General features: G+C 38.1%; 58 protein-coding genes and 1 other RNA gene. 21 read left to right on the top strand and 38 right to left on the bottom strand.

The genetic code is table 11. From position 1 onward, the window contains the following. The 9 genes from rplP to rpsJ all read right to left on the bottom strand — a co-directional run. The coding region (rplP, locus tag CDOM16188_RS09855) for a 50S ribosomal protein L16 (RefSeq protein ID WP_172201821.1) at positions 1-387 on the bottom strand (387 nt) is incomplete at its 3' end. Positions 388-389: 2 nt separating this feature from the next. Then, entirely contained in the window at positions 390-1,091 is a 702-nt protein-coding gene (gene rpsC / locus CDOM16188_RS09850; RefSeq protein WP_172201819.1) for a 30S ribosomal protein S3, read from the bottom strand. Position 1,092: 1 nt separating this feature from the next. Further along, a complete protein-coding gene (rplV, locus tag CDOM16188_RS09845) occupies positions 1,093-1,425 on the bottom strand; it encodes a 50S ribosomal protein L22 (RefSeq protein WP_169941758.1) in 333 nt (110 codons plus the stop codon). A gap of 10 nt (positions 1,426-1,435) precedes the next feature. After that, positions 1,436-1,717 (bottom strand): 30S ribosomal protein S19, encoded by a 282-nt coding sequence (gene rpsS, locus CDOM16188_RS09840; RefSeq protein WP_169941760.1) that lies wholly within the window; start codon positions 1,715-1,717, stop codon positions 1,436-1,438. Between the two features lie 2 nt (positions 1,718-1,719). Next, positions 1,720-2,550 (bottom strand): 50S ribosomal protein L2, encoded by an 831-nt coding sequence (rplB, locus tag CDOM16188_RS09835; RefSeq protein WP_169941762.1) that lies wholly within the window; start codon positions 2,548-2,550, stop codon positions 1,720-1,722. 1 nt (position 2,551) lies between these two features. Then, the gene (locus CDOM16188_RS09830; RefSeq protein WP_172201817.1) at positions 2,552-2,833 is read right to left on the bottom strand and encodes a 50S ribosomal protein L23; all 282 of its coding nucleotides are present in this window, start codon (positions 2,831-2,833) and stop codon (positions 2,552-2,554) included. Position 2,834: 1 nt separating this feature from the next. Next, positions 2,835-3,449 carry a 50S ribosomal protein L4 gene (gene rplD / locus CDOM16188_RS09825; protein WP_169941766.1) on the bottom strand — a complete coding sequence of 205 codons (615 nt, stop codon included), beginning with the start codon at positions 3,447-3,449 and terminating at the stop codon, positions 2,835-2,837. Next, on the bottom strand, positions 3,446-4,024 hold the full coding sequence (gene rplC, locus CDOM16188_RS09820; RefSeq protein ID WP_169941768.1) for a 50S ribosomal protein L3: 579 nt from the start codon (positions 4,022-4,024) through the stop codon (positions 3,446-3,448). Before rplC ends, rplD begins: the two co-directional genes overlap by 4 nt. Positions 4,025-4,043: 19 nt before the next feature. Next, on the bottom strand, positions 4,044-4,355 hold the full coding sequence (gene rpsJ, locus CDOM16188_RS09815; RefSeq protein ID WP_002847957.1) for a 30S ribosomal protein S10: 312 nt from the start codon (positions 4,353-4,355) through the stop codon (positions 4,044-4,046). Between the two features lie 271 nt (positions 4,356-4,626). Here rpsJ and CDOM16188_RS09810 point away from each other — a divergent pair, with 271 nt between their 5' ends. From CDOM16188_RS09810 to CDOM16188_RS09795, 4 genes are all read left to right on the top strand, one after another. Continuing rightward, positions 4,627-5,724: an ATP-binding protein gene (locus CDOM16188_RS09810; protein ID WP_172201815.1), complete on the top strand. Its 1,098-nt coding sequence runs from the start codon at positions 4,627-4,629 to the stop codon at positions 5,722-5,724. Positions 5,725-5,743: 19 nt separating this feature from the next. Next, a complete protein-coding gene (locus CDOM16188_RS09805) occupies positions 5,744-6,619 on the top strand; it encodes a hypothetical protein (RefSeq protein ID WP_172201813.1) in 876 nt (291 codons plus the stop codon). A gap of 1 nt (position 6,620) precedes the next feature. Beyond that, the gene (locus CDOM16188_RS09800; RefSeq protein WP_172201828.1) at positions 6,621-7,169 is read left to right on the top strand and encodes a ribonuclease HII; all 549 of its coding nucleotides are present in this window, start codon (positions 6,621-6,623) and stop codon (positions 7,167-7,169) included. A gap of 139 nt (positions 7,170-7,308) precedes the next feature. Next, positions 7,309-8,217: a bile acid:sodium symporter family protein gene (locus CDOM16188_RS09795; protein ID WP_172201811.1), complete on the top strand. Its 909-nt coding sequence runs from the start codon at positions 7,309-7,311 to the stop codon at positions 8,215-8,217. Between the two features lie 50 nt (positions 8,218-8,267). Here CDOM16188_RS09795 and CDOM16188_RS09790 read toward each other — a convergent pair whose 3' ends face one another. The 3 genes from CDOM16188_RS09790 to tpx form a co-directional block, all read right to left on the bottom strand. Further along, positions 8,268-9,155, bottom strand: a complete 888-nt coding sequence (locus CDOM16188_RS09790; protein WP_172201809.1) for a DMT family transporter — start codon at positions 9,153-9,155, stop codon at positions 8,268-8,270. A 112-nt stretch (positions 9,156-9,267) separates the two neighbouring features. Beyond that, positions 9,268-9,879, bottom strand: a complete 612-nt coding sequence (locus CDOM16188_RS09785) for a cyclase family protein (RefSeq protein ID WP_172201807.1) — start codon at positions 9,877-9,879, stop codon at positions 9,268-9,270. Positions 9,880-9,994: 115 nt separating this feature from the next. Further along, on the bottom strand, positions 9,995-10,525 hold the full coding sequence (gene tpx, locus CDOM16188_RS09780) for a thiol peroxidase (protein WP_170019551.1): 531 nt from the start codon (positions 10,523-10,525) through the stop codon (positions 9,995-9,997). Positions 10,526-10,623: 98 nt separating this feature from the next. Between tpx and nrdD the strand changes: the two genes are divergently transcribed. Together nrdD and CDOM16188_RS09770 are read left to right on the top strand one after the other, a co-directional pair. Beyond that, a complete protein-coding gene (nrdD, locus tag CDOM16188_RS09775) occupies positions 10,624-10,782 on the top strand; it encodes an anaerobic ribonucleoside-triphosphate reductase (protein ID WP_169941782.1) in 159 nt (52 codons plus the stop codon). Next, positions 10,766-11,455 carry an anaerobic ribonucleoside-triphosphate reductase activating protein gene (locus CDOM16188_RS09770; RefSeq protein WP_172201805.1) on the top strand — a complete coding sequence of 230 codons (690 nt, stop codon included), beginning with the start codon at positions 10,766-10,768 and terminating at the stop codon, positions 11,453-11,455. Before nrdD ends, CDOM16188_RS09770 begins: the two co-directional genes overlap by 17 nt. 45 nt (positions 11,456-11,500) lie before the next feature. Here CDOM16188_RS09770 and CDOM16188_RS09765 read toward each other — a convergent pair whose 3' ends face one another. Both CDOM16188_RS09765 and CDOM16188_RS09760 read right to left on the bottom strand, forming a co-directional pair. Further along, the gene (locus tag CDOM16188_RS09765) at positions 11,501-12,214 is read right to left on the bottom strand and encodes a hypothetical protein (RefSeq protein WP_172201803.1); all 714 of its coding nucleotides are present in this window, start codon (positions 12,212-12,214) and stop codon (positions 11,501-11,503) included. A gap of 12 nt (positions 12,215-12,226) precedes the next feature. Next, a complete protein-coding gene (locus CDOM16188_RS09760) occupies positions 12,227-12,661 on the bottom strand; it encodes a hypothetical protein (RefSeq protein WP_169941788.1) in 435 nt (144 codons plus the stop codon). Between the two features lie 52 nt (positions 12,662-12,713). Between CDOM16188_RS09760 and ffs the strand changes: the two genes are divergently transcribed. Beyond that, positions 12,714-12,811, top strand: an RNA gene (gene ffs, locus CDOM16188_RS09755) — signal recognition particle sRNA small type. A 38-nt stretch (positions 12,812-12,849) separates the two neighbouring features. Here ffs and CDOM16188_RS09750 read toward each other — a convergent pair. The 7 genes from CDOM16188_RS09750 to dnaA are packed head-to-tail and all read right to left on the bottom strand — an operon-like array spanning position 12,850 to position 21,004. Beyond that, positions 12,850-14,085 (bottom strand): HD domain-containing protein, encoded by a 1,236-nt coding sequence (locus CDOM16188_RS09750; RefSeq protein WP_172201801.1) that lies wholly within the window; start codon positions 14,083-14,085, stop codon positions 12,850-12,852. Next, positions 14,085-14,750: a preQ(1) synthase gene (queF, locus tag CDOM16188_RS09745; RefSeq protein WP_253908184.1), complete on the bottom strand. Its 666-nt coding sequence runs from the start codon at positions 14,748-14,750 to the stop codon at positions 14,085-14,087. The genes CDOM16188_RS09750 and queF overlap by 1 nt, the downstream gene beginning before the upstream one ends. A gap of 9 nt (positions 14,751-14,759) precedes the next feature. Further along, positions 14,760-16,148 (bottom strand): EAL domain-containing protein, encoded by a 1,389-nt coding sequence (locus CDOM16188_RS09740; RefSeq protein ID WP_172201799.1) that lies wholly within the window; start codon positions 16,146-16,148, stop codon positions 14,760-14,762. Next, complete coding sequence (gyrB, locus tag CDOM16188_RS09735) at positions 16,148-18,457, bottom strand: DNA topoisomerase (ATP-hydrolyzing) subunit B (protein ID WP_172201798.1); 2,310 nt, start codon at positions 18,455-18,457, stop codon at positions 16,148-16,150. The genes CDOM16188_RS09740 and gyrB overlap by 1 nt, the downstream gene beginning before the upstream one ends. A gap of 13 nt (positions 18,458-18,470) precedes the next feature. Further along, positions 18,471-19,538 carry a DNA polymerase III subunit beta gene (gene dnaN / locus CDOM16188_RS09730; protein WP_172201796.1) on the bottom strand — a complete coding sequence of 356 codons (1,068 nt, stop codon included), beginning with the start codon at positions 19,536-19,538 and terminating at the stop codon, positions 18,471-18,473. Beyond that, entirely contained in the window at positions 19,535-19,684 is a 150-nt protein-coding gene (locus tag CDOM16188_RS09725) for a hypothetical protein (RefSeq protein ID WP_172201794.1), read from the bottom strand. The genes dnaN and CDOM16188_RS09725 overlap by 4 nt, the downstream gene beginning before the upstream one ends. Before the next feature lie 9 nt (positions 19,685-19,693). Then, the gene (dnaA, locus tag CDOM16188_RS09720) at positions 19,694-21,004 is read right to left on the bottom strand and encodes a chromosomal replication initiator protein DnaA (RefSeq protein WP_172201792.1); all 1,311 of its coding nucleotides are present in this window, start codon (positions 21,002-21,004) and stop codon (positions 19,694-19,696) included. Between the two features lie 139 nt (positions 21,005-21,143). On the opposite strand from dnaA, the gene ruvC reads away from it, so the two are divergent. Together ruvC and CDOM16188_RS09710 are read left to right on the top strand one after the other, a co-directional pair. Continuing rightward, positions 21,144-21,623: a crossover junction endodeoxyribonuclease RuvC gene (gene ruvC, locus CDOM16188_RS09715; RefSeq protein WP_169941799.1), complete on the top strand. Its 480-nt coding sequence runs from the start codon at positions 21,144-21,146 to the stop codon at positions 21,621-21,623. A gap of 10 nt (positions 21,624-21,633) precedes the next feature. Beyond that, entirely contained in the window at positions 21,634-22,215 is a 582-nt protein-coding gene (locus tag CDOM16188_RS09710) for a hypothetical protein (protein ID WP_169941801.1), read from the top strand. 81 nt (positions 22,216-22,296) lie between these two features. On the opposite strand, the gene CDOM16188_RS09705 is transcribed toward CDOM16188_RS09710, so the two are convergent. The 4 genes from CDOM16188_RS09705 to CDOM16188_RS09690 all read right to left on the bottom strand — a co-directional run bounded on the left by CDOM16188_RS09705 (position 22,297) and on the right by CDOM16188_RS09690 (position 29,578). Continuing rightward, positions 22,297-24,738, bottom strand: a complete 2,442-nt coding sequence (locus CDOM16188_RS09705; protein ID WP_172201790.1) for a TonB-dependent receptor plug domain-containing protein — start codon at positions 24,736-24,738, stop codon at positions 22,297-22,299. Between the two features lie 206 nt (positions 24,739-24,944). Further along, positions 24,945-25,583, bottom strand: coding sequence for an FAD-dependent thymidylate synthase (gene thyX / locus CDOM16188_RS09700; protein ID WP_172201788.1), 639 nt, complete (start codon positions 25,581-25,583; stop codon positions 24,945-24,947). A 108-nt stretch (positions 25,584-25,691) separates the two neighbouring features. Further along, on the bottom strand, positions 25,692-28,070 hold the full coding sequence (flgE, locus tag CDOM16188_RS09695; RefSeq protein WP_172201787.1) for a flagellar hook protein FlgE: 2,379 nt from the start codon (positions 28,068-28,070) through the stop codon (positions 25,692-25,694). 164 nt (positions 28,071-28,234) lie between these two features. Then, positions 28,235-29,578, bottom strand: a complete 1,344-nt coding sequence (locus CDOM16188_RS09690; RefSeq protein WP_172201786.1) for a Na+/H+ antiporter family protein — start codon at positions 29,576-29,578, stop codon at positions 28,235-28,237. 142 nt (positions 29,579-29,720) lie between these two features. Between CDOM16188_RS09690 and CDOM16188_RS09685 the strand changes: the two genes are divergently transcribed. The 4 genes from CDOM16188_RS09685 to CDOM16188_RS09670 all read left to right on the top strand — a co-directional run bounded on the left by CDOM16188_RS09685 (position 29,721) and on the right by CDOM16188_RS09670 (position 35,030). Beyond that, complete coding sequence (locus CDOM16188_RS09685) at positions 29,721-30,749, top strand: type II asparaginase (RefSeq protein ID WP_172201785.1); 1,029 nt, start codon at positions 29,721-29,723, stop codon at positions 30,747-30,749. Between the two features lie 94 nt (positions 30,750-30,843). Next, positions 30,844-32,517: a dihydroxy-acid dehydratase gene (gene ilvD / locus CDOM16188_RS09680; protein WP_172201784.1), complete on the top strand. Its 1,674-nt coding sequence runs from the start codon at positions 30,844-30,846 to the stop codon at positions 32,515-32,517. Positions 32,518-32,865: 348 nt separating this feature from the next. Beyond that, positions 32,866-34,182, top strand: a complete 1,317-nt coding sequence (locus tag CDOM16188_RS09675; protein WP_172201783.1) for a hypothetical protein — start codon at positions 32,866-32,868, stop codon at positions 34,180-34,182. Between the two features lie 17 nt (positions 34,183-34,199). Next, positions 34,200-35,030: a tetratricopeptide repeat protein gene (locus tag CDOM16188_RS09670; protein ID WP_172201782.1), complete on the top strand. Its 831-nt coding sequence runs from the start codon at positions 34,200-34,202 to the stop codon at positions 35,028-35,030. A gap of 321 nt (positions 35,031-35,351) precedes the next feature. Here CDOM16188_RS09670 and CDOM16188_RS09665 read toward each other — a convergent pair whose 3' ends face one another. Genes CDOM16188_RS09665 through CDOM16188_RS09650 form a run of 4 tightly spaced genes read right to left on the bottom strand, consistent with a single transcriptional unit; the run spans position 35,352 to position 38,368 of the window. Continuing rightward, positions 35,352-35,495, bottom strand: coding sequence for a hypothetical protein (locus CDOM16188_RS09665; protein WP_172201781.1), 144 nt, complete (start codon positions 35,493-35,495; stop codon positions 35,352-35,354). 9 nt (positions 35,496-35,504) lie between these two features. After that, positions 35,505-36,629 carry a cytochrome d ubiquinol oxidase subunit II gene (locus CDOM16188_RS09660; RefSeq protein ID WP_172201824.1) on the bottom strand — a complete coding sequence of 375 codons (1,125 nt, stop codon included), beginning with the start codon at positions 36,627-36,629 and terminating at the stop codon, positions 35,505-35,507. After that, positions 36,622-38,151, bottom strand: coding sequence for a cytochrome ubiquinol oxidase subunit I (locus CDOM16188_RS09655; RefSeq protein WP_172201780.1), 1,530 nt, complete (start codon positions 38,149-38,151; stop codon positions 36,622-36,624). The genes CDOM16188_RS09660 and CDOM16188_RS09655 overlap by 8 nt, the downstream gene beginning before the upstream one ends. Before the next feature lies 1 nt (position 38,152). Then, positions 38,153-38,368, bottom strand: coding sequence for a DUF4492 domain-containing protein (locus CDOM16188_RS09650; protein ID WP_172201779.1), 216 nt, complete (start codon positions 38,366-38,368; stop codon positions 38,153-38,155). Between the two features lie 162 nt (positions 38,369-38,530). On the opposite strand from CDOM16188_RS09650, the gene CDOM16188_RS09645 reads away from it, so the two are divergent. The 4 genes from CDOM16188_RS09645 to CDOM16188_RS09630 all read left to right on the top strand — a co-directional run bounded on the left by CDOM16188_RS09645 (position 38,531) and on the right by CDOM16188_RS09630 (position 42,484). Continuing rightward, positions 38,531-40,189 carry a CTP synthase gene (locus CDOM16188_RS09645; RefSeq protein ID WP_172201777.1) on the top strand — a complete coding sequence of 553 codons (1,659 nt, stop codon included), beginning with the start codon at positions 38,531-38,533 and terminating at the stop codon, positions 40,187-40,189. Next, positions 40,179-41,750 carry a single-stranded-DNA-specific exonuclease RecJ gene (recJ, locus tag CDOM16188_RS09640; protein ID WP_172201775.1) on the top strand — a complete coding sequence of 524 codons (1,572 nt, stop codon included), beginning with the start codon at positions 40,179-40,181 and terminating at the stop codon, positions 41,748-41,750. Before CDOM16188_RS09645 ends, recJ begins: the two co-directional genes overlap by 11 nt. An 8-nt stretch (positions 41,751-41,758) precedes the next feature. Further along, the gene (locus CDOM16188_RS09635; protein ID WP_172201773.1) at positions 41,759-42,175 is read left to right on the top strand and encodes a hypothetical protein; all 417 of its coding nucleotides are present in this window, start codon (positions 41,759-41,761) and stop codon (positions 42,173-42,175) included. 132 nt (positions 42,176-42,307) lie between these two features. Further along, entirely contained in the window at positions 42,308-42,484 is a 177-nt protein-coding gene (locus CDOM16188_RS09630) for a hypothetical protein (RefSeq protein WP_172201771.1), read from the top strand. A gap of 49 nt (positions 42,485-42,533) precedes the next feature. Here the strand turns inward: CDOM16188_RS09630 and CDOM16188_RS09625 are convergent, their stop codons facing one another. The 8 genes from CDOM16188_RS09625 to CDOM16188_RS09590 all read right to left on the bottom strand — a co-directional run bounded on the left by CDOM16188_RS09625 (position 42,534) and on the right by CDOM16188_RS09590 (position 50,244). After that, entirely contained in the window at positions 42,534-42,749 is a 216-nt protein-coding gene (locus CDOM16188_RS09625) for a hypothetical protein (RefSeq protein WP_172201769.1), read from the bottom strand. Positions 42,750-42,803: 54 nt separating this feature from the next. Then, the gene (locus tag CDOM16188_RS09620; protein ID WP_169941835.1) at positions 42,804-43,436 is read right to left on the bottom strand and encodes a protein-L-isoaspartate(D-aspartate) O-methyltransferase; all 633 of its coding nucleotides are present in this window, start codon (positions 43,434-43,436) and stop codon (positions 42,804-42,806) included. Between the two features lie 9 nt (positions 43,437-43,445). After that, positions 43,446-44,216 carry a carbon-nitrogen hydrolase family protein gene (locus CDOM16188_RS09615; RefSeq protein WP_216656281.1) on the bottom strand — a complete coding sequence of 257 codons (771 nt, stop codon included), beginning with the start codon at positions 44,214-44,216 and terminating at the stop codon, positions 43,446-43,448. Further along, positions 44,203-45,225 carry a ribonucleotide-diphosphate reductase subunit beta gene (locus tag CDOM16188_RS09610; protein WP_169941837.1) on the bottom strand — a complete coding sequence of 341 codons (1,023 nt, stop codon included), beginning with the start codon at positions 45,223-45,225 and terminating at the stop codon, positions 44,203-44,205. Before CDOM16188_RS09610 ends, CDOM16188_RS09615 begins: the two co-directional genes overlap by 14 nt. A gap of 131 nt (positions 45,226-45,356) precedes the next feature. After that, positions 45,357-46,157, bottom strand: a complete 801-nt coding sequence (locus CDOM16188_RS09605) for a hypothetical protein (protein WP_172201767.1) — start codon at positions 46,155-46,157, stop codon at positions 45,357-45,359. A 254-nt stretch (positions 46,158-46,411) separates the two neighbouring features. Then, positions 46,412-48,037: a flagellar hook protein FlgE gene (locus CDOM16188_RS09600; protein WP_172201765.1), complete on the bottom strand. Its 1,626-nt coding sequence runs from the start codon at positions 48,035-48,037 to the stop codon at positions 46,412-46,414. Between the two features lie 3 nt (positions 48,038-48,040). Next, entirely contained in the window at positions 48,041-48,760 is a 720-nt protein-coding gene (locus CDOM16188_RS09595) for a flagellar basal body rod modification protein (protein WP_211436680.1), read from the bottom strand. 20 nt (positions 48,761-48,780) lie between these two features. Beyond that, positions 48,781-50,244, bottom strand: coding sequence for a flagellar hook-length control protein FliK (locus CDOM16188_RS09590; RefSeq protein ID WP_172201763.1), 1,464 nt, complete (start codon positions 50,242-50,244; stop codon positions 48,781-48,783). 125 nt (positions 50,245-50,369) lie between these two features. Between CDOM16188_RS09590 and typA the strand changes: the two genes are divergently transcribed. The 4 genes from typA to CDOM16188_RS09570 all read left to right on the top strand — a co-directional run bounded on the left by typA (position 50,370) and on the right by CDOM16188_RS09570 (position 54,691). Beyond that, positions 50,370-52,178, top strand: coding sequence for a translational GTPase TypA (gene typA / locus CDOM16188_RS09585; protein ID WP_169941862.1), 1,809 nt, complete (start codon positions 50,370-50,372; stop codon positions 52,176-52,178). 145 nt (positions 52,179-52,323) lie between these two features. Further along, positions 52,324-52,881, top strand: coding sequence for a LemA family protein (locus CDOM16188_RS09580; protein ID WP_172201761.1), 558 nt, complete (start codon positions 52,324-52,326; stop codon positions 52,879-52,881). A 52-nt stretch (positions 52,882-52,933) separates the two neighbouring features. After that, complete coding sequence (locus CDOM16188_RS09575; protein ID WP_172201759.1) at positions 52,934-53,746, top strand: DUF3137 domain-containing protein; 813 nt, start codon at positions 52,934-52,936, stop codon at positions 53,744-53,746. A 135-nt stretch (positions 53,747-53,881) separates the two neighbouring features. Continuing rightward, positions 53,882-54,691 (top strand): hypothetical protein, encoded by an 810-nt coding sequence (locus tag CDOM16188_RS09570; protein ID WP_172201757.1) that lies wholly within the window; start codon positions 53,882-53,884, stop codon positions 54,689-54,691. A 64-nt stretch (positions 54,692-54,755) separates the two neighbouring features. On the opposite strand, the gene CDOM16188_RS09565 is transcribed toward CDOM16188_RS09570, so the two are convergent. Then, positions 54,756-55,316 carry a sulfate ABC transporter ATP-binding protein gene (locus CDOM16188_RS09565; RefSeq protein WP_172201755.1) on the bottom strand — a complete coding sequence of 187 codons (561 nt, stop codon included), beginning with the start codon at positions 55,314-55,316 and terminating at the stop codon, positions 54,756-54,758. Between the last annotated feature and the right edge of the window lie 72 nt (positions 55,317-55,388).

The following is a 55,388-nucleotide window of genomic DNA, read 5'->3' as shown; positions in this document are numbered from 1 at the left end:
AGTTTTAAACGGCAACTTATGCATAGCAAGCGTAAGTGCCTCACGTGCTAACTCTTCATTAACTCCGGCCATCTCATAAATAATTCTGCCAGGTTTAATGTTCATAACCCACTCTTCAACACCTGCTTTACCTTTACCCATACGAGTTTGTAGAGGCTTTTTGGTTAGTGGCTTATCAGGGAAAACCCTAATCCAAGTTTTCGCTTGTCTTTTAACATGACGAGTCAAAGCAACACGAGCCGCTTCGATTTGGCGAGAATTTATTCTTCCGGCCTCAATAGCCTTTATACCAAATTCTCCCATCGCAAGATCTGTTCCGCGAGTAGCTTTACCGCGGTTACGACCTTTCATCTGTTTACGAAATTTCGTTCTTTTTGGCATCAACATGATTATTTACCTCTTCTTGCTCTGCGTGGTTTTTTTGGAGCTTCGTTCTCTTCGGTTTTTTCAGCTTGAACACCTTTTTGAAGAACTTCGCCTTTAAATATCCACACTTTTATACCTATGTTTCCATAAGTTGTATGCGCCTCTGCAAAACCGTAATCAATCTTTGCTCTTAGCGTATGAAGCGGCACGCGACCCTCTAGATACCATTCGGTTCTTGCCATCTCGGCACCACCCAAACGACCTGCAACTGAAATTTTAATACCCTTAGCGCCTGATTTTTGAGCGCCTTGGATTACCTTTTTCATAGCGCGTCTAAACGCAACACGTTTTTCAAGCTGCATTGCAACGTTTTCGGCGGCAAGTTGAGCAGAAGCTTGGGCTTTTCTCTCTTCTTTAATATTTACGTTAACCTCTTTGTTGATCAGCTTTTGGATATCTTCTTTAAGCTTTTCTACATCAGAGCCTTTCTTGCCTATTATTATGCCCGGGCGAGCAGCTACAACGGTTACTCTGATCTTCTTAGCCGTTCTTTCGATAAGAATTTGAGAAACCCCAGCATAATATAGTTTTTTCTTTAAAAATGCACGAATTTTATAGTCTTCGCCGATATTTTCTACCAAATTTCCTTTAGCAGGAAACCATCTTGACTCCCAGTTACGGTTAATTCCTAGTCTTAAACCGATCGGATTTACTTTTTGTCCCATATTACGCTTCCTTCTTTTCAGGTTTAGATACTTCTACCAAAATGTGGGCAGTTGGCTTGCGAATTCTGCTTGCGCTTCCTCTTGCTCTTGGTCTAAATCTCTTAAGTACGGGACCTGCGTCAACTCTACAAGAGCTAACGATAACTTCCTCAGGTTCAAAACCACCGTTTGCAACGGCAGAACTGATCGCGTTTGCTATAAATTTAGCTCCCTTGTTTGGCATAAAACTTAGGCTTGCAAGCGCTAGTTCGGCATTCATACCCTGAACCTCTCTTGCTATAAGTCTTGCTTTAGTAGGAGATAGTCTAATAAATTTAATAATAGCTTTACTCATTTATCTCCCCTTATTTGCCGATTTTTTTCTGAACAGAGCCTTTATGACCCTTGAACGTTCTAGTTGGAGCAAATTCGCCAAGTTTATATCCGATGTGGTTTTCAGTTACATACACAGGGATAAAGCTTTTACCGTTATGGACATTAAATGTAAGTCCAATCATTTCAGGTACAATCGTACTGCGTCTTGACCATGTTTTGATCGGCTTGTTGTCGTTTGCTTTCTTAGCAGCAACAACTTTTTTCATTACATGTCCGTCTACGAAAGGACCTTTTTTGAGTGATCTAGCCATCTCTATTTTCCTTTCCTTCTTGAGATAATTAGCTTGTCGCTAGCTTTTTTGCGGCGAGTCTTAGCACCTTTTGTCGGTTTACCCCATGGAGTTACCGGATGACGGCCTGAATTTTTCTTGCCTTCACCACCACCGTGCGGGTGATCAACAGGGTTCATAGCAGAACCACGAGTTTGAGGTCTTATACCTCTATGGCGATTTCTACCTGCTTTACCGATAGTTACGTTAGCCCAGTCTTCATTACCGATAACGCCAACGCTTGCCATACACTCTGCTAAAATTTGTCTCATCTCACCGCTTGGAAGTCTTAAGATGACATATTTTTCCTCTTTACCCATTAGCTGAGCATATCCGCCGGCAGATCTTGCTATCTGTCCGCCTTTACCAGGCTTAAGCTCGATATTATGAACGATCGTTCCCACAGGGATATTTCTTAGTTTCATAGCGTTGCCAGGTTTTATATCAAGACCACTCTCGGCAGCTGCAACTACATCACCTACATTTAGACCGTTTGGTCTGATGATATAGCGTTTCTCACCGTCTTTATAAGCAATAAGCGCTATACGGCAGTTTCTGTTTGGATCGTATTCGATCGCTTCAACTTTGCCTTCGATGCCAAATTTGCGTCTTTTAAAGTCTATGATTCTATATAGTTTTTTAGCGCCGGCTTGTTTATGTCTTGATGTGATACGACCATTATTGTTTCTACCGCCTGTTGCAGGTAGTTTTACAAGTAGGCTTCTAACGCTTGGTTTAGCCGTGATATCTTCACTGCTAAGACCTGTCATAAATCTACGGCTCGGTGTATATGGTTTATATGTTTTAATCGCCATCTTACGCCTCCATGCTTTCTAGAGTTGAACCTTCAGGCAGCTTAACGTAGAATTTTTTAACTTCACTGCGTTGTCCTGTTTGTCCTTTAAAACGCTTAACTTTGCCTTCCATTCTAAGTGAATTTACGCGAAGCGGCATCACTCCGAAATACTCTTTTAAAATTTCTTTTAGCCTATTTTTAGTCATTTTTGGTGAAGTTTGGATAACTACTACACCAGCTTCTTGAAGGCCAAGAGTTTTTTCTGTATATAAAATTGTTTTGATATCAGTTATATCTGCCATTTTAGCCCTCTTTTGTTATAGATTCAAGTGCCGCTTTTTCAATGATAACCGCACTAAATACCGATACTAGATACGCATTTATCTCGCTTGCATCTACCAGATAGCAGTTTGATAAATTTCTAAATGCCAAAAGCGTATTATCATCAAGTAAATCTTTAACTATCAACGCATCTCTTAAATTTAGGCTATTGATAATTTTTGCCGCATCTTTTGTCTTTCCGCTGTCAATGCTGATGCTATCAACTGCGAAAATTTTGCCCTCGTTAGCCTTTTGTGCCAATGCGCACTCAAGAGCTAATCTCTTTTGTTTTTTATTAACTTTTTGGAAATAATTTCTATTGTTTAATGGACCAAAAGAAACTGCACCGCCAACCCATACGTTAGTTCTAGTTGAACCTGCACGAGCGCCGCCGCGACCTTTTTGTCTCCAAGGCTTCTTACCTCCACCGCTTACAAAAGCACGAGTCTTAGTGTGAGCCGTATTTGCGCGGATACCTGCAAGGTAAGATTTAACATATAGATAAAGGTTGTGTGGATTTACTTCTGCATAGTTTGCAGGAAGGTCTAAATCTCCAGCCTTTTCAAATTTCTCGTTTAATACGCAAACTTTACTCATTTTACTATCCTTACTCTACCCATTGCACCGTTGTGTCCAGGAACTGAGCCTTTTAAAACTAAAATTCCGTTTTCGCTGTCAAAACTTACAACTTCGTTTTTAACAGTTACTTTCACATCGCCCATATGTCCTGCCATTTTCATACCAGGTTGAACACGTCCCGGCCATTCACAGTTACCGATTGATCCGTGGCGTCTGTGGAAACGTGAACCGTGACTTTTAGGTCCGCCACCAAATCCGTGTCTTTTAACAACGCCTTGATAACCTCTACCCTTTGAATCAAAGCTAACTTTTATGATTGCCGCTGAACTTAACGGACTTACGTCAAGATCGCCTGCTTCGCTATTTGCAACTGTTAAAGTAGCAAATTTATTATATTCAGCCGAAAGATTATATTTCTTTTGTTGGCCTGCTATAGCTTTATTCTTCGCTTTGCCTTTTGCATAAGCAACGATTGCGCGGTTATTTTCACCCACTTCGCAAACTTTAGTTTCTACAAGTTTTAGAAGCGTAACCGGCGTACTAGGAACCGAAATCGTCCTACTCATGCCTATTTTTTCTACGATATATTCCATTATCTAACCTTTCGCCTGATTACTTGCCCATCGCACGAACTTCGACGTTAACTTCAGGAGCCAAGTCAAGTTTTGTAAGCGAATCGACTGTGTCAGGTGTAGCTGCTACGATGTCAAGCATACGTGCATGAATTCTCATCTCAAACTGCTCGCGTGAGTCTTTGTTGACGTGTGGTGATTTTAAGACTGTGTAGCGTTTGATTTTAGTAGGCATTGGCACTGGACCTCTTACGTCAGCACCAGTTCTTTTGACAGCTTCTACGATTGCTGCAACTGTGCGGTCTAGAACTCTATGGTCATAAGCTTTGAGCTTAAGCCTGATTCTTTCCATTTGATTTCCTTTAAAATAGAACTTGTCGCAAACATACGACCTTTTATGACTTACATAAAAGATTGAGATTTTACTAAAATGAGCTTTTAAAGTCAATGTTTCAAGCTGTTTTAGTAAGAATTTGTAAAATTTATTTCCTTTTCACAAGGAAAGATTTTAATACAACATCGCTATTTTTATTCAAAATTTTTAAAATTTGATATTTGATTTTAAATTTTTCCTTATTAAAAGGAAAAATGTTATAATTCTTTCAAATTTTAAAAGGCTAAATTTGAAAGAACTGCTATCGCTTTACAACACCCCTTTAAAATCTATCAAATTTATAGATAGAAAATTTAGCATCTCATCTAGCAAAACTCTCATCACAGGAGGAGATGGAAGCGGCAAAACTTCACTTGTAATCGATCATCTAAAACAGTTTAAAAACGAAGAAATTTTATATATAAACTTGCAGGATATAAGGATAAGCAAGGCTAAAATTTTAGATGATTTAGAGACATTCTTAAAAGATAATAAGACGATAAAAGTCCTTGTAATAGAAGGTATAACCTTGCCGGAGCATATCGTGGCGATGGATAAAATTTCAAATTTGAACTTACAAAACATAATCATAACAACTGAACTAAAAAACATAAATTTAAGCGGATTTAAAAAGCTAAATTTAAGCGGCTTGGATTATGAAGAATTTATCGCATTTTTTCCTAAAAATTTAGATCAAGATCAGCTGTTTAGCCATTTCGTAACCCACGGCAATAACCTAAATTCAGTCTTTCTTGATCAAAGTGAAGTCGTAGAAAATCTCCAAAGCAGGCTTAAAAGCAAGCTTGGTGAAGTAGAGATAAATTTGCTAAAAGAGTGTGCTGCTTTTCAAGGAGCGAATTTAAGCGCTTATGAGCTATATAAAAATCTAAAAACACGCTCTAAAATATCAAAAGATCGCGTTTATGCAGGACTTGTGGATCTGGAAAACAGGGGTTTTATAAACCTCATAGCCAAATTTGACCAACCGACTGTGGCAAAAAAACTTTACTTTAATGATTTTGCCATGCGAAATGCGCTAAGCCTGAAAAAAGATTTTGCAAAGCTTTTTTCAAATATGGTCTTTTGCGAACTTTTTAAATTTAAAGAGGAAATTTTTTATACTAAAGATTTTGATTTTTTCCTTTCTAAAAGGAAACTTGCCATACTTTGCATACCGTTTAGCGATAGTGATCTGATATTTCTGAAATTCAAAAAACTGCATGCAAGCTTGAAAGCTCTTGGAGTAAATAAACTTCAAGTTATCAGCGTGGCAAATCAAGCAGATCTTAGCATAGAAGGCATCAAGTGTGAAATTTTGCCTTTTTCGCGTTGGGCGCTTAGTTTTTAACTAAAATTAAGGAGAGTATATGAGAGTAATTTTGACGTTTTTTGTTGCTGTTTTGCTTATCTTTGGATACGAGATTAATCATGAAAATTGGGGTAAATTTTATAAATTTACAGGGGTGGCGGATGAGGAAAAATTTGAGCTTTATCTAAACTCGTTTGATAGCGAATTTGAAAATTTTAAAGGCGAAAAAGGCTTTGAACTCCCTACTAAAATTTACGGACATCTCTTTTTTAAAGGAGAAAAATTTGAGTTTTCAAAGGGCAAGATAGAAAAAACGGATGATAATATAACCGCTTTAAACGCACTCTCCGACTGGCTAAATTTAGATGTAAAACTTGATGAAGATGGCAAATTAAGCGGCAAGTTAGCCATAAAAGGCAAAGCTCACAAAGCCACTATAACTAAGGAGTTAAGCTATGAAATTTTAACTCTCGGCTTGCAGATAACAAATAACCAAAACACAAGGCTTGAAGGGATAGTTAGTGATTTTTTCTCAGCCGATTTTGTTACAAAAAACAAAAACAATCTAAAAGAAAAACTGGAAAATTTTAAACAGGAATTTAAAGACAGCGAGCAAAATTTATTTAAAAACGACATTTTAACGCTTGAGTTTATCAACGAAATTTTTAAAACCACTTGCAGAAATCTCGGTAAAGAAGGCAAAATTTGCAACTCAAAATTTTTAAAAACAGGCAAAAATATCTCGGCTCAAGATGTTTTTATAAACTTAGATGATGAAAATTTAAAAGCTATTTTTGAAAGTAAAGAGATAAAAATGGATGAAAATTTTATGCTTTCTCCTGTCGGAATTACTTTTGAAAGCTCAAATAAAATCATCTCAATTGAGGAGATAAAGCCTTTTATGAAGGATAGTTTCGGGCTTTTTAATGAGTAAGATGAATAAAATTTGCGGTATTGATGAGGCCGGCAGAGGAGCGCTTGCGGGTCCTTTAGTCGTAGCTGCTTGCGTCCTACATAGCGAAATTTCAGGGCTTAACGACTCTAAAAAACTAAGCGCAAAAAGACGCAAAGAGCTTTTTCATGAGATAGCCTTAAATTCGCAATTTTTAATCGCATATTTTTCAAATCGCCAAATAGATGAATTTGGGCTAAGCGAGTGCTTAAGGCGGGCTTTAAATCTTTTTAAAAGTCATTTTGTAAACTACGAGCTGCTTTACGACGGCAACGTAAACTACGGCACCGGCATTAAAACGATGATAAAGGCTGATGGCAAAGTCGCCGAAGTAAGCGCGGCAAGTATCTTAGCCAAAGTAAGCAGAGATGAGCTAATGAGCGCATGGAGCAAAATTTATCCTGATTATGGGTACGCTTCTCATAAGGGTTACGGCACAAAGGCGCACCTTGAGGCGATTAGAAATTTGGGAGAATGTGAGCTAACTCGAAAAAGCTTTATAGTTAAGGCGTTTCAGCCCACACTTTTTTAAGTCTAAAATTTAGTAAAAATAATATAAAAATTTCAGTATTTTAGTAACAACCTTGTAGAAATTTAACAGTTTTCATAAATTTTCGTTCAAAAATACTTGATTTTGATAAAAAACCATAATTTTTAGATACAATCAACTCATGAAAGCACTACTTTTTCCTATAGCAGCGATAGTTTTATCATTTATCGCTTATACTTTTCCGACCGGTTTTGTAGCTATCAAAGGCTACATCGTTCCGCTTCTTGTTGTTATCATGCTTGGCATGGGTATCACGCTTAGTATTGATGATTTTAAACAAATTTTGCACAAGAAAAAAGCTCTGGGACTTGGAATTTTTATCCAATTTCTCATCATGCCGCTTGCTGCTTTTTTGATCTCAAAAGCGTTTGGATTTAGCAACGAAATCATGGCGGGTATGATGCTAGTAGGCACTAGTGCGGGAGGAACGGCCTCAAACGTGATGACCTACTTAGCCAAGGGCGATGTGGCACTAAGTGTGAGTATGACGCTATTTTCCACTCTACTTTCAATAGTATTAATGCCGTTTCTAACATGGCTTTACATCGGACAAGAAGTTCCGGTACCTGCTATGAGCATGCTTTTAAATTTGGTTAAAATTATGCTTGTGCCGATAGTTGTGGGCGTGCTTTTAAATACTTTTTTTCATAAATTCGTTAAAAAGATCCTTCCTGCGCTTCCTATCATATCCATGGCGGCCATCATCACAATCATAGCAATCGTAGTGGCGCTAAACGTGAAAAATATCCAAACCGTAGGCGCACTAGTAGCGCTTGGCGTAGTCCTTCATAACGGCTCGGGGCTATTTTGCGGATACTTTTTATCTAAGATGTTTGGTTTTGATGAAAAGACGGCAAGAACCGTAGCTATCGAAGTGGGTATGCAAAATTCAGGCTTAAGCGTCGCGCTTGCGGTTAAGTATTTTGGCTCGCTTGCCGCACTTCCCGGCGCATTATTTAGCGTATGGCATAACTTATCTGGATCTATTTTGGCAGGAATTTGGAGCTCAAAGAGTAAAAACGAAGCTTAAATTTACTACTTGACTATTGTCATTTTAGCTTAGCTTGCAAAACTCTAAATTTAGCCTTTCCGTAAGAGTATGATAGCTGAAATTATCAACGCAAATCCGACTATATCAATAAATACAAACTCGCTTCCAAGCCAAAAAGTCGCAAACAAAGCCGCCGAAACCGGCTCGATAGCAGATATCACGCTAGCCTTGCCGCCGCCTAGAATTTTAACCCCTTGCATATAAAGACTAAAGGCAAAGATAGTGCCAAAAACCACAACACCGCAAAGAGCCAAAAATCCGCTAAAGTCGCTTATGCCTTTAAGCTGCCAAGGCTTAGCGTATAAGCTTAAAACAATGCCGCCTATAACCATCGCCCACGCGAGTATAAGCGTAACAGGATAGCTTCTCATCAGTCGCCGAGGTGAGAGAGTGTAGATGACGATAGTGCAAGCTGATATTATCCCTATGATAAGCGTCTTTACCGGGATAACAAGGCTTGCAAAATTTCCATGAGTAGCAAGCAAAAACACTCCGAAAATTGCACAAAATACGCTTATACTTTCCTTTTTGTAAGGAAATCTTTTTTCTTCAATACAAAGTACAAATAGCACCAAAACAGGCGCAAGATACTGCAAAATAGTAGCAATTGCGGCATTTGAAAGTTCGATAGTAACAAAATATGTATATTGGCACGCCATAATGCCAAATAGAGCGTAAAAGAGCAGATCGTAGATATTTTTCTTTGAGCTAAAGATACTAAAGATAAATTTACCGCTTTTTACATATAAAATCACGAGCATTATCACGCCTGAAAGCAGCAAACGAAGTGACGTAAGATACTCCGCGCTTATACCTTTTCGCTCGAAAAGATACTGCCCACAAGCTCCTGAAAATCCCCAGAAAATCCCGCCAAGAAGAGTTAAAGCTATGCCGAAATTTTGACTATTTTTATCCATGGCGAGATTATAACCAAAAAGCCGATTTTAATGAATGATTATAAAACGGCTAAAGAGAATTTACCTGTGGCTTTTAAAATTTAATCAATGAAATTTTATTAAAAAGCCGAATTTATCTTTTTAAAATCGCGTAGGCTCTAAGAGGAGCCGCATCGGCATTTGCTATCTTTAAAGGAGCGGCAGAGAAGAAGAAACTCTTGTTTTCTAAAATTTGTAAATTTATTAGGCATTCGATGATCTGAATTCCTCTTTTAAAAGCCTCTTTATGCCTTAAATTTGCTCCATGAGCATCGATTGTGGATAAATTTGTAGCAACGGTTTTAAAGCCGTTTTGCTGAGCTAAATTTAAAAAATCATCGTCCAAAAACGGCGAATTTATGAAAAAATCTTGCTCATTTTTAAACTCACAATGCACGTTTAAAAGTAAAATTTTAGCATTTTGCGGATTTGGCGGTATTTTAAATTTGATAGCTTCGTTTAAATTTGCTTTTACTCCAACACAAACGCCTTCGCCGACAAAACACTCAAGAGAGGCTTGCTCGCTCTTTACTCCTTTGATACCGCAATGCATGGCAAAATCGGTATGCGAGCCTGTATGAAGAGACATAGACAAATTTCCCGTGCAAAATCCGCCGTCTGAAATTTGCTCTATCAAAAACGCAGCGTCGCCCGGATAAATTTGAGTTTTGGAGCTTAAAATAGGACTTAAATCGATAATTTGCAAATTTTGCCTTTTGAAATTTTAAGAAGTGTAGCTAAAATTTCTTAAAATTTAAAAGAGGGGAATTTTGGCTTTGAAATTTTATCCCAAAGCCAAAATTTGTTTAGCCTAAGCGGGATTAATGTCCACAACCGCAGCCACAACCTCCGCTTGATTTGATAGCTTCAAAAACAGCGTCATAGTTTGGTTCATCTGCTATTTCAGGTACGATTTGCTTGTGAATGATAACTCCGTCTTTCACGACAAAAACCGCGCGAGCAAGCAAGCCTTTAAGCGCTCCTTCATCTATCAAAACACCGTATTTTTCGCCAAATTCCTTAGCTCTAAAGTCGCTTCCCACGCGTAAATTCTCTATGCCTTCAGTAGAGCAAAATCTACCCATAGCAAACGGAAGATCAAGTGAGATAACGCTTAGTTTTATAGCGTTTTTGCCTGCCATTTTTTCGTTAAATTTGCGAGTTTCTGTTGCGCAAACTCCCGTATCAAGCGAAGGAACGGTAACTAAAATTTCGATTTTACCGCTATTGCCTCCTACTTTAAACTCGCTTAAATCATTTCCCGTAAGCGTAACTTCAGGAGCGCTTTGCCCTACAAATACCTCATCACCTCTTAAATTTACAGGCGAACCTTTGAAATTTACTTTTGCCATTTTTATCCTTTTGAACTGAAATATAACGCAAATATTACTATATTTTTACAAACAATTAACCCCAAACGGCTACAATTATAAATAAACAAGGAGTAAATATGAGCGAAAAAGAGATCTTAGAAAAACTGCAAGAAAAGCGCACTAAATGCGTGGTTTATACTCGTGTTATGGGATATCACAGACCGGTTGAGAGCTTTAATCTTGGCAAAAAAGGCGAACACAAAGAGCGAGTAAAATTTTGTGAGCGTGCAGAGTAAGCCGCTTCACTCCATTACCCCCTTTACTACTCTTGACTTTCCCGACAAAACCGCTTGCATAGCGTGGTTTACAGGATGTAATATGCGCTGTGCTTACTGCTACAATACAGCCGTAGTGCTTGGCGAAGGGTTTGTCGGAGAAGATGAATTTTTGCATTTCTTAGATAAACGCATCGGCAAACTAAGCGGAGTTGTGTTTAGCGGCGGAGAATGCACTATAAACGGTAGCTTTTTGCCTCTTGCAAGAGAAGTTAAAAAGCGCGGGTTTTTACTTAAAGTTGATACTAACGGCTCGAATTTAAAAGCTTTAAAAGCGGCTTTAAGCGAAAATTTGATCGATTATATCGCACTTGATTTTAAAGCTCCTAGAGATAAATTTCAAGAGGTTACAAAGTCAAATTTATATGAGAATTTCATCCAAACGCTTGATTTTTTAATTCTGATAAATTTTAAATTCGAAGTTCGCACGACCGTGCATGCGGATTTGCTTTGTGAAGATGATATTACAAATATGAGCAAAACACTGCATAATCACGGATACAATGGAGTTTATTATCTACAAAAATTTCTAAATACAGGTGAAAATTTCGGAAATTTAACCGCTTCAAAAAATGATTTTGATATCAAAAAAATAGATTCAGCCATAAAGATAGAGCTTAGAAATTTCGCTTGATGAAATAAACTCTATGGCTAAATATGCAAATTTCCGCCAAAAGATTTATTTGCCGCCGATATGCTCTCTTATCTCAAGATAAGTTATGATATCCTTAAGCTCGGGCGTGTCGTTTAAAGCTTCTATTTTGACGTTGTATTCGCCTTTTGTAAGCTTTATCGTTATAAGTCTTTTGCTTCTTGCCATACTTCCGTTTGGAGCCTGAAAAGTCGAGTCGTTACCATAAGTAGAAAGATCAAAATCCTCATTGATATCGCTTGCTTTTTGGATGATATAATTTGCAAAATTCACATCATCTCCTCTTGCATACTCCCACTCTGTGTCGATATTTTTAGCAGGCTTTTTAATAGGCGTTATAACTAGCTTTAGCATTATTTTAGCGCCCGTGCAAACTTTTTTGTCTTCATCTGTTTTACCGGTTGGCACATAAGAATTATCATCAATATTTCTTGCATACATACCTGCAAGCTTGTCTATAGAGTATTTCGTGCAAAGCCACTGATCAAATTTATCGCTTGTATATCCCGGGAAATTGGCTTCGCCGTCTTTATGCTCTTTTGCCTGTATATCGCGGTCTTGGGCATACACAAAGCCAAATCTATAAAATTTCTCCTCGCTTACGGTTAATTTAGTTTCAAAAAAATTTCCTATCATTGACATATCAACCACTTCATAAATGCCGTCTTTTGGGTCTTTAACATCAACTTCATTTGCTAAAACAGATACCGCGATCATAAAAGATAAAATTAAATTTTTCATATTTCCTCTTTATTATTTACTCACCGAGTAGTTTTTAACCTCGTAAAGCAAGAAATCATAAACTCTTTGCTGTATCAAGGTCTCTTCTTCATTTCCCGTCATAAGCCGTCTTAAGTGCTCAAAATCTATCTTTGAAGCATACCTTTTATGCGTTTTAATGGCTTGATCTATGCTTAAAAGAAGTGCATCAAGCGTCATATGATCTTTGCGTTTGACCTTGGCTACGTACTCTTTGGTAGTTTGGATTAAAACTGCTCGGCGATTTTCGTCATCGCAGTAAATTTCACCTGAAATTTCATATAAAATCGCAAAATCGTCTTCATCAGGATCAAGTCTAGCACCTATAATAGCGGCAAAAATTTTCGCACGAAATTCTAAAGATCTATGATGATATACAAAAAATTCTCTAAAAAACGACAAAAATTTAGATTTTATCCCGACTGCCATAAAATGCCTCAATTAGTTTTAAGTTATACTTTAGTAAAATTGCACTCGCCTCTTCTTAGACCTGTGCAATGCCTCTTTTGAGCACCGCTTCAGGGTGGGAACACAGCAGAGCACTTGAATTTGGTGTGTGCCGCAGTCATCTGAGAAGGGGTTTTAAAATTCCATTCTTCAGATTATTGCACAAATTTTTAAATTTTTACTTGCAAAAGAGAAAAATGCTCTTTAAATTCCTCGCAAATTTTAGCGAAATTCACACCATCTACGCTTGGCTTATTCTTAAAAAAACTATCCATATTGTTAAAGCCGTCAATCAGCTCTTTTGACTTCACGCCGTAACTTATAGAAATCCCCGCCTCGATAAATGCCGCAAGCTTATCGCAGTGCTTAAGCGCCTTACCGTCAATTGCGTTAAATTTATCCTCATTTACATTTTCCATAGTACCTTCGTGATAGGCAGGCTTTTTCTCGCAAATTCTATTTTCAAACTCGTTTTTTACGAATTTTCCGTTTTGCTCTCTAATACCTAAAATGTAGCTGAACTCATCTCTAAAGCTATCAGGCACGAAAGGTAAAATTCGCTCGTCAATGAGTCTCATTTCGTATTCCGTTATGATCTCGTTTAGTCCTTCAACTCCGTATTTCACGGGGCTTATGATGTCCCTTGTAAGGCTTTCGGGAAGGTCGTGAAAGAGTGCGCAAAAGAAGTTATTTTCAAGCCTTTTTGCGCAAGCTTTAACTTCAAGAGAATAAAAATAACTCAAAATCGCAACCACAAGCATATGCCCAAGCACGGCAGTTTCTGGAATTCGCGGAGTTTGAGCCCAGCGCTTTTGAAAGCGAAGCCTTCCGCTTAGATCCACAAGCTTGGCCAGCTTTTGATTCATCACGATTTTTCGCACTCCGATTAGCTCATAATAGTCCTCAAGCTCCTCTTCAACCTTGCTTTTTAGCTCTTCTATATCGCTTAAAAACTGACTTGTTTGATATACGATAGAAAATTCCCAACGAGTTGCAAGATAGCTTGCCGCTTTTAAGATAAGTCGCTCTTTGGCATGCTTTTTATCTTTTTTCAGCAGATAATTTCTAAGGCGTTCTAAAAATTTGCCTCCGTCGATGTCGCGAACCAAATTTTCAAGTATATTTAGCACCCAGCCATTTATTTGCTCACTCTTTTGCTTTTGTATCTGATGAAATACGTCAGGGCGGATATCGGTAACTACTACTCGCGCAAAAAACTCAAAAATTCCCGCTTCAATGATATAGTTCATATCAACATCACGTTCTAGTTTTGCTATGAAATAAGCGATTATAAATTTATGAGCCTGCTTATCAAGCTCGACTAAATTCGTCATCTTCGGATAGTCGTTCCAGCGCGATATGGAGGCGGCTTTAAAGATATGTTCGATCAAATTTGCATTTATCATCATTTATCTTTTTTAACCACTCTTGCACGTTTTTCGCCTAGAAATTCAGGCTTTTTAAAACCTTCTTTTTTCGTTCCTCTCTTATCGCTGCTTCTTGAAGCGCTTTTAGCTCTTGAGTTTTTATCATCTTTGCTTCTATCGCGACTACCGTCTCTTTTGCTATCTCGTTTAGAAAAATCCTTAAAATCAGATCTTTTTTCTCTTTCAAAAGCAACTTCGGCAGTCTTTACAGGCTCAGGTAAAGCTTTTTTTAAAACACTTTCAGAACAAATCTCAATAACGGTATGAACGTTGCCGCGTGGGTTAAAGTCGCCTATAATCTTCATCCATTTTGGCTCAAGCTTTCTTTCAAGAACGGAATAAATTTCATTTATGCTGTCTTCGTGGCTTATATTTCTGTTCATAAAGCTATTTATATAAAGCTTGATTGCCTTTAATTCGACAACAAATTTCCCCGGAATATACTCAAGATAAATCGTCGCAAAATCAGGATAACCGCTCCTTGGGCAAAGACAACAAAACTCAGGCAAAGTAATTTTAATCTTATAATCTCTGTTTTGTTTATTTTCCCAAATTTCAAGATCACGCTCAACGTCAAATTCCTTTAAAATTTTCTCACCGTATTTCATCTGCTCTTGCAAATTAACTTCATTAACTTCTTGCATACTTTTCCTTTAAATTTCTTTCGGTTTTTCTATATAAAAACCTTGCGCATAATCTGTATCATAAAGCTTAACAATGTCTAAAAATTCAGCCTTATCCACAAATCTAATAATTGATTTGATACCTAAATCCTCCGCCGTAGAGTTTAAATTTCTAAAGATATTTTTAAATTTCTCATCATCTAAATTTTTATTAAATTCGATGTCATAAATTATAAAATCAATCGGAAGATATTTTAGGTATTCAAAACCTGCGTTGTTACCGCCAAATTTATTTAAAGCAAATCTAAAGCCGAGGTTTTTATACTCGTTTATGATCTCTTTAAATCTGTTTATCTCATCATAAACAAGCTTTTCGCTAAATTCAAATATGATATTTTTAGGATCCATCTTGCCTTGATCTATAAAATCTTTTATAAATTTATTAAATTGTAAATTTCTAAGCGAAACTGCCGAAACTTCGATGATACAGGTATCTTCATCCGGTACTTTTATCTCGCTAAATTTCTTAATAGAATTTATATCAAATAAAACTTCATAACCGTTTTTATTTGCGATATTTTGAGCTTTTTGCTTTGATATAAGGGCAAATTCCTCGGTATAAATTTTAACCAAAAGACTCTTTAAATTTTTACTATCTTTTAAATCTTTTACAAGCTGAGTTTGAAAGGTAAAATTCCTATCTAATATAGATTTACAAACCGAGCTTTCAAATTCATCTGTTATAGCAAATTTAGCATTTTCTTCGGAGCTTAATTTTTCGGTTAAAACCGAAATTGACTTATCTAAACTTTTAGAATAATTTATATTAACAAGCTCAAATTTGATCTTTAACTCTATATCATCGATTCCGTCAGCTAAGATGCTCTTTTCAAAGACGTTTAGAAAATGAATCACTTGAGAGCTTTTAGCTACGCAAAAAATCAAAAAGCTATCATTTGAGTATCTGCCTATAAAAGTTTCTTTTGATATGTTTTTTTCTAAAAAAATTTCAAGCTTTTCAACCAGTTTTTTAAGTAACAAATCACTACTTTCAAAGCTATATCTTTCATTTAAATCGTCTAAATTTCTGATTTTAAGCATTACTATGTTGCCGTCTTGTCTATGTTTAAATTTACTCATTTTTTTTGAAAGCAAATTTAAAATTTCAGCCCTATTAAAAGATCCAGTAACGCTATCAAGCACGCTTACTTTAAAGCTTTTATATATCATATAAACCGTATAATAAACCAAACACAAGCTTAAAATTGCAAGCAGAACTATCTCGTCATTGCCTAATTTTATATTGTCATTTCTTATAAAAATAAATAAAAAAACACCGGCAGTAACAATAAAAGGAAATGAGATCTCAAGAGCGAGTAAAAACCGCCTTGATCTCTCACGAAGTTCAGATCTTAACATCACACATCCAGATGTTTAACGTCTTTTGCGTGCTCTTGTATATAATTTCTTCTCGGCTCTACCTCATCGCCCATAAAGAGATTAAACGTATCACTCGCACTCATTGCATCATTTATATTTATCTGTAACAAGCGGCGATTTTCAGGATTCATCGTAGTCTCCCAAAGCTGATCGGGATTCATCTCACCAAGACCTTTATAACGCTGTATATAAGCACCTTTTTTAGCGTTTTTCTCAACTTCATCAAGAATTTCAATCACATCTTTAGTAAAGCTAAATTCGCGATCTTTTATCTTTTGATTTATATAAAGCGCCTCTTCGTAAAGCGGATTTGTAAATAAATTTTCATTTACGATAAGCTCTTCAAGACCGCTTTCAGTCTGGACATAGATGCGAATTTCATCTTCATTTATGTATGAATTTAGGATATTATATCCTTCATTTTCAAGATATATTTTTAAAATTTCAAAAATTTCATTGTAATTTTTAGAAACTATATCAGGATTTTCTATCATATATCTAATTGCACTTAACACGTTAAATCGCTTCTCAAGCTCTTTTAACACGCTTCTATAAGCGGCTACTATTTTAAGAAAATCAATTAAATCCTTATTTCCGATTCCTTCAAATTCCACCCCTTCAATTCCTGTCTCGATCAAAAATTCATTCAAAGCCTTTTCATCTTTAAGATAAATTTCCTTTTTACCCTTTTTGTATCGGTAAAGTGGCGGTTGAGCTAGATAGATGTAGCCGTTTTCAACTACAGGATTTAAAAATCTAAAGAAAAATGTTAAAAGTAGAGTTTGGATATGACTTCCGTCAACATCGGCATCAGTCATTATGATGATCTTATGATAGCGAAGTTTTTCTGCATCAAATTCATCTCCGATACCGCATCCCAAAGCCGTTATCATATTTTTAATCTCATCTGATTTTAAAATTTTATCAAGTCTTGATTTTTCAACGTTTAAAATTTTACCTTTCAAAGGCAAAATAGCTTGAAAAACTCTATCACGACCCTGTTTTGCAGAGCCTCCCGCAGAGTCGCCCTCCACTAAATAAAGCTCACTTATACTTGCGTCCTTGCTTTGACAGTCAGCCAATTTTCCCGGCAAAGTTCCTACGCTAAGTCCCTCTTTTTTACGGGTTAGATCTCTTGCTTTTTTTGCCGCCTCTCTTCCTCGAGCCGCCATTAAAGCCTTATTCATTATGGCTTTTGCTTCGATAGGATTTTCTTCAAAATACTTAACCAAAACCTCAAAAGTCATCTTTTGAACGATAGGTTTGACATAGCTTGAACCAAGTTTTCCCTTAGTTTGACCCTCAAATTGCGGCTCAGGAACTTTAACGCTTACAACAGCAATAAGTCCTTCTCTGATGTCATCGCCTGTTATTTTTGTATCTTTTTCACGCACGGAAGCGTTTGCCGCGATGTAGTTTGTTATCGCTCTTGTTAAACCTGCACGAAAACCGGCTTCGTGAGTTCCGCCGTCAGGAGTTTTGATATTATTTACGAAACTTAGTAAATTTTCGCTATATGTTTCGTTATACATCAAAGCAAAATCAACTATCACATCCTCTTCACCACCGCTAAATGATACGGCTTTACTAACCGGATTTGACCTGTTCATATCAGTTACAAAACTCTCAAGTCCACCTTCAAAGTGATAACTCTCGCTTCTACCTGTGCGTTGATCTTTAAAATTTATAGTTATTTTTGGATTTAAGTATGCAAGTTCGCGAAATCTCTTAGTCAAAATTTCATCGTCAAATTCCGTTACTTCAAATATACTGTCATCAGGCCAAAATTCGACCATAGTTCCGGTTCTATTTGTAGTTTTTATGATCTCCATTTCGCTTGTTGGAATTCCTTTTGCAAATTCTTGTCTATGAAGATTTCCGTCACGCTTAATATTTACAACCAATTTTTTTGAAAGCGCATTTACTACAGATACACCGACACCGTGAAGACCGCCTGAAACTTTATAAGTGTCTTTATCAAATTTACCGCCTGCGTGAAGCACGGTCAGTACAACAGTCGCAGCCGAAATTTTCTCGGTAGGGTGCATATCTACAGGAATTCCACGACCGTTATCGCTAATTATCGCTGAGCCTTCGTTTGTAATTTCAATATTTATCGTATCACAATACCCGGCCATCGCCTCATCGATAGAGTTATCAACAACTTCATAAATCATATGATGAAGTCCGTTTATATGAGTATCTCCGATATACATTCCTGGGCGTTTTCTAACGGCTTCTAAACCCTTTAAAACTTTAATATTTTCTGCGCCGTAATTTTTTTCCATAAAATAACCTTAATTATAAATTTATTGGCATTATTATCGTTTTTAGCTCATTTGAACTAACAGTAAATGCCAAATTTGAGTCATTAAAACCAAGCTCAAAGCTATCTTCTTCGATATTTGTTAAAAAGTCTATTAAGTATCTGTTTCTAACGCCTACGAAAAATTCCTCGTCAAGTCCTGTTTGAAAATCAATCACAGTTCTAGCCTCTGAATTATCTTCGATAATACTTTCAAAAGTTATAGTCTGAGGAGCGAAAATTATCTTCATACTATCTGATAAAATTGATATAGTTTTAATTCCCTCTATCATCTTATCTCTGCTTAGTTTTAGTCGTTTTTTAATTTCTTTTGGAATTACCCTATCGTAATCAGGGAATTTACCGTTAATAAGCTTTGTAAAGAACTCAAAATTTGCACTTTGAGCTATCAAAATGTTTTCATCGTAATAAATCTCTATCTTATCGTAAAAAAGTTTTTGAATTTCGCTTATTGCTTTTTTTGGAATTATAAGCGAAAATTCGCTTTGAGTCGGAGTTTCAAATTTAAATACACTTAGTCTTTTAGTATCGGTTCCTACGATATTTATGTAGTTTTGCTTAATGTCTATAAGTGCTCCGTTTAGCTCGAATTTTGGATTATTAGTATCTATGCTAGGGAATATCTTTTTAAGGCTTCTTCCAAGCATTATAGCGTCTATATCAAATCTATTTTTACCATCTATAGTTGGGAATTTTGGAAAATCTTCAAATTTATACATAGGAAGTTTGTATTTTGAGTTTTTTTGTTTTATATAAAGGTAGTTATTTACCGTTTCAAGAGTTACCTCTTCGTCTTTTAGGCTTCTTATTATGTCAAGCAGTTTTTTTCCGTTTGCGGTCGCATTTCCTTCATCTAAAATTTTAACATTTGTAAGTTTGTATGCAAGTCCTATCTCGTGATCTGTAGCTTTGATGTTTAAAATCCCATCTTTAGCGCAGATATATATGTGAGATGTTATAGCACTTAAATCCTTTTTTTCCAAGTAAGGATTTGTGTTTGTAACTATGCTTTCAAGAGCATTTTTGTTAATTACCGCCTTCATAGTTTTCTTCCTTTATTTTTTAAATTTCTTTTAGTATCAGTAGTAGGTATCATGAATATGTGAAAAATGCTTTTAAATCTTGAAATTTCAGCTTTTAGATAGTTAAAAACTAAATTTGATTTTTCACATTTATTCACATAATTCATCTTAAATTTTTATCCCTTTGTCAAAATTTTGTTTTTAATCTCTTCAACTTTTATCTTAAAATACTCATCTTCATTTATCATTTCATTTATCTTTTTGATATTATGGCTAACTGCCGAGTGATCTTTCATGTTAAAATAACTTGCTATCTGAGGCATCGAATTTGGCGTTAAATTTTTAGCTAGATATATTACGATTCGCCTTGCTTCAACGATGTTTTTAACTCGTGATTTGCTCTTTATCTCGCTTGGTTTTATATTTAGCTCTTTACTTACTATTTCGATTATACTTTCTAAATTTATATTTTCACGCTTCTCTTTTATCTGATCTCTTAAGATATTTTTAGCAAATTCAAGGCTTATTTCCTGCCTCATAAGTGTTGCGTAAGCGTTTAAATTTATGATTGCACTTTCGATTTCACGGATATTATCGCCCATATTTGTTGCAATATATTCGATTACGTCTTTAGTCAGATAAATTTTATCAAATTCGCATTTTTTCTTAATTATGGCTATCTTAGTATCAAGTTCAGGCGGAGTGATATCGGCTATTATTCCCCATTCAAAGCGGGTTCTAAGTCTATCTTCAAAGCCTTTTAGGTGTTTTGGCTGGCGGTCTGAAGTCATGACGATCTGACCGTTTTTTGAGTGAAGTTCGTTAAAAGTGTGAAAAAACTCCTCTTGAATTTTATCCGTTTTACCTAAAAACTGTACATCATCGATAAGTAAAACATCGCAGTTTCGGTATTTTTCACGAAATCTTTGCATTGAATGGTTGTTGATATGATATGTAAAATCCGTGATAAACTGCTCACTTGTGATACAAATCACCACTTTTCCGTTATTTAAGCAAAAATTTCCTACAGATTGAAGCAGGTGTGTTTTACCAAGACCTGTCGGACCGTAGATAAATAGCGGATTATAAGCTCTTCCAAGTTGCTCGGCGGCTGTTTTTGACGTGATGTAGGCGTATTGATTTGAGTCGCCCACGACGAAATTTTCAAATGTATAGCTTGGATTTAAGAGGCTGCTTTGAGCTTTTATCTGATTTACATCTACTTTAGCAACTCTGCTTTGGGTTTTACTCTTTTGAGAAGTGATGTTTATATGTGGCTTTGCACCTGTTTTTACTTCAAAAAGATGAGCTATTTTGTCTGAGTATTTTGTCTGGATAAATTTAGCTATTAGTTCATTTGGAGCGTTAAATACAATAACTTCGGAGTTTGAAGCTTTTTCGTTAAATTTAAGCTGCTTTATATAACACTCGTATTCGGATTTTAAAATTTCGTGTCCAAGTAGCTCTAAAACCTCGTTTGCAAGCAAATTTATCCCTTTTCATTATAATGACTTTTCATTTTATCTTAAATTTCATAAAATCTTTGTTAAAATGCTCTTAGAATATGTTTTTCACAGCGTGAAAAAAACGTGAAAAACTTTTTATATGTTTCAGATTAAGGATGTGATGAAAATTTTAGGAATTGATCCCGGAAGCAGAAATTGCGGTTATGCGATTATCGAAAAAACTGCGTTAAAAACAAATTTGATTGAAGCCGGACTTATAAAAATTAAGCCCGATTTGCTTCAGTATCAGATAACGCAGCTTTGCGAGGGGCTTGATCTTATCTTTAAAAATCATAAATTTGATGAAGTTGCGATTGAGGATATATTTTTTGCTTATAATCCAAAAACGGTTTTAAAGCTAGCTCAGTTTCGAGGTGCATTAAGCCTTAAAATTCTCCAAATTCACGGAGAATTCGCAGAATATACGCCGCTTCAGGTGAAAAAGGCCGTAACAGGCAAAGCAAAAGCTGATAAGGAGCAAGTCGCTTTTATGGTAAAGAAAATTTTAGGTATCGCTAAAGATATAAAACCGCTTGATATAACCGACGCTATCGCGGTTGCATTAACTCATGCAAATAATTTGCGGATAAGAAAAAATTAAAGGAGATAAAATGAGGAAAATTTTGGTTGTTTTAGCTGTTTTTACATCGCTAAATTTATTTGCAAACGAGACCGTAAAGGATGATTATATTATCTGCAAACATTCAAATTTAGGCTCTGAAAATAAAAATGTGACAAAAGTAAAGCAGTTTATAAATATAAGCGCTACTGCCTCTGAAAGCGGTTTAAATAAACATAGCTTAAGAAAAACCTGCGCTGCTTTAAACTGCGTTATTGATGATAGCTTGGAGAATAAACAAGCTTTTTTAAAGAGTGCCGCGCTTACGATACTAAACTCAGATGACGAGATATCCGATATGGCGGTTGATTATTTCAGTTCTCGAGAGTTTGAATTTGCTAGAAAGTTAAGACACAAAGAGCTGGTTTTAAAATTTGGATGTGATTATAAACTTGTGCCTTTTGAAACAAGAAACGGCGTAAATAAAGTCTTTGTAAAAGCTTTTGTCGTGGTTGATGGTAAAGAGGCGGCTAAGATCGAAATCAACGGCAGAGTGCTTGCCATAAGAGGAAAATTTGGCATGGTACAAGACATGCAAGTTTATAATCTGAAATTAAAAGAGATAAAAGAATAATTTAATCGCGTGGTTTTATCTGCCACGCGAATTTTACTACTTTATAACTTGTTAAAACTTACAATATATGCAAATTTTATCTTACCATTTTACTCCCATTTCAAGCCAAAAATTTCTTCCTGCGCCAAAGTGTTTTTTAGAAGCTACAATAGGATATTTTTTATTTAAAACGTTGTTTATATCAAGGTTTGTAAAAAATCTAAAATCATCTTTTAAATTCTTTTCATAAGATACTCTCATATCCCAGATGGTGCGGCTTGGCAAATTTATCTTAGCGTATTGGGTTTTTCTATGAGTTCTATTGTATTTGCTTGTCAAAGCAGGCGTTTTGCCGATATGATTTATGAAATTCGTAACATTAAAAGATGAAAAATTTATTCTATGAGTAAATTTTGCAGTAAATGGCACATTGTAATCAATCTGCGGAAGCTCTGAAGCTTTAATAAATTTATTTTCATAGATGACTAAATCCTCGCTGTTTTTGTCCGCATAATCTCTAAAATTGCTCTTTTTGGAAGTTTTGGCAAATGAGAGTTCAAAGTCGTTTTTTGTGCTTAAAATTTCTACAGGCATGATATTTGCAATGCTGAAAGTGTAAATTTGAGTGCTGCTTTTGCCGTTATTTACGAAGTATAATTTATCTTCATCACGGCCTATATGCTTGCCGTTTAGAGTTAAAACTTCGTTTTTGCTATCTCTTTTTACGTATTTTAAATTTAACCTTACATTACCGATATCTCCACGATAAAATATACTTTTTTCATCATCGTGCGGAGTTTTTAGATCATTTTCTCCGTTTGTTTCAGACTCTTTAAAGGGATTTACGAAAGGATCGCTTGCCTTATTTCTAGAATAAAACAGACGATGTTTTTGCGTGTCTTTATAAATTTTATATGCAAATAAATTTCGTCCGTAGTATCTGTTTAGACCAAAACCTATGAAATTTTTATCGTAAATTTCGTATTCGGTTACAAAGCGCGGCGCTATTAAAACATCATTGTCAAAACTATCCTTTTGCACTCTAATGCCCGGACGAATTTTAAAGCGGTCAAATTTGATCTCATCCTCGACATACAATGCCGCTTTGTTGATGACGGTTTTATTTCTGACATCGCCGTAATAACTCTTCTGGGATAAAAATTGCCCAGTAGCTCCCGGAACTTCTGCAAAGCTATCGTCATTTACGCAGGTTTTGTCATCAGGTGCGCATATATGCCCGTCTAAAATCGGCTTTGGATCCAGATAATGTTCGTAAGGTTTTAAAATTTCATAAATTCCGCTTGTTTTAGACAGCTCAAATCCGCTTGAAAAAGCGTGCGATACGCCAAAAAGATCAAAATCTTCCATCTTTGCATTTAGTTTGTACTCAAGGCTGGTTTGATCTTGTCTTACATCGCTTATACCGCCGTAGCTTGATATGTCGTTATACCCCCAGTTTTTAACGCTTGATTTTTTGTAATCGTATTTAGCGCCTTTGTTGTCGGTGTATCTTGAAGTCTCAAATTTCGAGTAGCTTAAAGTTTGTTCTAAAAATACTCTGTCAAGATCGATTTCGGCGTTTAAATTTGCAGCTATTCCACCATATTTATATGACATTGAAGAATCAAGACTATCTTCTTCAAACATCTTATTTTTTTGTAGAGAATAAAGCACGCTAGGCTTTAAAACCACTCTATCGTTTATTTGCCAGATATTTTTTAAAAAGTAGTTTTCAACCAGTCTCTCATCGTTTGGAATTTGGGCTATATCGGTATTTATTAATTGAGATTTGATGTCGTATTTTATAACAGAGCTAAATCTAGTATAATCAAATAAAAGCCCGAAATTTTCGCTTGTGTAACCTTCTAGTCCGATTCTGTGCCGTCTTTTTTTAAAGTTGCTTTTATCATAACCGCTTTGGCTTGAATAAAATTTTTTATTATCCTCGTGTATAAAAATCTTCTGCCACTCTCCGCTTGTGTATTGTGAGCTTAAAATACCGCCAAATTTGCGCTTTGGATCGCGCGTCTTGGCATTTACGACACCGCCTTGAAAATCACCGTATCTAGCCGACACGCCACTATCTATCACCTCTATACTTTCAAGCAGATCCGTATCAAGCGTGAGTGATTGTGAGCTTAAAGACGCAGCTCTTTCTACGTGATAATAAGGTGTTTCGTATCCGTTTGAATTGCGATTTACGGGATTTATGTCATGGTTAAAATTTGCGCCGTCGATGAGAAAGTTGTTTTGATAAAATTTAGCTCCGTTTATACTGAAGTCTTGCGGCTTTATCTCGCCTGTATCGGTTCCCAAATCAGATAATCTATTAAATGATACATTTGGATTACTCTTTAAGCTATCTGCTATCGTGTGGTTTTTAGAAGTAATTTTATCTAACTTATCGCGAGTTAGTTTTGAAGATGACGAATAAGCTGAAGTCTCGTTTGTATCGTATGTCGCAACTACTTCTATTTTTTGAAGCGAAATTTCGTTTGCACTAAGTGCAGTTGATATAAATGCAATTTGTAAGGCTTTTTTCACATATTTTCCTTTTTTGATAGAAAATTTTTGCGAAAGTATATCAAATGCAACTTAGTTGCAAATAAAATAAATTGCTATAAACATCCTAAAATTCAACAAATTTAAATTTATATTTCAGATTTTATATATTGCAAACAAATTTTTAAGTATTACGAATCGGTATTTTTAAAAGTATTTATTTCATAAATTTTAGATTTTCACTTATTTTATATTTGTTCTTTGGTTTCAGGCACGTAAATATGATTTTCAAAAATAAATCTATGCTCATCAGGCAAAGCGCCGTAAATTTTATGAGCGAGATCTCGGATCTCCCAAAGAGCGGATTTTGAGCTTCTAAGCGAGAGGAAATTTTGAAGGCTTCTAGCGTTTACGCTCCAAGTAAGCTCGGTTTTATAGCTCTCAGGCAAGCAGTATTTAACTATATCAAGGCTCGTTGTAGTCGTAGCTAAAATTTCGCGCAGATTATCAAGCGCTTTTATGCTTGCGTTATCAATTAGCTCGTTACCCGTTAGTACGATATATCTGCTTGCATTTTCAAAGTCGCCTAGCTCAAATTTCGCCTCATTTTTAAGCTCTTTTAGCGTGTAGCGAGTGGATTTGACGCTTAGGCTTGCTATGCGGTGGCGGGCTAGCTCTTGAAGAAGTGCTCGTGAAATTCCTTGGATATAGAAGTTATAATACAAATGCTCAAGCGTGCTTGCGTGCTTGTATTTGTTGCCCACGCGATCAATCAGCTCGATATCCTTTTCACCTCCATTATCACCCTTGTCAAAGCTTTGCCAGCAGGTGCGAATCGCGTGCGAGCAGATATTAATAGGAGTGAAATTTAGAAGTGTTACTTGCATTTTAACTCTTTATTTTTGAAATTTGATGTGTAAATTTAGCTAAAAATTGATGAAATTTGGGTTAAATTTAAGGGGGCGTTAATAGCCCCCAAGAGTAGAATAAAAGGATTAATTTTTAAGCTGCAAGAGTGTATTTAACATCTCGTTGCTTGTAGTAATCGTCTTTGAGTTTGCTTGAAATCCGCGTTGAACGACGATTAGTTGAGTTAGCGAGCGGCTTAGATCGACGTTACTCATTTCTAGGCTTGAAGCTGAAATTTTGCCTCGCCCTGCGGTGTTTGCCGCGCCTATTATAGGATCGCCCGAGTTTGCCGTCATTGAGAATAAATTCCCGCCTTCGCTTACTAAGCCTTCGTTGTTTGTAAATTTAGCTACCGCAACTTGCGCAAGCCCAAGGCTACGACCGTTTGTAAATGTGCCTACTAGAGTGCCTGACTCATCTATCCTAAGTCCGTTTAGTTCGCCTCCGGTAAAGCCGTCTTGGCTAATGTCGCTTGTGCTTGAGTCGTTATCATAACTTGTCATGCCCGTAAAGCCTTGAGTGTTGCCTAAATTTAGCTCTATGTGCTGACCTTCCGAAGAGCCGTTTGCCGCACCGAATGTAATACTTGCAGGGCTATATGTGCCAAGCGAACCGTCGGCGTTAAATCTTATATATCCTGTTATGACATTGGACGGCTCATCGGTTGTAGCATCGAAATTTATCTTGTTTGGCTCGGCGACTTGAATTATCATCGTCCATTCGGTTCCGTTATTTTCGGTGTAAGCGCGCTTTGTAAAGTCAAGTTTTACGTTGTGCTTTGCACCAAGGCTGTCAAACACATCTATACTTGAGCTGTGGCTTGCCATATGAAGGCTATCGGTTACGCGCTTTGATTCGCCCGTACTTAGCGAGCCTGCTAAAACCGCCATAGAGGCTTTAAATTTAACGTTTTCAGTTACGTTGTTTTTAGCATTGCTTAAACCGGTTATGGTTAGATACATATTGTGGTCGTTGTCGGCATTATCAACTGCAGGATTTGGCACTTTAGGAAGTCCTGTTAGAGGATCGGTAGTACCGTCTGTTTGATCGCCGTCATCTAAATTCGACGCATCGCCTTTTGGATTTTTTATCTGAAATTGTCCATATTCATTTACGGTTACTTCTACACCGTCATTTTTATTTTGAGCTCTTGCGGCCACAAATGCGGCTTCATTCGGCACTCCTGCAGCACCATTTCCTACGACTGTTCCGGTATAATTTATCCAAAGCCTTGCGTCTTTTTGCATAGCTTCACGCAGATCTTCAGTGCTTGTTACTTTTCTTTCGGTAGCGTCATTGTAAGTGTGTGCCGCGCTTGTTCTAGTTTTGCTATATGTGTATTGATATGCTGTAATGATATTCGTTGTAACAAAATCATCTCCTATTGTATTCCCACCATTTACAGTCATTTTTATGTTTTTACTATCTGCTGAAGTGCCGCTATTATTTCTGTTTGTTAGGACAAGTTGATTACCGTTTGTTACGCTTGCTTCAACACCTGTTTTATTGTATTTTTCGTTGATTGCGGCGGCGAGTTGGCTTATGTTTAAGATATTTCCTAATTTAATATTTTCGCCGTTTAATTTTATATCAAGTGTTTGAGGACCACCGAAATTTCCAAGCGGATCAGCACCTACGTTTAAAGCTTTTGTCTTGGCATCTGCATAGCTCACCCAAATTCCTTGTCCGTCTCTTAAGTTATACGCATCTCCGTCGTTATTAAATAGTACTCCAAGATCAGCACCTCGCTCTTTTAATCTTTGCTCGCCGTTTTTGGTAGTGTAAAACTCATTTTCTCCGACGTTGTTTTCATCGTGCTTTTCGTTGTCTGTTTTGATGCCGTCAACCGGGCTTTTTTCTACCCAATTTCTATACTGATCAAGTTGGTAGATAGGAATTTTTTTAGTGCCTACGCTATCGCCGCTATCTAAATTCGCTTTTAGTGCGATTTGAGTTGTTGCACGTGCAGGCGTAGTAAGTCCCGGTGGGATTATGATGTTTTCTATCGGTCTTGTCGGATCTATCTCGCCAGTTGTTTCATCTCTCATCCAGCCTTGAACGATATGTCCGCCGTTATCTACGAAATTTCCGACACTGTCGCGTGAGAAGTCGCCGTTTCTGGTATAAAGTCTTGTTTTGCCTCCGTCCGGGCTAACGATGAAAAAACCGTCACCTTGAAGCGCGATATCGGTCTGCTTATCGGTAGTTTGAAGCGAGCCTTGCTTGAAAATTTTTGTAGTAGTATTTATCTGGGCTCCAAGACCTACTTGAGTGGAATTTAGTCCGCCGTGTCCGTTTTGCGGAGCTGTCGCTACGCGTGAGGTTTGGTATATAAGATCATCGAAATTTGCACGTGAATATTTAAATCCGACTGTATTTACGTTTGCGATGTTGTTGCCTTCGACGTCCATTGCTATTTGGTGAGCCTGAAGTCCCGTAACTCCAGACCAAAGAGATCTCATCATAATTTTATCCTTTTAGTAATTTGCAAAGATAAAAGCAAAAGATGTTCCAAAAATTTAAGAGAGATTTTTTAAATTTACAAGAGCGGTAAAAACTAAAATTTTAAGTATGAAAAATCTTAGCAGGCAGGTTAATTATACGTAACCGCCTGCTAAAAGAGAATGAGTTATAGCACCATCGCGCCGATAACTGCGCCTATCATTAAAGGGATATTGAAAAATAAAAATGTTGGCACGCAAGTATCGTAGATATGGTTGTGCTGTCCGTCGGCGTTAAGTCCGCTTGTAGGTCCAAGAGTGCTGTCACTAGCAGGGCTTCCCGCATCTCCAAGAGCGGCTGCAACGCCTACAAGCAAGATAATCGCCGCAGGGCTAAATCCAAGCTGAAGAGAAAGCGGCACATAGATAGAGGCTATGATAGGTATGGTTCCAAAGCTGGTTCCTATGCCCATCGTTACCAAAAGTCCGATAGCAAGCATCATGATTGCGCCTCCTATCTTGCCGCCTGCGATATCGCTAGCGAAATTTACAAGTTGCTCGATACCGCCGCTCTCTCTTAAGACAGAGCCAAAACCGGCTGCAACTAGCATAATAAATGCGATAAATCCCATCATCGCAAGCCCGTTGTCCATAATCTTATCTACTTTTTTGTATTCGATTCCGCCAAAGATGATCATCACGACAAGTCCGATAAGCGCGCCAAGAGGCAAGGATTTGGCGTAAAGCTGTATGGCAAATGCTATTACCGCACCGCCAAGTACCGCCCACTCTTTGCGAGTCATCTTTAAATTTTTAGCAATCTGGGCATCGTGCATCTCTTTTTCTTCAAATTGAGTATTTTTGTAACTTCTCTTTTTAGAATAAAAGACAAAAACGGCTAAAAGCAGACCCACTAGCATCGATGCGCCGCCTATCCACATAACGCTTGTTATATCGCTTAAATTTACGACTACGCCGTTGTTTTCGAGCTCTTTTTTGATGATGTTATGAAAAAGCAGACCAAATCCCACGCTAAGGCTTACGTAAGGCGCTTTAAGCCCGAATGTAAGTGCGCAAGCTAGGGCTCTTCTGTCTAGTTCAAGCTTGTTCATAAGCGGCAAAAGCGGCGGTATAAGTATAGGTATGAAAGCAATGTGAACGGGGATTAAATTTTGAGAAAAGCACGCTATAAAAGCTATAGAAAGCACGAAATAAGTTCGCTTCTTACTTAAAATTTTGCTTATGGCGTTTATCAAAATTGCAGTTAAATTCGTATTAGCGATAGCCGCTGCAAGCGCACCTAGCAAGATGTAGCTGAGTGAAGTCTCTAAATTTCCTTTCATGCCCGTTATAAGCGTAGATGTTGTGCCGCTAAGCGCAGTAAAAAGATCTGCAAAACCGCTTAAATCGCCCTTTGACATAACTCCTGCGACAAGAGCCGAGATCAAAATGGCAAGCAAGATGTTAAAGCGCAGCAAACAAAGCGCCGTCATCACAAGAATGCTTATAACAACCGGATTTGAAAGAATCATGGATGTCCTTTGTCAAATTTATATGTTTTATCTGCAATTATACAGCCATTTATCTTAAATTTGAAAAGCGTTAATCAAATTTTGGCGATAAATTTGAGCTGCAGATGTATAATCTAAACACATCTAAATCAGGAGGACAGCTATGAAAAAGTTAGTTTTAGCTTTAGTTTTCGTTGTAGCGCTTTTTGCTAAGCCAAATGTCGTCATACTCGCAACCGGCGGGACTATAGCGGGAAGCAGCACGGGTTCGACAAACGCTCAATACGATGCGGGCAAGCTTGGAGTTGAGGTGCTTTTGCAGGCCGTTCCTGAAATTCACGAGATCCCAAATGTAAAGGGCGAGCAAATTTCAAATATCGGTTCATATAATATGAACAATGAAATTTGGCTCAAGCTCGCAAAGCGCGTAAACGAGCTACTAGCCGCAGATACGGACGGCATCGTGATAACTCACGGTACGGATACGCTTGAAGAGACGGCGTATTTTTTAAATTTGGTCGTTAAATCAGACAAACCCGTCGTGCTTGTAGGAGCTATGAGAAGTGCAACTTCCATGAGTGCGGACGGTCCGATGAATCTTTTTAACGCGGTAAATATCGCAGCCGATAAAAATAGCATGAATAGAGGCGTGCTAGTATCGCTAAATGACGAAATTCACGCCGCAAGAGAGGTTACCAAGAGTAACACGACTTCTGTTCAGACGTTTAAATCGCCAAACACTGGCAAGCTTGGCTGGATATACTACGGCAAGGTCGTTTATATGAATAAAAATCCAAAAATCCATACCAAAGATAGCGTCTTTGACGTAAGTAAGCTTGATAGCCTGCCAAGAGTTGATATCATCTACTCTCATACAAACGATAGCGGCGATATAGCAGAGCTTTTAACAAAAGCGGGTGCAAAAGGCATAGTTCACGCCGGAACTGGTGCCGGAAGCATATATGACGATACCAAAGCCTCTCTTGCAAAGGCTCATGAAAGCGGAGTTAGAGTGGTGCGAAGTACGAGAACGGGAAGCGGATTTGTCTCGCCTAGCCCTAAGATGGACAATGACGGCAAATTTATCGTGGCAAACGACCTAAATCCGCAAAAAGCCAGAATTTTGCTTATGCTTGCACTTACCAAAACCGATGACGTAAAGCAGATACAAAGCTACTTTAACGAATACTAAATTTAAGCGGCTATTTCTTAGCCGCTACTCTTACTTTATACCTATATAATCAAATAATTGATAAAATCTCTAAAATTTTACTAAAAGGAAAGACATGAGAAGCGATATCATAAAAAAAGACTACACAAGAGCGCCTCATCGCTCGCTTTTACGCGCTACGGGGCTTAAAGACGAAGATTTTGATAAGCCGTTTATCGGCATTGCAAATAGCTTTATCGAGATAATTCCCGGGCATTTTTTCCTAAATCGCTACTCTGAAATTTTAAAAGACGAAATTCGTAAAAACGGCTGTGTACCGTTTGAATTTAACTGCATAGGCGTAGATGACGGTATCGCGATGGGGCATGACGGTATGCTTTATAGCTTGCCAAGCCGCGAGATCATAGCAAATTCGGTTGAAACAGTTATGAATGCGCATGCACTTGACGCACTTGTTTGTATGCCAAATTGCGACAAGATCGTGCCTGGAATGGTTATGGGCGCACTTAGAGTAAATGTACCGACCGTCTTTGTAAGCGGCGGTCCGATGAAAAAGGGCTACACAAAAGACGGTAGGCCGATTGATCTTGCTACGGCGTTTGAAGCGGTGGGTAAATTTGAAACCAAAGAGATAAGCGAAGCCGAGCTAAAAGATATCGAGTGCAACGCCTGTCCAAGCGGTGGAAGTTGCAGCGGAATGTTTACTGCAAATTCGATGAATACGCTTTGCGAGGCGATGGGCATAGCTCTAAGCGGCAACGGCACGATACTAGCGCTTACTCCTGAGCGAGAAGAGCTTGTGAGAAAAGCGGCGCGTAGAATTTGCGAGATCGCGCTTGATGAGAGATTTAAGATACGTAATATCCTAAACGCAAAGGCCGTTAGAAACGCACTTGTAGTTGATATGGCGATGGGCGGAAGCAGCAATACCGTGCTTCATATGCTAGCTATCGCGCGTGAGGCGGGAGTAAATCTGCAAATTTCAGAGCTAAATGAAATAAGCTCAAATATCGCTCACATCGCTAAGATAAGCCCAAGCTTGCCAAACGTGCATATGGAAGATATCGGGCGAGCGGGTGGCATGAATGCGGTTATAAAAGAAATCTCACGCCGAGATAACGGAATGCTTCATTTAGAAAATTTAACCGTTTCGGGCGAAACTTTGGGCGAACGAGTGGGCGCTAGCGAGATAAAAGATGAAAGCGTGATCCATAAAGTCGAAAATGCCTATTCACAAGTTGGCGGACTTGCGATTTTGTTTGGAAATCTAGCCGAGCAAGGATGTGTGATAAAGACGGCAGGCATCGTGGGAGAGCGTAAATTTAGCGGCAAGGCGGTCTGCTTTAACTCCCAAGATGAAGCGATAGAGGGAATTTCAAGCGGCAAAGTAAACAAAGGCGACGTGGTCGTCATACGATACGAAGGTCCGCGCGGAGGCCCTGGAATGCAAGAGATGCTAAGCCCTACTAGCCTAATAATGGGGCGCGGTCTTGGTGCGGACGTGGCGCTGATAACGGACGGACGTTTTAGCGGTGCGACAAGGGGACTGAGTATAGGGCACGTAAGCCCCGAAGCTGCCGAAGGCGGCATGATAGGGCTGCTTCGTGATGGCGATATAATCGATATAGACGTGGATACTTATAGTATAAATGTGCGCTTAGACGAGGCTGAAATTTCAGCTCGCAAGGCGAAATTTACGCCGCTTGAAAAGGAGCTAAATTCTCGCTGGCTAAGACAATATCGTAAGCTTGTTACAAATGCTAGTAGCGGCGCGGTTTTGGAGTCTTAGGGCGTGTTTGAGGGCGGTTTTTATTTTAAGGATTTAGATGAGGCAAAAATTGAGCTACAAGAGCTTAACGGTATAAATTTCGACACTCTTGAGAAGTGCTCGCAAATTCTTGATAGTCTTGATGGCTGCTATATAAATAATATTGAAAGGCTTAAGCTTCAAAGCTTAAAGCTAAAATATCAAAAATTAAAAAGAGCCGATAAAATTTATAAAGAGATTAACAAAGATTTAGGTAGCGATGAGGCTAAATTCTTAAGCAAAAATTCCAAAGCAACCCTTAAAGAGCTTCAAAATTTCTTAGTTGATTTAGGCGAACTTTGGGTTTTTGATATCCAAAATTCTTTAAAAATGCGTAAGATAAATTTGGAAAAAATAAAAGATATTTTGCGCTCTCAAAAGCAAATTATATACAGACATATTACTTCAAAAGATAAGCAAGAGCGTAAAAATTTATATAAGCAGTTTTTGAAAAACGAGAGTGAATTGCATAAAACATATAGCGAACTCGGTTCAAATTTTTTAAGGCAATACAATCTTGACTTAAGAAAACATACTGCAAATTCTATGCTGAATGATTTTTTGTGGACTATAAAATTAGCAACAACAAATCTTAATACGACTTTTTGGATTATTGTATTTCTTGGTTCTATATTATGTTCTTTTTATTTTGTCGGCATCAAAAAAGTTCCGCAAATAAATTTAGATGAGTTTATGCCATTACTAATTTTTGCCAGCGTCGTAGCGTTATCTTGGCTTTGTTGTATTGTTTTGTTGTGTATGTCTTCTTATTATTTTTTATTTAAAACAAATTACAAAAACAATAATGCGACTTGGGTTTTTAAAACTAGTCAAATTTATTTTTTAGTACTGCTTGCGCTACCTTTCATTTATGAATATGACTTTGATATAATCAAATTTCTTTTAAATCATTTCAGTGTATTTGTTGGCGCATATTTTGTTTTGATTATTGGATATTTTATATATTGTATTTTTAATAATTCTAAATCAAAATTTGATGATAGTATGCTTATAGGTATATTTTTTATCGCAGATTTATTATTTATATTATTTGTATATGAAAAATATCAAGATATAAATATTGTTTTATTCTTGTATGTGTTTTTCTTTTTTGTTTTTGCTAGGCTGCTATCTTTATGGGAAATTTTTGAGTATAAATTGATATTGTTTATTACATTAATATTTGCATTTTTTACAACATATTTCATTAGTCCAAACCTTGTAAATATGATAAACCTTGCAAATTACGAAGATGATTTTACGATAAAGAGCGAATTTGTCCCAAAAGATATTTTAAATTTACCAAGTTGTTTTGAAGGATATGACCTAACTTGCATAGATGATAGCTTAAACGGCGACAAAAAAACAAAGATTAATAATCTTGTTATGGAAGTAAAATCGGACGACAGATACCATTTTAAAGCCTATATAAAGAGCAGCTTTTCGCTTTTAAAAAATAAAGAGGGTTATTTGAAAAAAGCTATAAAAAATAGTTGCGAAAACAATAATTCCGCTCCTTGCTACGAGCAAAATACTACGCACATAATTATTAAAAATTATGAAAAACTGTTTAACGGATATGAAAAAGAAAGAGGAAAATTATTTGTTAAAAAATTTAAAATACATAAAAAGAATATAGAAAATTAATTTTGAGGATTTTATAAATGAAAAAACTAATCTTACTTTTGACTTTTGTCTATGTGGTGTTTGCAAATGACTGCGATGATAAATATGATTGTGCAAACAAAGCTACACAGGCGGCTTCAAGCGGTAATTATGAGTTAGCTTATAAGCTTTATAAGAAATCTTGCGAGCTTGGACATCAATCTTCGTGTGAGATGATGAAAACCTACGACGAAAATCAAAATTTTGCCCTTTATACCGAAGTTTCAAAAGAGGAATTTGAGGATATAAAAAAAGCTTGCGAGACAGGAGACGCTAAAAAATGTGAAGTTTTATCTGCGCTTTATATGCTTGGTAAAGGCGTCAAAAAAGACTACGAGGCAGCTTATAAGATAGCTGAAATTTGGTGCGAAAAAGATAGCGGATATTTTTGCTCACTGGCGGGCATTATGCATAATGACGGAGTGCTTGGCAAGGCTGATTATGAAAAAGCACGCGAATTTTACTTAAAGGGCTGCAAGAAGTTAAATCATGCAGAGTCTTGCACGAATTTAGGAATGCTTTATCTGCTTGCTCAAGGAGTTGAATTTGATAAAAATTTGGCTTTGGAGTATATCAATCAAGGATGTGAGAATGGTGACAATACAGGTTGTATGAGCCTCGGTGAGATACACTTCAAGGATAAAGAGTATACCAAGGCTCTTCCTTATCTGAAATTCGCTTGCGGAAACAACAATGCCGTATCTTGTATGTATGTAGGTATTTCGCTAATGCCGCGAGAATACACCGGAAGCATAAGCGAAGAGGCGGCTTATTATTTTGATAAAGCTTGCAAAATGGGCATACAAGAGGGTTGTTTGGATAAGAAATAAAATGTATTTTGTAATTTAATTTGATAAAAATATAATGATTGCTGATACATGATGAACAAAACTCGAGCAAGTATCCAATGAATCAAATTAAAGAAGCTATACAGCTAAGACGAATTTGGCTTTCGAGGAATTAGCTGTATAGCGATACTGTTTGATAAAACACTAGAAAATACAAAGAGCGTCGAGGAAATTTCAAAAGCTTTCGATATGCTAAATCACCGAGTAGAAATTCTAAACTACAATTTAAATCAGTTTAAGAACTAAAAAAGAAAAGCACCCAAATTCGGGTGCTTAAAATATAATACTATCAGGGTTTAAAAACTAAATTTTATCTTCTTTTTTATCCAAGTTGTCAAAATATCTCTCAGGATATTTCTCAACTTGATTTATGTTTAAAAATACGAATTTGTAGCCTAAAAATAGAGCTAAAATCCAAAGAAAAAGAAAGAAAAGCGAAGTACTCATCAAGGTTCCTTAATATGCGTGATGATCGTTTTTGATCTCGTTTTGGGTGATCTTGCGACTATCCATAGCGCGCCAAACCACAAAGATATAGCCAAGCACAAACGGCACTAAAAAGCTTACATAAGCCATCACGCCAAGCGTATAGTGGCTTGAGCTTGCGTTTTGTATTGTAAGCGAGCTTTGCAAATTTGAAAACGACGGATAAAACGCCGTGTTGTTAAGCCCGGTAATCAAAAATAGCCCAGTTACTACAAGCACTACGCCCACGCCAAAGGGTACTATGCCGTAGATACTTGTTGTAAATGCGCCTTTATAAATTCCATATAAAACAAGCACTAAGCCAACCAGCATCATAAGTGTCACAAAAGGAAGTTTTATCAAATTCATTGCGTATTTAAATCCGACTAGGCTTACCACACCCTGCGCATCGTATTCAAAGCCCGTTTTTGTAAAAATCCAGATAGCAAAGATCAGGAAAAACGGCAAAAACAGAGCCGTATTTTTAAGCACTGATTTTCTTAAATTTGCTCTTAATTCATCATCTGCGATGTTGTTTATTAGGTATAGCCCGCCGCCTACTCTGGAAAGGAAAAACATAGCAATTCCAAGCGGATAGAGCATGATGTTGCCAAGGGCTTCAAGACCTCGCCAAGGCGTTTGCCACTGGACGAAATTTTGCTCGTTTAATAAAAAATCGCTTCCCACAAAAAACGTGCTAACCGCCATTCCGATAAGTATAACGCCAAGAGAGCCGTTTATGAAAAGGAAAATTTCATAAGTTCTTGTTCCTAAAAAATTATCCGGCTTCTTGCGGTACTCGTAGCTTACGGCTTGGATGACGAAGCAAAAGAGTATCGCAAGCCAAACCCAGTAAGCCCCACCGAAACTTGTCGCGTAAAATAGCGGAAACGCCGCGAAGCAAGCCCCGCCGAACATAACAAGCGTAGTAAATGTAAGCTCCCATTTTCGACCGACCGAATTTACTATCATATCTTTTTGAATTTCGCTCTTTGGCAAGCCGAAAATCAGCGTCTGACCGCCCTGAACGAACATCATAAATACCAAAAGTCCGCCAAGCAGGCTAACGATAGCCCACCAGTAAATTTGTAAAATTTCGTGCGATAAACTAAGCATGGTTTTCAAATCCTATCTTTATCTGTCTAAGCATGATTTTTATCTCGGCTATCAAAAGTGCCGTAAATAATAGAGCAAAGAGCGCAAATGAAATTTTGACATTTACACTTCCTAAATTCGTAGCCGCTATACCCACAGGCATGAGATCTTGTATCGCCCACGGCTGACGCCCTACTTCGGCTACTATCCAGCCAGCTTCGGCTGCGATGTATCCAAGCGGGATCGTCCAGACGCAAAGCCAAAGTAGCTTTTTGAAATTTTCGATATTGTTTGCCATACAAAGATACATAACTACGAAAAACAGCATCAAGAAATAGCTTCCAAGCGCTACCATCACGTGAAAGCTGTAAAATGTAATGCCCACGGGCGGAACCGCATCACTCGGCTTTTCTAAGTAACCGTATCCGAGGAAATTCATATTTGCCTCAAGCTTATTTTGCGCTATTTGCATAGCCTCTTTATCGCCCGCCTTTTTGGCTTCTTTATACTCTCTTAGCGCTTCTACGGCGACTTTGCCCTTTTTCATTTTGCTTTCAACGCTTTCTATGCCGTGTTTTTCGTTTCCGAACACCAGATCGTCAATTCCTGCGATAAATGCGTTGATATCGCGTTTGCCAAGAAGCGAGAGCATATAAGGCACTTCAAAATCTACAATGAAAGGCTTTTGTCCGTCTCCCGGTTGCTTGTTTGGCGTTAAAATTCCCGCCATCACGATACCTTGCCTTGTATCTCCTTCATAAAGTCCTTCCATAGCGGCAAGTTTCATCGGCTGAGTTTTTGTCACTTGATAAGCGCTTTCATCGCCGCTAAACATCAGAAATAGGCATGTTACAAGCCCGAAGCTTGCACCCACGATGATGCTTTTTTTAGCCATGACAAGGTGTCTGCCTTTGATGATAAACCAGGCTGAAATTCCGATCACAAAAAGTGCCGATATCACGTAACCGCTCGTAACCGTATGAAGAAATTTGATGATACCCACAGGGCTTAGCGCAACGGCAAAGAAGTCTTGCATCTCCATTCTGGCGGTGTCGGGGTTAAATTTCATCCCCACGGGATACTGCATCCAGCCGTTAGCTATTAAAATCCAAAGTGCGCTTAAATTTGAGCCGATAGCTACAAGCCATGTTGAGATGAGGTGAAATTTCTTACTAACCTTATCCCAGCCAAAAAACATCACCGCAAAAAACGTACTTTCAAGGAAAAACGCAAGTAATCCTTCAATAGCAAGCGGAGCGCCGAATATGTCACCGACAAACCAGCTGTAGTTCGCCCAGTTCGTACCGAATTCAAACTCCATGATGATACCTGTTGCTACTCCGATGGCGAAATTTATACCAAATAGTTTAAGCCAAAATTTGGTGATGTTTTTCCACTCCGCGCTTCCCGTTTTTACGTAGATCGTCTCCATAATAGCGATGATAAAGCTAAGCCCAAGCGTTAGCGGAACAAATAAAAAGTGATAGATTGCAGTCAGTGCAAACTGCGCTCTGGACCAATCAACCGATGCAAGCTCTTGCATTTTATTCCTTTGTCAAATTTAAGATAACAAAGTTGGTTTTTTCTTCGTCACTCTTAAATTTTGTATTTAAATTTTCATCAAAAACGAATACTTTTAAGATTCCAAACATTATCACGAGTTTAATGGCTATAATAAGCCATAAGCTCTTGCCGACTTTCATATTTTTAAAGCCGTCTATGTATAAATCGTATATATTTTTTAGCTGTTTTTTAATCATAATGCTTAGAGTTTATAACAAAAATGCTTAAGGATTTATTTTATATTTACAAATTCAAAAAACATCCGCAACGAAATTTAAGTTTTTACACGCTCTTATACATTTATAAAATTTAAAAAGCTATAATTAAGCCATTAAAATAAAATCACAGAGGAAATTTCAATGGATAAATCTCGGCAAAAAAAGCTACGTGAAGAGACGAAGTATATATTTATCACAGGTGGCGTGCTTAGCTCACTTGGCAAGGGCATAGCGGCAGCTAGTATAGGAACTCTGCTTAAAAATACGGGGCTTAAAGTAAGCATACTCAAAGCCGATCCTTATATCAACGTAGATCCGGGCACTATGAGTCCGCTTGAGCACGGAGAGGTCTTTGTAACCGATGACGGAGCCGAGACCGATCTTGATTTGGGGCATTATGAGCGCTTTTTGGATGAGAGCTTAAGTCAGGATAATAACTTCACCACAGGTCGAGTTTATAGCTCGGTTATAGAAAAGGAGCGCAGAGGCGATTATCTTGGCAAAACTATCCAAGTTATCCCTCATATCGTAGGCGAGATCGTTGATCGTATCAAAAAAGCCGGCGAAGGGCAAGATATCCTCATCGTTGAGATAGGCGGAACTGTCGGAGACATCGAGGGATTGCCGTTTCTTGAGGCGATTCGTGCGCTTAGAGTCGAAGTGGGTCGTAAGCGCGCTATGAATATCCACCTAACGCTGGTGCCATATATCAAGGTTGCGGGCGAGCTTAAAACAAAGCCTACTCAGCACAGCGTAGGCGAACTTCGCCGCATAGGTATAAGCCCTGATATGATAATTTGCAGAAGCGAACAGCCGCTAAACCGCGAGCTGAAAGACAAGATCGCGTCAAGCTGCGGTGTCGAGAAAAACTGCGTTATCGAAAGCGTTGATAGCCAAAGCATTTATCAAATTCCGCTTACGTTTTTAAACCAAGATATACTAAGTCCGATAGCTGAAATTTTAAATCTTGGCGAGCTTGAAGTAAACATGAAAAACTGGGATAGTCTCGTTAAGCGCATAATAGCGCCTACAAAAGAGACTACCATAGCCTTTGTCGGTAAATACGTCGATCTTAAAGAGAGCTACAAAAGCCTTACGGAAAGCATAATTCACGCGGGTGCAAATTTGGACGCAAGAGTGAATTTAAAGTGGATTGATAGCGAAAAAATCGAGGCTGAAAATGTTGAAGAACTGTTAAAAGACGTTGATGGTGTGCTTGTTGCAGGCGGATTTGGCGAGCGTGGAGTAAGCGGCAAGATGCAGGCGATAAAATTTGCTCGTGAAAATAAAATCCCGTATCTTGGAATTTGTCTTGGTATGCAGCTTGCGATGATAGAATTTGCAAAAAACGTGCTTCATTTAGAAGGAGCAAATTCGGTTGAATTTGATAAAGAGTGCATAAATCCCATAATCTATCTGATCGATAGTTTCATAGACGCAAACGGCGAAAAGCAAATTCGCACTCACCAAAGCCCGATCGGAGGCACGATGAGGCTTGGAGCTTATAGCTGTGAGATAAAGAAGGATTCGCTTTTAAGCGAGATTTACGGCGGAGCAAAAGAGGTAAAAGAGCGTCACAGACATCGCTACGAAGCCAATCCGAAATATAGAGGCGAATTTGAAAAAGCGGGACTTATCGTAAGCGGAGAGAGCGACGGACTAATCGAAGTTGTCGAGCTAAACTCTCATCCTTGGTTTGTAGGCGTGCAGTTTCACCCCGAATTTACATCTCGCCTAACCAACCCAAATGCAGTGATTTTGAATTTTATCGACGCGTCGATAAAAAATCATGTTAAGTAAAAATGACATAAGGGAGTTACTGAACGAACGTTTTAGCAAGGATTTGCATAAAAAGATTTCAGAAATTCCCACGCCTGATGCGTTAAAAGATATCTTTAAGGGCGCAAATCGCATAAAAGAGGCGATAATGCGCGAAGAAAAGATCGTCGTAGTGGGTGATTACGACGTGGACGGAGTTATCGCAAGCGTCATCATGGCTGAATTTTTCGATGATTTGGGAGTTAGTAACTATTTTGTGCGCATACCAAACCGCTTTAGCGACGGATACGGCTTAAATGCGCAAATCGTTGAAGAGGTAAGAGACGCAGACCTCATCATAACCGTTGATAACGGTATCTCTGCGACCGAAGCGGCTGAGGTTTGTAAAAAATACAAAATCGATCTGATTATAACAGATCATCACATGCCGCCTGAAATTTTGCCCGATGCTTACGCGATCATAAATCCAAAGCAAAAAGACTGCCCTTTCCCAAATATCGAAATTTGCGGCGCGCAAGTGGCTTGGTATCTGGTGGGTGCGCTAAAGGACGTGCTAAAGATTGAATACGATATGGCGAAATTTATCGATCTTTTAGCGATTGCGATAATTGCTGACATGATGGAGTTAAGGGATCTAAATCGCATGCTCGTTAAGCTTGGCATAATCAAGCTAAATTCATCTAAGCGCGCCGCATTTACGGCTATTAAACAGTTTTACGGCAAGGATAAATTTGAGTGCGATGATATAAGTTTTCTCATCGCTCCTCTTATAAATTCCTCAGGAAGAATGGATGATGCGATAAATTCGTTTAAATTCTTACATACCAAAAACATAGACGAAGCCAACTTATATCTTGACATGATCGTTGATTTTAACAACTCTCGCAAAGAAGAGGAGAGAATGCTTTATGAGTGCTCGTTAAAAGATGTAAAAGAGGATGAAAATATCATCGTAACATGGGGCAAAGACTGGCACGAAGGCGTTATCGGCATAGTCGCAAGTCGCCTTGCAAAGCACTTTAAAAAGCCTGCGATCGTCTTTAGTATCGATGAAAACCGTGCAAAAGGAAGTGCAAGAAGTGTCGGCAAGATCGATATACTCTCTCTTATCGCAAAGCATGAAGAGCTTTTAAGCGGATACGGCGGACACAAGGGCGCTGCCGGTATAGTGATAGATCCTTGCAACTTAGAAGCCTTTAAAACGGCGATAAATCAAGCTTGCTTTTTAATGGATATGCATGATTTTGTTAGCTCCGATGAGCTTTTAGGGGAGATAAGGGCTAGCGAGATTGACTTTGAATTGCTTGAAATTTTGGAATTTTTCGAGCCTTACGGACAGAAAAATCCGCGTCCGCTCTTTAGGCTAAACGAGGTCATCGTAAAAAACAAAAAGCTTATCGGCAGAGAGCAAAACCACTTAAAGCTTATCTTACAAAAAGAAGGCAAGAGCCTTGAAGCGCTGTTTTTTAACTTCGATAGGCAGCCTCACATCGGAGATAGCATAAATTTAGTCGTTTCGGTCTCTAAAAATTCGTTTCGCGGACTTATCACGCCGCAACTTTTAGTTAAAGAGATAGTTTGAGACGGAAAATGAAAAGAGCTGTTTTAGCGGTATTTTTAGCGTTTTCTAGCCTAAATTTTGCTTTTGCCGATGGCAAGTTGTGCGATAGTAAAGATATGAAAGAGATGCTTTTGGAGCTAAATAAAAATGCTCCCGAAAAGATAGATGACTCCGTAACTCTTATGGGCGCTGAGTGCAAAGAGGGCGTGCTTACTTATAAATATGAGCTAAAAGATAGCGCAAATTTCAAAATTTCAGAGTTTAAGGCTGAGGATATCGAGAATTTCAAATACAAGCAAAGCGCTATCCTTGGAGTTAATTATTGTAACGCATTTAGAGGGCTTCATGCTTATACGCAGAAAGTTGTTTGGCTATATGAGTTTGGCGGCAAAAAATTTGCAGAATTTGGTTATACGCCAAAGGATTGCAAGTCGTATGTGCGCTAAAATTTGGATTTTAAAATGAAACAAATATTTTTTCTCTGTATTTTTGGTCGTCTTAAACATCTATTCTTTTGCACACTCTTGTGAAGAAATTTTCTAAAACAAATTACCGAAAATACAAGTAGCAATATTCCAGTGAGAATAGACGACATTGCAAAGAAGCTATTTTTTGACGTGCAAAGAAATATTATCAAAAATTTGTATTACACTACATTATCGGATTTCCAAGACTATACAAATAGCGTTATTTGGAGCTATAGGTTTAACGGAAATGTGTTTGGAGAGTTTAAATTCGACTCAAGCGACTTGTAAAAAGTAAATTTGATAAAAGCCCGAAACATCTCGGGCTTAAAAAATAGATCTATTTTTTATCTTCCAAGCGATCTAAATGCTTTTTGATGAACCCGTCAAGATCCTCTTGTTTTAAGATAGTTTTGCCAAGCTTTTCCTTGCACTCTTTGCCGATCTCGCAAAGCACTTTACGGTTAGTCGCACTTTGGGATTTACCGTGTTTTGCAAGTATTGAGTTTAGCTCATGCTCTTCTGAGAAGTTGATTAGTTCGCGATCTGTTGCCATTTTAGCTCCTTGTTGGAAAATTTGTGCATTAACTATACACTTTTATTGTTAATATTACTCTCTGCCTTTTAAAAGTGGCACAAACATGCACTCATCAAGCTTCGTTTCGCGGATATTTCCATTGTCGTCTTTTTGAAATTTGACGATGTATTGTTTGTCTCCTTTTTTGATTGGAGCAACCAAAATTCCGCCATTTTTAAGCTGATTAAACAAATTTTGCGGCACGCTTTCAGTCGCTGCCGAGAGCAAAATTCTATCATACGGCGCATAGCTTTTCCAGCCGTTGTTGCCGTCATCATATCTAACGTGGATGTTTTTGATGTTAAGAGTTTCGAACCTCTTTTTAGCTTCGGTTGCAAGCTTTTCTATCCTCTCCACGCTAAAAACCCTGTGAGCCAGCTTTGCCAAAATGGCAGCCTGATACCCACTTCCGCATCCTATCTCAAGCACATTATCAACACCGTCCGCCTCAAGCGCCAAAGTCATCTTGGCGACCGTTAATGGCGAGCTTATCCACTGATTGCCGCTTATGGGCTGCGCATCAAGTTTGTAAGCGTGCGTGCTGACCGGAGCAAAGACCCCTCTTGGAGTTTGCCTTAGTGCTTTATAAAGTTCCGGCGACAATATCAGCTCGTCAGCTATCTCGTCAGCCATAATAGTACATTTTGAAATTTCTAATCCAGTCATATTTTTTACCTATTTTCCTATGCTTTGCCTAGCTTTTACGATGAGGTTTTTATCAAATTTCACCTCTTTTTTGAACTCACCGCTTGGCAAAAATACTCCGCTAAATTCCAAATCAAGCGAGCTTGATGCCACAACAAAGCAATTATTAACTATTGCTAAAGCCTTACAAAGCGTCATATAAGCTTCTTCTCTGGCTTTTCCCCACATTGCGGGCGCTAAGATTATGTCACACTCTTGTAACTTTACCCAAAATTCCGCAAATCTAAGTTCAAAGCAGATTAAAACACCTATCTTTATATTGTAAAACTCAAAAATTCTTATGCCCTCTTCACCCCCTGTGTCAAATTTTTCATCTTCTAAATTCGGCTTAAACAGCTTGTGTTTGGCTTGTTTGTGAAAAATTTCAGCCGAATTTAAAAGCAAGAATTCGTTATAAATTTTAGTTCTTTGTTGGCTTTTTTGACTTTGTTTTTTAGCATCGTCTTCGTGCTTGAAGCTTGTTAAGTGCGTAAAGCCAAGAAATTTATCCGCCTCAAGCACTTCTTTAAGTTTTTTTACAAGCTTATTATCAAGCTTATCAAGCGTGCTTGTATCGCTTTTACTCTTTAAAAGACCGTTAAAATCATATCCGCTTATACAAAGCTCACTAGCTAAAATGAGCGAATTTGAAGGCGTGTTTTTAATAAAATTTGCCAATTCTTTCAGTCTGCCTTCATAATCCTTTGCAAAAAGCGTAACGGGAACTAAATTCAGTTCACAAATTTCGTTAGAAATCGTCAAAACTCAAGCTTCCTTTTGAGTAGTTTGTGACTTTTCCTTCAAAGAAATTCGCCTTTTGATCGTTAAATTTAGCAAAGTCATCAACCCATTTTATCGGATGGGAAGCGTTGTAAATTTTGTTTAGCTTGATCGCTACTAGGCGCTGATCGATTAGATAGTGGATGTACTCTTCGATTATCTCGCCCGTTAGCCCCATTATCTGATTTTGAGTGATGTATTTGCCCCACTTTATCTCAAGCTCACCGGCTTTTTTGAACATATCATAAATTTTAGCCTCGATTTCAGGCGTAAAGAGATCCGGGCGCTCGTTTCGAACCGAATTTATCATGTTTTGAAAGAGCAGCAGGTGGGTGATCTCGTCGCGCTGAATAAATCTAATCATCTGCGCGCTTCCAAGCATTTTGCCCGCACGAGCCAATGCATAAATCGCCATAAAACCGCTGTAAAAATAAATTCCTTCTAAAATTTGATTTGCCACCATCGCAAGCAAGAGCTTTTCATCGGTAACCTCTCCCGCAAGCTCTTCATATACGCTTGAGATGTAGTCGTTTTTCTCGCGCAGTACGTCATCGTGCTTTTCCATCTCGTAGATAAGATCGGTGTTATCGCAAATCGCTTCAACCATAACAGCGTAAGATTTACTGTGGTTTGCCTCCTCATACGCTTGGCGCGCTAGACACGCGTTGATTTCAGGAGCCGTGATATATGGGTTGATGTTGTCTGCGAGGTTGTTTGTCTGAAAGCTGTCCATAGAGATAAGCTGGCTCCAAACCAGATCATACATGCGCTTTTCAGCTTCGGTTAGGTTGTATGTGTAGTCGCGCACGTCATCGGTTGTATCGACCTCTTTTGGAAACCAAGTGTTAGCTTCCATCAGATCCCAAAGCTTAAGCGCCCATTGGTATTTGGCTTTAGTGAAATTTAAAATTCCGTGCGGATTACCGTTAAAAACGCGCCTGTCGGTTAGCGTTTCATCTGAACTCGGGTTGTAAATTCTTTTTCTTTCCATAGTTTATCTTTCATCTGAATTAAGTTGTGATAAAGATTTTATCTAAGATAAAATTTAAAAGCCTTTAAAGGCGTTTAAATTAAGCCCTAGAGTTATTTGCATAGGGCTGTATAATAGGAAATTATAAAAATTTATTTAGTCTTTCTGTCTTGGTCGCAGCGATAAAGACCCGCTTCGCCACGAAGTGAAAAATAGTGTAAATTTGAGCTTGAAATTTTGGCGTAAAATTCTCTTGCATCTTTAAGCTCGCCTTTCTTTTCAAGCTCGCTAGCATTTTTAAGAGCGCTAATTAGTTCGTCATACTCTTGCTTTAAAGCCTGAGATAAGCCTTCTTGCAAGCTATTTTCGCCCAGTTTTTGCTTGGCTGAAATTAGATAAAACGCAGCAGTAGCAACTTCTTTTTTTATATCGTCACACGACTTGAATTTATCCTTTTGCATAATCTCAAGCATGCAAATTACTTCCTGAAGATAGTTTAAAGCACAGCCTATTTCCAAATTCGCTTGCTTTAAAGGCTCTTTTGAAGGCTCGTCTTTTGTTTTTGGAATTTGATTCTTGCAGCGATAAATTCCAGCTTGTGCAAAAAACTTGAAGTATCCTTCGTCTGCTTTAGCAAGCAGCTCTTCGTATAGCTCTATGGCGGTTGTTAATCTATTTTGATTTTCTAGGTTGATTGCCTCTTTAAATATCCAACCCAAATTCTCAAATTTTATTCGTTTTTCTTCGCTTCCGTCAAGTCCTTTACCCATGCTTTCATTTAACTCGGGATAAATTTCATATATCTTTTTTAACGCGTTATAGACGTAAAATGACGATTGTAAAGTTTTGATGTCTTTAAAATCTTTATTTGTATCAATTAATCTGCCGGTTGCTTGATTGATTTGTATCTTTACCTCTTCAAGATATAAATTTATCTTTTCAAATTCTTCCATTTTTATCCTTTTAGACTAAATTTAGTATTTTTAAAAGAGCTAATATATAGGTGTATATATTTAATAAGTTATTTTACATATCCTATCTCTTGGCAACTTTCTTGCCGATTTGCTATTATAATGAAAATCGGTATCATAATTTTACAAAATCAAGTCTTAGCTTGGAATAAATTTATTTTATATTTTTAAGTTTCAATTGAAATTTATAAATTCGGCGAATATAGCGCTTAACTAAACTCGCCGAAAGAGAAGAGTTATCTTCTTAAATTTATCGCCGTTTTTATCATATCATCGCTTGTCGTGATACTTTTTGCGTTTGCGTCAAATGCCTTTTGTATGGCGATTACCTCGGTTAGCGCTTGGGCCAAATTTACATTTGACTGCTCCAGCGTCGAGCTTGCGACTTTTGCCCCGTAGATACTCTTACCGCTTTTATCTTTGTAAAATATCGGTACACCAGAATTTGCACTTTGAGCGTAGATATTTTCGCCAAGCTTTGCTAATCCTTGCTTGTTTTGAAAGTGATAAAGCGCAACCTTGCCTACGGCTATTGATTTGCCGTTAGTAAAGCTTGCAAGGATATTTCCGCTGCTGTTTGTGAAATACTCTTTGAGAATTCCTTCTGCGCCGCCGTCTTTGGTTACGGATAGAGTTTTTGCTCCTGCACTGCTTGTTAGCCCAACGTATCCTGCCGGAGTTTGCGAGCCAAAGTCGATTTTTAGAGGAGTTCCTCCATTACTAAGCCCGCTCAAAGTGTGTGAGATGAGCGTACCTTTATCACCAAATACAAATTCGCCCTTTGAAGTTGAAAGCACGCTTTTATCAGGCGCTGTTACGGTAGCTACGGCTTGCCAGATTGTTTGGTTTGCGCCTTGAGGGATTTTTTTCGTAAAATCAATCATAAGGGTGTTTTTCTCGCCGTTTGGTCCGTATAGTTCGGTTACGAATTTCTCTTTGTTTGCTTTTTCCTGCACGGTTGTTAATGTTGCGCTTATGCTAAGAGGTTTAGTAAGATCAAACGTCGCAGGTAGCGGCTCGTTTATGACCCAATTGCCCTCTTTATCAAGCGCGCCGATTACCGAAGTTTTTATCCCGTTTGCGTCGGTTAAATTTACTCGCACCATATTGCCCTCTTTTGGTTCGAATATAGTGTCGCTTTTTTCTATTTTTCCGCTTAAATTTATCCTTCTTGTGGCAAGATCTACGTTGCTTACGTAAGTTTTTTCATCAATCGGCAGTTCAACTTGCTCTTTTATGATGCTTGAGTTTAAGTTGCCTTTATAAGAAATTTTTGTCGTTACTTCGGATGGTAGATATAAAAAATCAGGCAGTTTTATTTTGCCTTGAGAGGCGATATCTCCAAGCTCAAGATCGCTTGCGGCAGCCAAGGTATAAGCCTCAAGATAAGGCGTAATGGAGTGAGTTTTGCCAAAAATTTGCAGAGCGTTTTTGCTAGGAGTTACGCTAGTTAGCGGATTTTGCACACCTGTTACGTATCTGCCGCTATTATCTACCAAATACCCCTCTTTATCTACGCCAAAAGACCCCGTGCGGGTGTAGTAAGTCTGCCCGTTTCTATCAAGCACTCCAAAAAACCCGTCGCCTTGTATCGCCATATCAAGCCTGTTGTCAGTAGCTATCATCGAGCCTTGTTTGTAAAAACTAAGAGCAGTAGTTTGTCTGGATGCTCCAAGCCCGGCTTGATCGGTTGTCGGCTTGTTGCCCGCGCTTATGACGCTTTGATAAAAGATGCTTTTAAACTCAGGGATAGAAGCCGTAAAGCCGACATTGTTTATGTTTGAGATATTGTTCGCCCAAACGTCCATGCCGAAATTTTGCGTCTTAACTCCGCTTACTCCGTTATAAAAGCTTCTTACCATCTCTTATCCTTTTTTAGGTTCGGTAAATTCTTTAATCGCGCTTAAATTTACATATTGCCCTGCGATTTTTACCTGCGCTTCTCCATCGACAAATCTAATCGCCTCGACAGGGTATGTGCCCGTGCCGCTGTTGTGATCTTTGCCGTCTTTGTCTTTGTAGGCTATCTCTACATTATAAACGCCAGCTTTTACTTCGTTGCCGGAGTTGTCCTTGCCGTCCCACTCAAGGGCAAAAACTCCAGCTTTAGCGTCTTTAAAGGTCTGCTTTCTTATGACGTTTCCTTCTTTGTCTTTGATAGTGTAAGTGCCTTCAGTGGCGTCTTTTTCGAAGTAGCCGTTAAATTTAATATTAGTTGATTTATCGGTTTTTACTATTATGCTTTCGCCTACGTTTGCCATCTTGCCAAGAGCCGAAACCGCATACATACTTGTACTCATCTTAAGCTGATCCGCCAGTTTTTTCATCATCTGATTTGTGTTTTCTTGAGTTTCAAGAGTGGCAAGTTGGGATGTCTGCGTGAGCATCTTTTCGCTATCCATAGGACTCGTCGGATCTTGGTATTGAAGTTCTGTTAAAAGAAGTTTCATAAACGCATCCTTATCAAGTTGTGCTCTAGGATTTGTTCCGTTTGCTTTAGCAAGTGCTTCAGCCTCTTTTTGCGCTTTCATTTTGTCGATTGTGAATTGATTTGAGCCTAAGCCGTTATTGATATTTGTAGCCATATTTTTTCCTTTTTTGATTATTAAATATACTTCGGTAATACGATTTCAAGCATAGGACTTTCGGCTATCTCCATGCCTTCGTTTTCTGTTAATTTCGAACCTTTATATGCTTTGCCGCCTTGATCTTTTCTTTGATTTTGATCGCTAAAATTCATCTCAAGCTCGGTAAAACCCATATTAACTAAGCTCGCTTTAAATTCCGCCTGATTTTGCAAAAACAAATTCATGGTTTGCGTCGTGGAGTTAAAATTTATATGCAGGTTGTTTCCGCGATTTACCATCGTAATCTCAACCTCGCCTAAATTTAACGGATTGAGCGTAATGTTAAAGCGCATAAAAGGCGATTTGTAAGCTTCAACCTGCTCTTTTAGAGTAGTGTTAAAGTTATCAAACGTCTGTTTTACAAGCTGTAAATTTTTGCTTTGACTTCTTGCGTTTTGCATTATCTCACGCACCATGGAATTTAGCTCGCTTTCGCTGTTTGGGCTACTTTGTTCTCCGTTAGTTTCGCTTTGTTCTCTTTGAGGATAAAGCAAGCTTTGCAAATTTACCTTGCTTGTATTTAGGCTTTTTTCGTCTGCTTTTAAAATTTCGGATTTTGAGATATCTGCTTTTATGGACTCTTTTTGAATTTCTTTTTGTATGTTTTGAGCCACTGCCTCTTTTATTGTTTCGCTATTTGCAATGCTTTTTATTAAATTTTCATTTGAAATTTGAACTTGAGCGGACTTTAAATTATCCACTTTTGGAGTCTGCTTATCCCCTAAATTTGAGCTTAAATTCGCTCTTGCTTCGTTTGCTATTTCTTTTGAAATCTCTTGCAGGAGCTTATTTAGCCTAACGGGCTGGGCATCGTCTTTGCTAAGCTGCAAGGCTTCTTCAACTTTTGCTTTTAGCTCCATGCTATAAATTTCAGCAGGTTTTACCGGTAGAAAAAATTCTTTTTTGCCTAAATTCGGAAATTTAGCGCTTAGTTCGCTAGCATGCTCTTTGCTTATCGTTATCTTTTCAAGCCCTAAATTTAGCTTTTTAGCAATGGCAATTAGCTCATGGATATTTTTTGCACCTTTTAGCTCATGGATAGTCGCTTCATTTGAAAGAGCTTTGGCAAGCGGAGCGGTGAAATTTGGAAATTTGGAAATTTTCTCGCCGCCGTTTAACATCTCAAGGATTTGCAAAAGCTGCATAAACGTAACGTTTGTAAAAATCTTGCCCGCCTCTTCGTCGCCTAAAATTTCTTTTACGTTTATATCCTCGCTCTTTTGCTCGGATTGCGCTCTTTTTTGAGCCGACATGTTTATGGAATTTACGATATTTTTTATATCTTTTTCATCTAAATTTTCGCCCTTGCCCGCTGCGGCCTCAAGAACCAAAGATAGAAATTCGCCGTTTTCTTCGCTGCTTGAGTTTGTATTTGGCTGCTGCTTAATGCCGCCTGCTATACTAGCGTCAAACGAGAGAATTTTGCTCTGGGAAGTTTGCATAAATCGCCCCTTTAAAATTTAACTTCTAATTTGTATGCAAATTTCATTCCAAATTTATCCTATTAAAAATGTAAGAAAAATTTAGATATAATCGGACTTATTTTGAGGAAATTGGAGATAAAATTTTGGAAAAGATTAGAAATATAGCCGTCATCGCGCACGTTGATCACGGCAAGACGACGATGGTTGATGAGCTGCTTAAACAATCAGGCACATTTAACGAGCATCAAAACGTCGGCGAGCGTGTTATGGATAGTAACGATATCGAAAGAGAGCGCGGTATCACGATCCTTTCAAAAAACACCGCGATAAAATACAAAGATACAAAGATAAACATCATCGACACTCCGGGGCACGCGGATTTTGGCGGTGAGGTTGAGCGTGTGTTAAAGATGGTTGACGGCGTGCTTTTGCTTGTGGATGCGCAAGAAGGCGTTATGCCACAAACCAAATTCGTTGTTAAAAAGGCTCTTTCTTTGGGTCTTCGCCCGATAGTTGTGGTAAATAAGATAGATAAGCCTGCAGGCGATCCTGATCGCGTAGTAAATGAAATTTTTGATCTTTTCGTGGCTCTTGAAGCAAATGACGAGCAGCTTGAATTCCCTGTTGTTTATGCAGCTGCTAGAAACGGTTATGCAAAGTTAAATTTAAGCGATGAAAATGTCGATATGAAGCCGCTTTTTGAGACGATTTTAGCGCATGTGCCTGAGCCTAGCGGAAATTTGGAAAATCCTTTGCAGCTTCAAGTTTTCACGCTTGATTATGATAATTATGTGGGCAAAATAGGTATTGCGAGAATTTTTAACGGCAAAATTTCTAAAAACCAAAACGTAATGCTAGCCAAAGCGGACGGCACGAAATCAACGGGTAGAATTTCAAAACTCATCGGATTTTTGGGGCTTGAAAGACGTGATATAGAAGAAGCCGGAGTGGGCGATATAGTGGCGATTGCGGGATTTGACGCGCTTGACGTGGGTGATAGCGTGGTTGATCCAAATTCGCCTATGCCGCTTGATCCGCTTCGCATAGAAGAGCCTACTTTGAGCGTAGTTTTTTCGGTTAACGATAGCCCGCTTGCGGGAACGGAAGGCAAACACGTAACGTCAAATAAGATTGATGAGCGACTTGCAAACGAGATGAAGACAAATATCGCGATGAAGTATGAAAACCAAGGCGAAGGGAAATTTAAAGTTAGCGGGCGGGGCGAGCTTCAGATAACGATCTTGGCTGAAAATATGCGCCGAGAGGGCTTTGAATTTTGTCTTGGCAGACCTGAAGTAATCGTAAAAGAGATCGAAGGCGTAAGATGCGAGCCTTTTGAGCTGCTTGTGATAGACGTGCCTGATGAATTTAGCGGAACGGTTATAGAAAAACTTGGTCGAAGAAAGGCTGAAATGGTTTCGATGAGTCCTACGGGTGACGGACAAACCAGAATCGAATTTGAAATCCCTGCGCGCGGATTAATCGGCTTTAGAAGTCAGTTCTTAACAGATACCAAAGGCGAAGGCGTGATGAATCATAGCTTTTTGGAATTCCGCCCGCTTAGCGGAAGCGTGGAGCAAAGAGGCAACGGCGCGCTGGTTTCTATGGAAAACGGCGTAACGCTTGCGTATTCGCTATTTAACTTGCAAGATCGCGGCGTGCTTTTTGTCGATCCGCAGACTAAGGTTTATGTGGGTATGATAATCGGAGAGCATAGCCGTCCAAACGACCTTGACGTAAATCCTATCAAAGGTAAAAATTTAACCAACGTGCGCGCAAGCGGAAGCGATGATGCGATCAAGCTTGTTCCTCCTAGAAAACTAAGTCTTGAGCGCGCTCTTGAATGGATCGAAGAAGATGAGCTGGTCGAAGTAACGCCTGTAAATATTCGTGTCAGAAAACGCTATCTTGACCCGACTATAAGACGCAGAATGGCAAAATCAAAAGAGTAAAATAAACTAAAATTTTGTAGTCGTGATGAAATTTGCGGCTACAAATTCAGATCATATCCTTCGCACTCTTCATAATAATTAATTATAAATTTTAACCCTATTTTTGATATACTTTATTTAAAATTTTAAACAAAAAGGATGAGAGATGTATTATGCTTTAGGGGCTTTTGTTGCCCTTGTTTTGCCTTTTGTGCTTATATACAACTCGCTTGTTATGAAGCGAAATCAAGTTTCAAATATCGAATCGGGAGTCGATACTCAGCTTAAGCGTCGCTATGATCTCATACCAAATTTGGTAGCTTCCGTAAAAGAGTATCTGGTGCATGAAAAATCCCTTTTAGAGCGCATTACCGCACTTAGATCAAGTGCGCAAGGAGCTATGACAAGCGAGCAAAAATTTGATCTAAACAGCGAAATTTCAGGGCTTATGCCGAATTTAAAAGTTGCGGTCGAGAACTATCCTGAGCTAAAAGCAAATGAAAATATATTAACTTTACAAAAGAGCCTAAACGAGGTCGAAGAGCAAATTTCAGCAGCCAGAAGGGCTTATAACGCCGCAGTTACGCAGTATAACAATGCCGTTGAGATGTTTCCTTCAAATATCGTTGCAAATTTGATGAATTTCAAAAAGGCGGCGTTTTTCAAAGCTCCTGAAAATGAACGCGCAAACCATAATGTAAGCGAGCTTTTTAAACGTGACTGATTTGGCTCTTTTGGAGCTTGAGCGCAAAAAAATTAACGCCAAACTCACTCGTATGAGGATATTGGTAGCTTCTATCAGCCTCTTTACCGGCGGGGTTTTGTATAACCTTACGGGAGATATATCTCAAAGTGTGTTAGTTTGTGTCGTCTGTTTTTTTGGCTTGCTTGGATTTTTTAAAAACATGCTTACCGAGGATTTTACGAAGAAATTTAAGCAACAAGTGATACAAAAGATAGTTGAAAATTTAGGGCTTAATTACAGTAGAACGGAATTTGTGCATATAGGGCATTTTGAGGTGCTTTACGATACTTCGGGTATCGATAAATACACTGGCAACGACTTGATATTTGGCGATGTGGATGGCGTAAATATCAAATTTAGCGATGTGCGAGCGTCAAAAACTATCGAAACTAAAAACGGCAAAAGACAAAGCGTGCAGTTTTTGGGCGTAGTTTTTGTAGCGGATTTTCATAAGAAATTAAGCTGTGTAACGCAAATTAGGCACAAGGATTTTTCTACCAAATTTAAAAGATACGGGCATAAAGCTTATATGGACGATGTGGAATTTGAAGAGATATTTGATGTCTATACGACCGATCAGATCGGTGCTAGATATGCTCTAACTCCTTATCTTATGCAGCAGTTTAGGTATCTTGAGCGCAGGTTTAATTGCCCTATGAACGTCGTTTTGATAGCCGATAAAATTTATATGGCAATTGATATGGACAAGGATAGTTTTGAGCCTGATATGTCGCAGATGTTAGTCGGCAAAAGCAAAGCGATCGCGGGATATGAAAACGAGATAAAAAGCTTCATAAGTATCGTCCGCGATCTAAATTTAAACCGTAAAATTTGGATGAGTTAGCGTAAAATTTGTATTTATTACGAAGACTGTTTATGCTACTGAATTATTGCTTAGATGTATAAATCATCTTAAATTTATTAAGTTTGCTATAATTGGCTTGTTTGTCAAGTAAAATCGTTCTTGCAAGGAGAGTTTATGAAAGGAACGGTTCTAAATGCCGATACTATAGCCGCCGATGACGGTAAATACTACAAATTCAGCGAAGATGATTGCAAAAACGCCATAGCCGCTATCGGCGATAGAGTTCGCTTTAGGCCGGAAGGCACTCAAGCTAAAAATATATTTATTATACAGCCTGAAGATGAAAGCAAGCCGGCTGAAAATGATCCTCAAAAAGAGCCCCAAAGAAGCGAGCAGACGATAAAAGCGGCAAGAGATTACGAATTGCTGTCGGTTGCTAAATGGCAAGGAATTTCATCTGCACTCTTGCCTGCTTTGATCAAAATATATATAGTGTTTTTTGATGTTTTTGGCAAAAAGCAAGAGGTCCTTGAAGTTGTTGCGATTATTTCGGGGATGATGCTAACTTATTGTGCGTTAAAAAATATCGCCACTATCTCGCAAAGCCGCGATATACATACTAATTACGCTAAATCTATGTTTATTTTGATCGGTTTTTCGGCGGTTATGATTATAGCGTCAAGCTTGATGCTTGAATTTGCAAATTTGATAGTAGCGGTTAAGCTTGCGACTCTAGCTTTGCTTATATATGTGTTCATGATTCAATTTAACGTATTTTCCGAGCTTGCGCGTCTTACTCGCAACGGGCTTTTTAGGAAATATATCGTGTTTTACTCTGCCGGCTTTGTGATGGTTGTTTTGGATTTTTTAAGCTTCTTTGGCGGAATTTTTCTGCTTGTTAGCTTTTTTATCTATATTTTTGCATGGAAAGGCACTTTTGAGGTAGTGGATTTTAAAAGCGACGATCATTTTGTTTATAGATAAATTTGCAAATGACTGCGAATTGATAGCTTTAGACTTGATATGCGAGCGATAAATCGCCAAGTTTTTAACGCTCGTAACGTTTTAAAGATGTTTTATAAATTTTAGCCTCTTTATCGTTGCTTGCGATAAAATTTTCAAAACTCTCGCTTGTAAATCTTAAAGGCTTTTTATCTATCTCTCTTCTTATCCTTTGGCTTCTAGAGCCAAAATTTTCTTTATCTTTGGAGATTTCAAGTGCGAAATTTAGCTCGTTGATAGTTGAGTTTAAAATTTTACTCATGCACCGTCTTGGTCCGAGGATAAATTCGCTCTTGTTTTCAGGATAAATTTGTCTTAAAGATCGGATAAGCACTCCGCCAAATTTGCCATCTTTAGTTGCAAAACAGATATCAAAGCCAAAGTTGTGAAAGAAAATTTCACCCGCTTTTGTGTCTCTTTTATAGACGTTTTTATCTTTGCTTGATAGATAAATTTCAATTTCTGCGAAGGCAAATTCAAGCCCGGAAATTACAAGAGTGCGGTGTATTATAAGATCTTTCATGAATTGATCTAAAAATTTGTCTGAAATTTCACCGCTTAAGTCCAGCTTTGAAAAGTAGTTTTTTAAATTCTCATCGCCTTTCAAATTTGCCTCCGAATGATAAATTTAAACTAATTATACTGCAAATGAGTAATATGAGATTAATATATTTTCGAT

It is taken from the genome of Campylobacter sp. RM16188 (assembly GCF_012978795.1).
Lineage (GTDB): Bacteria > Campylobacterota > Campylobacteria > Campylobacterales > Campylobacteraceae > Campylobacter_A > Campylobacter_A canis.
The sequence above is the reverse complement of the archived record's forward strand: the minus strand, read 5'-3'. Positions and strand labels throughout refer to the sequence as shown.

Excerpts from the sequence above, each read along its gene's own strand:
- flgE (WP_172201787.1), bottom strand. The coding sequence starts at position 28,070 with ATGATGAGATCTCTTTGGTCTGGAGTTACGGGACTTCAGGCTCACCAA.
- CDOM16188_RS09625 (WP_172201769.1), bottom strand. The coding sequence starts at position 42,749 with ATGGCAACAGATCGCGAACTAATCAACTTCTCAGAAGAGCATGAGCTA.
- ruvC (WP_169941799.1), top strand. The coding sequence starts at position 21,144 with ATGAAAATTTTAGGAATTGATCCCGGAAGCAGAAATTGCGGTTATGCG.
- CDOM16188_RS09725 (WP_172201794.1), bottom strand. The coding sequence starts at position 19,684 with ATGAATTATGTGAATAAATGTGAAAAATCAAATTTAGTTTTTAACTAT.
- CDOM16188_RS09765 (WP_172201803.1), bottom strand. The coding sequence starts at position 12,214 with ATGAAAAATTTAATTTTATCTTTTATGATCGCGGTATCTGTTTTAGCA.
- CDOM16188_RS09675 (WP_172201783.1), top strand. The coding sequence starts at position 32,866 with ATGCGTAAGATAAATTTGGAAAAAATAAAAGATATTTTGCGCTCTCAA.
- rplC (WP_169941768.1), bottom strand. The coding sequence starts at position 4,024 with ATGGAATATATCGTAGAAAAAATAGGCATGAGTAGGACGATTTCGGTT.
- thyX (WP_172201788.1), bottom strand. The coding sequence starts at position 25,583 with ATGCAAGTAACACTTCTAAATTTCACTCCTATTAATATCTGCTCGCAC.
- nrdD (WP_169941782.1), top strand. The coding sequence starts at position 10,624 with ATGAGCGAAAAAGAGATCTTAGAAAAACTGCAAGAAAAGCGCACTAAA.
- rpsJ (WP_002847957.1), bottom strand. The coding sequence starts at position 4,355 with ATGGAAAGAATCAGGCTTAAGCTCAAAGCTTATGACCATAGAGTTCTA.
- queF (WP_253908184.1), bottom strand. The coding sequence starts at position 14,750 with ATGCAAGAAGTTAATGAAGTTAATTTGCAAGAGCAGATGAAATACGGT.
- rpsC (WP_172201819.1), bottom strand. The coding sequence starts at position 1,091 with ATGGGACAAAAAGTAAATCCGATCGGTTTAAGACTAGGAATTAACCGT.
- CDOM16188_RS09650 (WP_172201779.1), bottom strand. The coding sequence starts at position 38,368 with ATGATTAAAAAACAGCTAAAAAATATATACGATTTATACATAGACGGC.
- CDOM16188_RS09665 (WP_172201781.1), bottom strand. The coding sequence starts at position 35,495 with ATGAGTACTTCGCTTTTCTTTCTTTTTCTTTGGATTTTAGCTCTATTT.
- CDOM16188_RS09655 (WP_172201780.1), bottom strand. The coding sequence starts at position 38,151 with ATGCAAGAGCTTGCATCGGTTGATTGGTCCAGAGCGCAGTTTGCACTG.
- gyrB (WP_172201798.1), bottom strand. The coding sequence starts at position 18,457 with ATGGAAAAAAATTACGGCGCAGAAAATATTAAAGTTTTAAAGGGTTTA.
- CDOM16188_RS09690 (WP_172201786.1), bottom strand. The coding sequence starts at position 29,578 with ATGATTCTTTCAAATCCGGTTGTTATAAGCATTCTTGTGATGACGGCG.
- CDOM16188_RS09830 (WP_172201817.1), bottom strand. The coding sequence starts at position 2,833 with ATGGCAGATATAACTGATATCAAAACAATTTTATATACAGAAAAAACT.
- rplB (WP_169941762.1), bottom strand. The coding sequence starts at position 2,550 with ATGGCGATTAAAACATATAAACCATATACACCGAGCCGTAGATTTATG.
- CDOM16188_RS09670 (WP_172201782.1), top strand. The coding sequence starts at position 34,200 with ATGAAAAAACTAATCTTACTTTTGACTTTTGTCTATGTGGTGTTTGCA.
- ilvD (WP_172201784.1), top strand. The coding sequence starts at position 30,844 with ATGAGAAGCGATATCATAAAAAAAGACTACACAAGAGCGCCTCATCGC.
- tpx (WP_170019551.1), bottom strand. The coding sequence starts at position 10,525 with ATGGCAAAAGTAAATTTCAAAGGTTCGCCTGTAAATTTAAGAGGTGAT.
- CDOM16188_RS09685 (WP_172201785.1), top strand. The coding sequence starts at position 29,721 with ATGAAAAAGTTAGTTTTAGCTTTAGTTTTCGTTGTAGCGCTTTTTGCT.
- CDOM16188_RS09790 (WP_172201809.1), bottom strand. The coding sequence starts at position 9,155 with ATGGATAAAAATAGTCAAAATTTCGGCATAGCTTTAACTCTTCTTGGC.
- CDOM16188_RS09645 (WP_172201777.1), top strand. The coding sequence starts at position 38,531 with ATGGATAAATCTCGGCAAAAAAAGCTACGTGAAGAGACGAAGTATATA.
- CDOM16188_RS09710 (WP_169941801.1), top strand. The coding sequence starts at position 21,634 with ATGAGGAAAATTTTGGTTGTTTTAGCTGTTTTTACATCGCTAAATTTA.
- CDOM16188_RS09620 (WP_169941835.1), bottom strand. The coding sequence starts at position 43,436 with ATGACTGGATTAGAAATTTCAAAATGTACTATTATGGCTGACGAGATA.
- CDOM16188_RS09805 (WP_172201813.1), top strand. The coding sequence starts at position 5,744 with ATGAGAGTAATTTTGACGTTTTTTGTTGCTGTTTTGCTTATCTTTGGA.
- CDOM16188_RS09795 (WP_172201811.1), top strand. The coding sequence starts at position 7,309 with ATGAAAGCACTACTTTTTCCTATAGCAGCGATAGTTTTATCATTTATC.
- CDOM16188_RS09800 (WP_172201828.1), top strand. The coding sequence starts at position 6,621 with ATGAATAAAATTTGCGGTATTGATGAGGCCGGCAGAGGAGCGCTTGCG.
- CDOM16188_RS09600 (WP_172201765.1), bottom strand. The coding sequence starts at position 48,037 with ATGGTAAGAAGCTTTTATAACGGAGTAAGCGGAGTTAAGACGCAAAAT.
- CDOM16188_RS09605 (WP_172201767.1), bottom strand. The coding sequence starts at position 46,157 with ATGGAAGAATTTGAAAAGATAAATTTATATCTTGAAGAGGTAAAGATA.
- recJ (WP_172201775.1), top strand. The coding sequence starts at position 40,179 with ATGTTAAGTAAAAATGACATAAGGGAGTTACTGAACGAACGTTTTAGC.
- CDOM16188_RS09570 (WP_172201757.1), top strand. The coding sequence starts at position 53,882 with ATGAAAGGAACGGTTCTAAATGCCGATACTATAGCCGCCGATGACGGT.
- CDOM16188_RS09590 (WP_172201763.1), bottom strand. The coding sequence starts at position 50,244 with ATGCAAACTTCCCAGAGCAAAATTCTCTCGTTTGACGCTAGTATAGCA.
- CDOM16188_RS09660 (WP_172201824.1), bottom strand. The coding sequence starts at position 36,629 with ATGCTTAGTTTATCGCACGAAATTTTACAAATTTACTGGTGGGCTATC.
- CDOM16188_RS09575 (WP_172201759.1), top strand. The coding sequence starts at position 52,934 with ATGAGGATATTGGTAGCTTCTATCAGCCTCTTTACCGGCGGGGTTTTG.
- CDOM16188_RS09595 (WP_211436680.1), bottom strand. The coding sequence starts at position 48,760 with ATGGCTACAAATATCAATAACGGCTTAGGCTCAAATCAATTCACAATC.
- CDOM16188_RS09760 (WP_169941788.1), bottom strand. The coding sequence starts at position 12,661 with ATGGCAGTCGGGATAAAATCTAAATTTTTGTCGTTTTTTAGAGAATTT.
- CDOM16188_RS09635 (WP_172201773.1), top strand. The coding sequence starts at position 41,759 with ATGAAAAGAGCTGTTTTAGCGGTATTTTTAGCGTTTTCTAGCCTAAAT.
- CDOM16188_RS09580 (WP_172201761.1), top strand. The coding sequence starts at position 52,324 with ATGTATTATGCTTTAGGGGCTTTTGTTGCCCTTGTTTTGCCTTTTGTG.
- CDOM16188_RS09610 (WP_169941837.1), bottom strand. The coding sequence starts at position 45,225 with ATGGAAAGAAAAAGAATTTACAACCCGAGTTCAGATGAAACGCTAACC.
- CDOM16188_RS09750 (WP_172201801.1), bottom strand. The coding sequence starts at position 14,085 with ATGATAAATGCAAATTTGATCGAACATATCTTTAAAGCCGCCTCCATA.
- rplV (WP_169941758.1), bottom strand. The coding sequence starts at position 1,425 with ATGAGTAAAGCTATTATTAAATTTATTAGACTATCTCCTACTAAAGCA.
- dnaN (WP_172201796.1), bottom strand. The coding sequence starts at position 19,538 with ATGAAGGCGGTAATTAACAAAAATGCTCTTGAAAGCATAGTTACAAAC.
- rplD (WP_169941766.1), bottom strand. The coding sequence starts at position 3,449 with ATGAGTAAAGTTTGCGTATTAAACGAGAAATTTGAAAAGGCTGGAGAT.
- rpsS (WP_169941760.1), bottom strand. The coding sequence starts at position 1,717 with ATGGCTAGATCACTCAAAAAAGGTCCTTTCGTAGACGGACATGTAATG.
- CDOM16188_RS09740 (WP_172201799.1), bottom strand. The coding sequence starts at position 16,148 with ATGTTAAGATCTGAACTTCGTGAGAGATCAAGGCGGTTTTTACTCGCT.